Origin of the sequence: Acidovorax sp. Root275 (assembly GCF_001428965.1) — a bacterium.
Taxonomy (GTDB): domain Bacteria; phylum Pseudomonadota; class Gammaproteobacteria; order Burkholderiales; family Burkholderiaceae_C; genus Acidovorax; species Acidovorax radicis.
In genome coordinates this window covers 159,390-215,999 of record NZ_LMJH01000008.1, presented here as the reverse complement: position 1 = coordinate 215,999, position 56,610 = coordinate 159,390, and the positions used below count along the sequence as shown (strand labels likewise).

Annotated in this window: 48 protein-coding genes (1 of these 48 cut by a window edge); 27 read left to right on the top strand and 21 right to left on the bottom strand. The window is 66.0% G+C overall.

The genetic code is table 11. From position 1 onward, the window contains the following. Nucleotides 1-452, bottom strand: the 5' portion of a protein-coding gene (locus ASE52_RS11125; protein WP_010466501.1) for a DUF1854 domain-containing protein. It extends 43 nt beyond the left edge of the window; 452 of the gene's 495 nt are visible here — the first part of the coding sequence; its start codon is at nucleotides 450-452; its stop codon lies off the left edge, out of view. Between the two features lie 23 nt (nucleotides 453-475). Next, a complete protein-coding gene (locus ASE52_RS11120) occupies nucleotides 476-2,782 on the bottom strand; it encodes an ABC transporter ATP-binding protein (protein ID WP_029414344.1) in 2,307 nt (768 codons plus the stop codon). Nucleotides 2,783-3,028: 246 nt separating this feature from the next. Here ASE52_RS11120 and cphA (ASE52_RS11115) point away from each other — a divergent pair, with 246 nt between their 5' ends. The 3 genes from cphA (ASE52_RS11115) to ASE52_RS11105 all read left to right on the top strand — a co-directional run bounded on the left by cphA (ASE52_RS11115) (nucleotide 3,029) and on the right by ASE52_RS11105 (nucleotide 8,408). Next, nucleotides 3,029-5,233 (top strand): cyanophycin synthetase, encoded by a 2,205-nt coding sequence (cphA, locus tag ASE52_RS11115; protein WP_057226149.1) that lies wholly within the window; start codon nucleotides 3,029-3,031, stop codon nucleotides 5,231-5,233. 77 nt (nucleotides 5,234-5,310) lie between these two features. Then, nucleotides 5,311-7,890, top strand: coding sequence for a cyanophycin synthetase (gene cphA, locus ASE52_RS11110; protein WP_057226148.1), 2,580 nt, complete (start codon nucleotides 5,311-5,313; stop codon nucleotides 7,888-7,890). A 68-nt stretch (nucleotides 7,891-7,958) separates the two neighbouring features. Continuing rightward, nucleotides 7,959-8,408, top strand: a complete 450-nt coding sequence (locus ASE52_RS11105) for a CreA family protein (RefSeq protein WP_085940322.1) — start codon at nucleotides 7,959-7,961, stop codon at nucleotides 8,406-8,408. A 40-nt stretch (nucleotides 8,409-8,448) separates the two neighbouring features. On the opposite strand, the gene ASE52_RS11100 is transcribed toward ASE52_RS11105, so the two are convergent. Then, nucleotides 8,449-9,420 (bottom strand): nitronate monooxygenase family protein, encoded by a 972-nt coding sequence (locus ASE52_RS11100; RefSeq protein WP_057226146.1) that lies wholly within the window; start codon nucleotides 9,418-9,420, stop codon nucleotides 8,449-8,451. A 138-nt stretch (nucleotides 9,421-9,558) separates the two neighbouring features. Here ASE52_RS11100 and ASE52_RS11095 point away from each other — a divergent pair, with 138 nt between their 5' ends. Continuing rightward, nucleotides 9,559-10,089, top strand: coding sequence for a PadR family transcriptional regulator (locus tag ASE52_RS11095; protein WP_010466513.1), 531 nt, complete (start codon nucleotides 9,559-9,561; stop codon nucleotides 10,087-10,089). A gap of 209 nt (nucleotides 10,090-10,298) precedes the next feature. Here the strand turns inward: ASE52_RS11095 and ASE52_RS11090 are convergent, their stop codons facing one another. After that, nucleotides 10,299-10,946 (bottom strand): DsbA family oxidoreductase, encoded by a 648-nt coding sequence (locus ASE52_RS11090; RefSeq protein WP_057226144.1) that lies wholly within the window; start codon nucleotides 10,944-10,946, stop codon nucleotides 10,299-10,301. A 240-nt stretch (nucleotides 10,947-11,186) separates the two neighbouring features. On the opposite strand from ASE52_RS11090, the gene ASE52_RS11085 reads away from it, so the two are divergent. Next, nucleotides 11,187-11,495, top strand: a complete 309-nt coding sequence (locus ASE52_RS11085) for an antibiotic biosynthesis monooxygenase (protein ID WP_057226142.1) — start codon at nucleotides 11,187-11,189, stop codon at nucleotides 11,493-11,495. A 155-nt stretch (nucleotides 11,496-11,650) separates the two neighbouring features. Here the strand turns inward: ASE52_RS11085 and ASE52_RS11080 are convergent. Continuing rightward, a partial coding sequence (locus tag ASE52_RS11080) for an AMP-binding protein (RefSeq protein ID WP_241776979.1) occupies nucleotides 11,651-13,036 on the bottom strand: 1,386 nt, incomplete at its 3' end. 286 nt (nucleotides 13,037-13,322) lie between these two features. Here ASE52_RS11080 and ASE52_RS11075 point away from each other — a divergent pair. From ASE52_RS11075 to ASE52_RS11065, 3 genes are all read left to right on the top strand, one after another. Next, the gene (locus tag ASE52_RS11075; protein WP_057226140.1) at nucleotides 13,323-14,354 is read left to right on the top strand and encodes a DUF533 domain-containing protein; all 1,032 of its coding nucleotides are present in this window, start codon (nucleotides 13,323-13,325) and stop codon (nucleotides 14,352-14,354) included. A gap of 223 nt (nucleotides 14,355-14,577) precedes the next feature. Then, entirely contained in the window at nucleotides 14,578-15,921 is a 1,344-nt protein-coding gene (locus ASE52_RS11070) for an SPOR domain-containing protein (RefSeq protein WP_057226138.1), read from the top strand. Nucleotides 15,922-16,053: 132 nt separating this feature from the next. After that, the gene (locus ASE52_RS11065) at nucleotides 16,054-16,806 is read left to right on the top strand and encodes an SGNH/GDSL hydrolase family protein (protein ID WP_057226136.1); all 753 of its coding nucleotides are present in this window, start codon (nucleotides 16,054-16,056) and stop codon (nucleotides 16,804-16,806) included. A 25-nt stretch (nucleotides 16,807-16,831) separates the two neighbouring features. Here the strand turns inward: ASE52_RS11065 and ASE52_RS11060 are convergent, their stop codons facing one another. Next, nucleotides 16,832-17,605: an alpha/beta hydrolase gene (locus tag ASE52_RS11060; RefSeq protein ID WP_057226134.1), complete on the bottom strand. Its 774-nt coding sequence runs from the start codon at nucleotides 17,603-17,605 to the stop codon at nucleotides 16,832-16,834. Nucleotides 17,606-17,620: 15 nt separating this feature from the next. Beyond that, nucleotides 17,621-18,631, bottom strand: a complete 1,011-nt coding sequence (locus ASE52_RS11055) for a M14 family zinc carboxypeptidase (protein WP_057226132.1) — start codon at nucleotides 18,629-18,631, stop codon at nucleotides 17,621-17,623. A 284-nt stretch (nucleotides 18,632-18,915) separates the two neighbouring features. On the opposite strand from ASE52_RS11055, the gene ASE52_RS26025 reads away from it, so the two are divergent. Next, on the top strand, nucleotides 18,916-19,080 hold the full coding sequence (locus ASE52_RS26025) for a hypothetical protein (RefSeq protein WP_198928099.1): 165 nt from the start codon (nucleotides 18,916-18,918) through the stop codon (nucleotides 19,078-19,080). Between the two features lie 253 nt (nucleotides 19,081-19,333). Continuing rightward, nucleotides 19,334-19,807 carry an HU family DNA-binding protein gene (locus tag ASE52_RS11050; protein WP_057226130.1) on the top strand — a complete coding sequence of 158 codons (474 nt, stop codon included), beginning with the start codon at nucleotides 19,334-19,336 and terminating at the stop codon, nucleotides 19,805-19,807. 143 nt (nucleotides 19,808-19,950) lie between these two features. Here ASE52_RS11050 and ASE52_RS11045 read toward each other — a convergent pair whose 3' ends face one another. From ASE52_RS11045 to ASE52_RS11030, 4 genes are all read right to left on the bottom strand, one after another. Next, a complete protein-coding gene (locus ASE52_RS11045; RefSeq protein WP_057226127.1) occupies nucleotides 19,951-21,750 on the bottom strand; it encodes a feruloyl-CoA synthase in 1,800 nt (599 codons plus the stop codon). A gap of 154 nt (nucleotides 21,751-21,904) precedes the next feature. After that, nucleotides 21,905-22,846, bottom strand: a complete 942-nt coding sequence (locus tag ASE52_RS11040; protein ID WP_057226125.1) for a 3-hydroxyacyl-CoA dehydrogenase NAD-binding domain-containing protein — start codon at nucleotides 22,844-22,846, stop codon at nucleotides 21,905-21,907. 11 nt (nucleotides 22,847-22,857) lie between these two features. Then, nucleotides 22,858-23,850, bottom strand: a complete 993-nt coding sequence (locus ASE52_RS11035) for a Bug family tripartite tricarboxylate transporter substrate binding protein (RefSeq protein WP_010466539.1) — start codon at nucleotides 23,848-23,850, stop codon at nucleotides 22,858-22,860. A gap of 40 nt (nucleotides 23,851-23,890) precedes the next feature. Beyond that, nucleotides 23,891-24,811 carry a 3-keto-5-aminohexanoate cleavage protein gene (locus ASE52_RS11030; protein WP_057226123.1) on the bottom strand — a complete coding sequence of 307 codons (921 nt, stop codon included), beginning with the start codon at nucleotides 24,809-24,811 and terminating at the stop codon, nucleotides 23,891-23,893. A 130-nt stretch (nucleotides 24,812-24,941) separates the two neighbouring features. On the opposite strand from ASE52_RS11030, the gene ASE52_RS11025 reads away from it, so the two are divergent. Next, nucleotides 24,942-25,634 (top strand): Crp/Fnr family transcriptional regulator, encoded by a 693-nt coding sequence (locus ASE52_RS11025; protein WP_010466542.1) that lies wholly within the window; start codon nucleotides 24,942-24,944, stop codon nucleotides 25,632-25,634. Between the two features lie 81 nt (nucleotides 25,635-25,715). Here ASE52_RS11025 and ASE52_RS11020 read toward each other — a convergent pair whose 3' ends face one another. The 4 genes from ASE52_RS11020 to ASE52_RS11005 form a co-directional block, all read right to left on the bottom strand. After that, entirely contained in the window at nucleotides 25,716-26,543 is an 828-nt protein-coding gene (locus ASE52_RS11020) for an alpha/beta hydrolase (RefSeq protein WP_057226121.1), read from the bottom strand. Continuing rightward, on the bottom strand, nucleotides 26,540-28,090 hold the full coding sequence (locus tag ASE52_RS11015; RefSeq protein WP_057226119.1) for a benzoate-CoA ligase family protein: 1,551 nt from the start codon (nucleotides 28,088-28,090) through the stop codon (nucleotides 26,540-26,542). The genes ASE52_RS11020 and ASE52_RS11015 overlap by 4 nt, the downstream gene beginning before the upstream one ends. Nucleotides 28,091-28,128: 38 nt before the next feature. Then, a complete protein-coding gene (locus ASE52_RS11010) occupies nucleotides 28,129-29,679 on the bottom strand; it encodes a 3,4-dehydroadipyl-CoA semialdehyde dehydrogenase (RefSeq protein WP_057226117.1) in 1,551 nt (516 codons plus the stop codon). A gap of 62 nt (nucleotides 29,680-29,741) precedes the next feature. After that, nucleotides 29,742-30,209: a DUF4863 family protein gene (locus ASE52_RS11005; RefSeq protein ID WP_057226115.1), complete on the bottom strand. Its 468-nt coding sequence runs from the start codon at nucleotides 30,207-30,209 to the stop codon at nucleotides 29,742-29,744. Between the two features lie 252 nt (nucleotides 30,210-30,461). Between ASE52_RS11005 and ASE52_RS11000 the strand changes: the two genes are divergently transcribed. The 6 genes from ASE52_RS11000 to ASE52_RS10975 all read left to right on the top strand — a co-directional run bounded on the left by ASE52_RS11000 (nucleotide 30,462) and on the right by ASE52_RS10975 (nucleotide 38,060). Continuing rightward, entirely contained in the window at nucleotides 30,462-31,403 is a 942-nt protein-coding gene (locus ASE52_RS11000) for a helix-turn-helix transcriptional regulator (protein WP_057226113.1), read from the top strand. 165 nt (nucleotides 31,404-31,568) lie between these two features. Next, a complete protein-coding gene (gene boxC, locus ASE52_RS10995; RefSeq protein WP_057227170.1) occupies nucleotides 31,569-33,233 on the top strand; it encodes a 2,3-epoxybenzoyl-CoA dihydrolase in 1,665 nt (554 codons plus the stop codon). 31 nt (nucleotides 33,234-33,264) lie between these two features. Continuing rightward, nucleotides 33,265-34,692: a benzoyl-CoA 2,3-epoxidase subunit BoxB gene (gene boxB / locus ASE52_RS10990; protein ID WP_057226111.1), complete on the top strand. Its 1,428-nt coding sequence runs from the start codon at nucleotides 33,265-33,267 to the stop codon at nucleotides 34,690-34,692. A gap of 148 nt (nucleotides 34,693-34,840) precedes the next feature. Continuing rightward, on the top strand, nucleotides 34,841-36,112 hold the full coding sequence (gene boxA, locus ASE52_RS10985) for a benzoyl-CoA 2,3-epoxidase subunit BoxA (RefSeq protein WP_057226109.1): 1,272 nt from the start codon (nucleotides 34,841-34,843) through the stop codon (nucleotides 36,110-36,112). Nucleotides 36,113-36,605: 493 nt separating this feature from the next. Beyond that, nucleotides 36,606-36,818: a hypothetical protein gene (locus ASE52_RS10980; RefSeq protein WP_057226107.1), complete on the top strand. Its 213-nt coding sequence runs from the start codon at nucleotides 36,606-36,608 to the stop codon at nucleotides 36,816-36,818. A 216-nt stretch (nucleotides 36,819-37,034) separates the two neighbouring features. After that, nucleotides 37,035-38,060, top strand: coding sequence for an SDR family oxidoreductase (locus ASE52_RS10975; protein WP_057226105.1), 1,026 nt, complete (start codon nucleotides 37,035-37,037; stop codon nucleotides 38,058-38,060). A gap of 18 nt (nucleotides 38,061-38,078) precedes the next feature. Here the strand turns inward: ASE52_RS10975 and ASE52_RS10970 are convergent, their stop codons facing one another. Next, nucleotides 38,079-38,456, bottom strand: coding sequence for a DUF779 domain-containing protein (locus tag ASE52_RS10970; RefSeq protein ID WP_057226104.1), 378 nt, complete (start codon nucleotides 38,454-38,456; stop codon nucleotides 38,079-38,081). Nucleotides 38,457-38,631: 175 nt separating this feature from the next. Next, entirely contained in the window at nucleotides 38,632-40,155 is a 1,524-nt protein-coding gene (locus ASE52_RS10965; RefSeq protein ID WP_010466565.1) for an aldehyde dehydrogenase family protein, read from the bottom strand. A 310-nt stretch (nucleotides 40,156-40,465) separates the two neighbouring features. Here ASE52_RS10965 and ASE52_RS10960 point away from each other — a divergent pair, with 310 nt between their 5' ends. Continuing rightward, on the top strand, nucleotides 40,466-42,415 hold the full coding sequence (locus tag ASE52_RS10960; RefSeq protein ID WP_057227168.1) for a sigma-54-dependent Fis family transcriptional regulator: 1,950 nt from the start codon (nucleotides 40,466-40,468) through the stop codon (nucleotides 42,413-42,415). A 24-nt stretch (nucleotides 42,416-42,439) separates the two neighbouring features. On the opposite strand, the gene ASE52_RS10955 is transcribed toward ASE52_RS10960, so the two are convergent. Further along, nucleotides 42,440-44,026: a methyl-accepting chemotaxis protein gene (locus tag ASE52_RS10955; protein WP_057226102.1), complete on the bottom strand. Its 1,587-nt coding sequence runs from the start codon at nucleotides 44,024-44,026 to the stop codon at nucleotides 42,440-42,442. Nucleotides 44,027-44,233: 207 nt separating this feature from the next. Here ASE52_RS10955 and ASE52_RS10950 point away from each other — a divergent pair, with 207 nt between their 5' ends. Beyond that, entirely contained in the window at nucleotides 44,234-44,734 is a 501-nt protein-coding gene (locus tag ASE52_RS10950; protein ID WP_057226100.1) for an NAD(P)H-dependent oxidoreductase, read from the top strand. Nucleotides 44,735-45,074: 340 nt separating this feature from the next. On the opposite strand, the gene ASE52_RS10945 is transcribed toward ASE52_RS10950, so the two are convergent. Both ASE52_RS10945 and ASE52_RS10940 read right to left on the bottom strand, forming a co-directional pair. Next, nucleotides 45,075-46,022, bottom strand: coding sequence for a sugar kinase (locus tag ASE52_RS10945; RefSeq protein ID WP_057226098.1), 948 nt, complete (start codon nucleotides 46,020-46,022; stop codon nucleotides 45,075-45,077). A gap of 3 nt (nucleotides 46,023-46,025) precedes the next feature. Next, nucleotides 46,026-46,415 (bottom strand): RidA family protein, encoded by a 390-nt coding sequence (locus ASE52_RS10940; protein WP_010466576.1) that lies wholly within the window; start codon nucleotides 46,413-46,415, stop codon nucleotides 46,026-46,028. Nucleotides 46,416-46,532: 117 nt separating this feature from the next. On the opposite strand from ASE52_RS10940, the gene ASE52_RS10935 reads away from it, so the two are divergent. From ASE52_RS10935 to ASE52_RS10900, 8 genes are read left to right on the top strand one after another with little or no spacing between them, the layout of a single operon-like run. Beyond that, nucleotides 46,533-48,143, top strand: a complete 1,611-nt coding sequence (locus ASE52_RS10935; RefSeq protein ID WP_057226096.1) for an ABC transporter substrate-binding protein — start codon at nucleotides 46,533-46,535, stop codon at nucleotides 48,141-48,143. 18 nt (nucleotides 48,144-48,161) lie between these two features. Further along, on the top strand, nucleotides 48,162-49,112 hold the full coding sequence (locus tag ASE52_RS10930) for an ABC transporter permease (RefSeq protein WP_057226094.1): 951 nt from the start codon (nucleotides 48,162-48,164) through the stop codon (nucleotides 49,110-49,112). Then, nucleotides 49,109-49,972 (top strand): ABC transporter permease, encoded by an 864-nt coding sequence (locus ASE52_RS10925; RefSeq protein ID WP_057226092.1) that lies wholly within the window; start codon nucleotides 49,109-49,111, stop codon nucleotides 49,970-49,972. Before ASE52_RS10930 ends, ASE52_RS10925 begins: the two co-directional genes overlap by 4 nt. Beyond that, the gene (locus ASE52_RS10920; RefSeq protein WP_057226090.1) at nucleotides 49,969-51,045 is read left to right on the top strand and encodes an ABC transporter ATP-binding protein; all 1,077 of its coding nucleotides are present in this window, start codon (nucleotides 49,969-49,971) and stop codon (nucleotides 51,043-51,045) included. Before ASE52_RS10925 ends, ASE52_RS10920 begins: the two co-directional genes overlap by 4 nt. Further along, nucleotides 51,042-52,064, top strand: a complete 1,023-nt coding sequence (locus tag ASE52_RS10915) for an oligopeptide/dipeptide ABC transporter ATP-binding protein (RefSeq protein ID WP_082606837.1) — start codon at nucleotides 51,042-51,044, stop codon at nucleotides 52,062-52,064. The genes ASE52_RS10920 and ASE52_RS10915 overlap by 4 nt, the downstream gene beginning before the upstream one ends. Continuing rightward, complete coding sequence (locus ASE52_RS10910) at nucleotides 52,061-53,347, top strand: amino acid deaminase (RefSeq protein WP_057226086.1); 1,287 nt, start codon at nucleotides 52,061-52,063, stop codon at nucleotides 53,345-53,347. Before ASE52_RS10915 ends, ASE52_RS10910 begins: the two co-directional genes overlap by 4 nt. A gap of 2 nt (nucleotides 53,348-53,349) precedes the next feature. Continuing rightward, nucleotides 53,350-54,312 carry a MurR/RpiR family transcriptional regulator gene (locus ASE52_RS10905; protein WP_057226084.1) on the top strand — a complete coding sequence of 321 codons (963 nt, stop codon included), beginning with the start codon at nucleotides 53,350-53,352 and terminating at the stop codon, nucleotides 54,310-54,312. A gap of 1 nt (nucleotide 54,313) precedes the next feature. Further along, nucleotides 54,314-55,795 carry a D-aminoacylase gene (locus ASE52_RS10900; protein WP_057226081.1) on the top strand — a complete coding sequence of 494 codons (1,482 nt, stop codon included), beginning with the start codon at nucleotides 54,314-54,316 and terminating at the stop codon, nucleotides 55,793-55,795. A gap of 199 nt (nucleotides 55,796-55,994) precedes the next feature. Here ASE52_RS10900 and ASE52_RS10895 read toward each other — a convergent pair whose 3' ends face one another. After that, nucleotides 55,995-56,303, bottom strand: coding sequence for a hypothetical protein (locus ASE52_RS10895; RefSeq protein ID WP_057226079.1), 309 nt, complete (start codon nucleotides 56,301-56,303; stop codon nucleotides 55,995-55,997). Between the last annotated feature and the right edge of the window lie 307 nt (nucleotides 56,304-56,610).

The following is a 56,610-nucleotide window of genomic DNA, read 5'->3' as shown; positions in this document are numbered from 1 at the left end:
GCCGTGGTGTCCTTGACACGGAACTGCACGCCGTCGCCCCCGGCGATCAGCAGCCGGGTGCGCCCGCCCAGGCGGCGGATGTCCTCTTCGGCCTTGAGGACGAGGCTGGCGGGCCCACGGTCAGTCTCCACCTGCCAAGTGCTGGGGGTCGAGAAGCTCGACACTGCAATGATTTTTTCGATAGTGGGCACAAACTCTCGCACTTCCAGCTCTTCCTCGATCAGCTGGCGTGCAGTGGTTTCCAGCTGGTCCAACCGGTCAATCCACAGCAGTTCATGGCCGTCGGAGCCGATCAGCGAGAGCCCATCGGCTGGCGCGGCGATGGGAAAAGCCCGGACGGGCGTGACCCCTTCGTGGGCTGTGCCGTCGAGCGTCAGGACCAGCCGGCCGTGGGGATTGCGCGCCAGCGTGAATGCGGGCAGCGATTGCAAAAGCGAGGAAGTGGAGTTCATGGCAGTTTCCAGCAATGCGGTTGTCACGGATTGCCAGCCGGGTGGGCGGGGTGCAGCAAGCCGCTGTCGATGATGACGCCTGCGGCCTGCGCGTCTTCTTCGGCGCGGCGGGCCTGGGCTTCGTACAGCCGCCAGTAGGCACCCTGCTTTTCCATGAGTTCGTCGTGGGGACCCACTTCCACCACCTCGCCCCGGTCCATCACTACCAACCGGTCGGCCTTGCGCAGGGTGGACAGGCGGTGGGCAATGGCAATGGTGGTGCGACCCTGCACCAGGTTGTCCAGGGCCTTCTGGATTTCCTTTTCCGTCTCGGTGTCCACGGCGGAAGTGGCTTCGTCCAGGATCAGGATGCGCGGGTCGATCAGCAGCGCCCGGGCGATGCTGATGCGCTGGCGTTCGCCGCCCGACAGGCCCTGGCCACGTTCGCCCACCAGCGAGTCGTAGCCGTGTGGCAGGCGCAGGATGAATTCGTGCGCGTGGGCGGCGCGGGCTGCCGCCACGATCTCTTCGCGCGTGGCTTCGGGCTTGCCGTAGGCGATGTTCTCGGCAATGGTGCCGAAGAACAGGAAGGGCTCTTGCAGCACCAGGCCGATGTGGCGGCGGTAGTCGGCCACCGCAAAGCGGCGGATGTCGATGCCATCCACCTGGATCGAGCCATCGCTCACGTCGTAAAAACGGCTGATCAGGTTGACCAGCGTGCTCTTGCCCGAGCCGCTGTGGCCCACCAGGCCAATCATCTCGCCGGGGCGGATATCCAGGTCCAGCCCCTTGATGACCGCACGGCTGCCATAGCGGAAACCCACGCCCTGCATGGTGATCGCGCCCTGCACCTTGTCCACTTTGACCGGCTGGGCCGGATCCGGCACGTTGCTCACGTGGTCCAGGATGTCGAAGATGCGCTTGGCACCTGCGGCCGCCTTCTGCGTGACCGAGACGATGCGGCTCATGGAGTCAAGCCGGCTGTAGAAACGCCCGATGTAGGCGATGAAGGCGGTGAGCACACCCACCGTGATCTGGTTGCGCGACACCAGCCAGATGCCGAAGCCCCAGACCACGAGCAGGCCGATTTCGGTGAGCAGCGACACCGTGGGGGTGAACAGCGACCAGGTCTTGTTGAGCTTGTCGTTCACTTCCAGGTTGTGCTGGTTGGCATCGCGAAAGCGCTGGGCCTCGCGCTTTTCCTGGGCGAAGGCCTTGACCACGCGGATGCCGGGGATGGTGTCGGCCAGCACGTTGGTCACCTCGGACCAGACGCGGTCGATCTTCTCGAAGCCGGTGCGCAGGCGGTCGCGCACGGTGTGGATCATCCAGGCGATGAAGGGCAGCGGCACCAGGGTGACCAGGGCCAGCCAGGGATTGATGGAGAACAGGATGGCCGCCGTCATCATGATCATGAGCACGTCGGTCACGAAGTCCAGGGCATGCAACGAAAGGAAAACGTTGATGCGGTCCGTCTCCGAGCCGATCCGCGCCATCAGGTCGCCGGTGCGCTTGCCGCCGAAGTAGTCGAGCGACAGGCGCAGCAGGTGCTCGTAGGTGGTGGTGCGCAGGTCGGCGCCGATGCGCTCGGACACCAGCGCCAGGATGTAGGTGCGCGCCCAGGAGAGGCCCCAGGCCGCCAAGGCCGACGCCAGCAGGCCACTGAGGTACAGCAGCACCAGGCCAGGCTCGATCTGCTTGCCGTTCTGGAACGGGATCAGGATGTCGTCCATCAGCGGGATGGTGAGGTAGGGTGGCACCAGCGTGGCCGCCGTGGAGGCCAGGGTCAGTGCAAAACCGGCCGCCAGTTGCTTGCGGTAGGGCCGGGCAAAGCGCCACAGGCGCAGCAGCACCCAGGTAGAGGTCTGTGGCGGCTGGGCACGGGCACAGGCCGGGCATTCATCGGTATCAGGCGGCAGGGGGGTATGACAGGTGGGGCAGGCGGGTTCGTCAGCCTCGTCCTCGGCGCCGTTGTCACCCCGGGCGCTTTGCTGCTCGAAGCGCTGCAGCAGGCGCAGTGCCTGTGCATGGTGCGCCAGGGTAAAGCGCCACAGGGCCAACCGGGCCTGCGGGCCGTGCAACTCCAGTGAGCCCACACCGCCATGGTCCTGGAGCTTGAGCGCCAGGCCGTCGCCCAGAGGCCAGCTGTGCCAGACCGTGGTGCCCGGATCGCAGGCCAGCAGGCGCTCAGATGTCACCACCACCCAGCCTGTCGCAAAACGCAGTGCGGTGCTCAGGTCAACCTGAAGCGCTGCCAGTACGTTCTCTTTGGAGGCGAGCATGGCCCGCAAATCGCCCCCCAGAGGGCCAGAAAAGACACCCGAGGCGTCCACAGAATGGTGATGTTGCATTTTTGGTTGGTATTTTCGCCCCCGGCTGCCTGCGGTGACCGATCTCGCGAAAGCGCGAATTCTCCCCGATACTGCATGCCACTGTGCGACGGCATCCTCATTTAACGCCTCTGGCGCTCATTTGGCTGACACTGCGCGCAGCCCCCGGACTGGAGCACAATCCTCGTCCACAAAAGTTTCCTTTCACAGTTTCTTCCTCTCCCGCATAGCCCTTACCCGGCCGGACAACCACACCCGCTGCAATCCATGGCGAAACTCAACGACATCCAACTGCTTCGCATCAACTACCTGCGCGGTCCCAATATCTGGACCTATCGGCCTGTACTGGAAGTCTGGCTGGACCTGGGAGAGCTGGAGGACCACCCCTCCAACACCCTTCCCGGTTTCAACGACCGGCTCACCGCCTGGCTGCCCGCGCTGATCGAACACCACTGCGGCGTGGGCGAGCGCGGCGGTTTCCTGCAGCGGCTGCAGGAAGGCACCTGGTGTGGCCATGTGCTGGAGCACATCGTGATCGAGCTGCTCAACCTGGCGGGCATGCCCACCGGTTTCGGGCAGACGCGCAGCACCAGCCAGCGCGGCGTCTACCGCATGGTGTTCCGTGCCCGCGACGAGAGTGTGGCGCGCGTGGCGCTCGCCCAGGGCCATGCGCTCATCATGGCGGCCATCAACGACGAGCCCTTCGACGTGCAGGCCGCCGTGGCCCGCGTGCGCACCGAGGTGGATGACCAGTACCTTGGCCCCAGCACCGCCTGCATCGTCACCGCCGCCACCGACCGGGGCATCCCCCACATCCGCCTGAATGATGGCAACCTGGTGCAGCTGGGCTACGGCGCCAGCCAGCGCCGCATCTGGACCGCCGAGACCGAATTCACCAGCGCCATCGCCGAAGGCATTGCCAGCGACAAGGACCTGACCAAGGGCCTGCTCAAGTCGTGTGGCGTCCCGATCCCCGAAGGCCAGGTGGTCAACAGCCCCGAGGAAGCCTGGGAGGCCGCACAGGACGTCGGTCTGCCCGTGGTGGTCAAGCCCTCGGACGGCAACCACGGCCGGGGCGTGACCCTGGACCTGCGCAAGAAGGAAGACATCGAAGCCGCCTACCACGTGGCTTACCCCGAGGGCAGCGACGTGATGGTCGAGCGCTTCATCCCCGGCGACGAGCACCGCCTGCTGGTGGTGGGCGGCAAAGTGGTGGCAGCCGCGCGGGGCGAGGTGGTGAGCATCACCGGCAATGGCCGGTCCACCGTCAAGGAACTGATCGACACCCAGCTCAACTCCGACCCGCGCCGCGGCTACGAAGAAGAGTACCCGCTCGAAATCATCGACATCAAGACCAATGTGACCGTGCAGCTGGAACTCAAGCGCCAGGAGCTTGATGCCGATTCCGTGCCAGCAGCGGGCCGGAACATCGTGGTGCAGCGCAACGGCAACGTAGCGGTGGATTGCACGGACGACGTGCACCCCGAGGTCGCCTATATCGCGGCCTTGGCCGCCAAGGTGGTGGGCCTTGATATTGCAGGCATCGACATGGTGGCACTCGATATCTCCAAGCCGCTGCTGGCCCAGGGCGGTGCGATTGTCGAAGTCAATGCAGGCCCAGGCCTGCTGATGCACCTCAAGCCCGCCGTGGGCGCGCCGCGCCCGGTGGGCCAGGCCATTGCAGAACACCTGTTCCCATCGGAGGACGACTCAGGCCAGGCGGGCCGCATCCCCCTGGTGGGCGTGGCCGGCACGCGCGGCTCCTCCACCATCGCCCGCGTAGTGGCCTGGCTGCTGCACCTGAGCGGACACCACACGGGCCTGGCCTGCCGCGAAGGGCTTTTCCTGGACCGCCGCTGCGTCGAATCGACCGATTGCGCCCACTGGGAAGCCGCACACCGCTTGCTCATGAACAAGATGGTGCAGGCCGCCGTGATCGAAAGCAATGCGCGCACCATCCTGCGCGACGGCCTGGCCTACGACCGCTGCCAGGTGGGTGTGGTCACGGACATGGACGGTGTGGAAACGCTGGCCGAGTTCGATGTGCATGAGCAGGACCAGATGACCAAGGTGATGCGCACCCAGGTGGACGTGGTGCTGGCCGAAGGCGCTGCCGTGCTGAATGCCGCAATCCCGCAGGTGGCCGATCTGGCCCCGCTGTCGGATGGCGCCGTCGTGCTGTATGCCCAGGACGCAACCCTGCCTGTGATCATGGAACACCGCGCCAAGGACAACGGCCGCGCCGTGGTCGTCAAGAACGGGCGCGTAGTGCTGGCCACCGGCAGTGCCGAACATGTGCTGGGCTCGCTGGCGGACCTGACCTTTGGCCGCAATGCCGTGGCGCCCGACACCGACGCGCTGCTGGCTGCCATCGGCGCCGCCTGGGCATTGGACATTGCCCCCGACCTCATCGGCGCGGGCATCAAGACCTTCGAACCCGACCTGCCCGCCCCGGCCGGATTGCCCTCCTGATCCATCCCGCCAAGCAACGCAAGACTTCGACTGGAACGCGGCCCGCGAGCCCCGATCGATTACTGAAAGAGACCCCCATGGATGTATCCCGCACCCGGGCCCTGCGTGGCCCCAATCTCTGGAGCCGCCACATGGCCATTGAAGCCGTGGTGGCCTGCTCGGAAGCCGAGCGCGCCGTGGGCCAGATGCCCGGATTCGAAACCCGGCTGCGGGCGCTGTTCCCCGCCATCGGTGCCCTGCACCCTGAAAGCGGCGGCGGCGAAATTTCGCTGGCCCATGTGCTCCAGGCTGCTGCGCTGGCTCTGCAGGCGCAGGCCGGCTGCCCGGTGACCTTTGCGCGCACCACCGCCACCACCGACGCAGGCGTGTACCAGGTGGTCGTCGAATACAGCGAGGAAGCCGTGGGCCGCAAGGCCTTTGAATACGCACAGCAGCTCGTCGAAGCTGCACAGGGCACCGGTACTTTTGACGCCGATGCGGTCATTGCAGAGTTGCGCGAACTCGACGAAGACGAGCGCCTGGGCCCGAGCACTGGCTCCATCGTGGACGCGGCGGTGGCACGCGGCATTCCGTACCGCCGCCTCACGCGCGGCAGCCTGGTGCAGTTCGGTTGGGGCTCCAAGCAGCGCCGCATCCAGGCCGCCGAGGTCGACTCGACCAGCGCCGTGGCCGAATCCATCGGCCAGGACAAGGACCTGACCAAGCGCCTGCTGCACGCTGCCGGCGTGCCGGTGCCACTCGGCAAACCCGTCGAGACCGTGGATGAAGCCTGGGAAGTGGCGCTCAAAGTCGGCTTGCCGGTGGTCGTGAAGCCCCAGGACGGCAACCAGGGCAAGGGCGTGACGGTCAACATCACCGACCGCGCACAGCTGGAAGAAGCCTTCCGCACCGCCGCCGAACACGGCACCGTGATGGTCGAGCGCTTCTTGCCCGGCCATGATTTCCGTCTGCTGGTAGTCGGCGACCAGCTCGTGGCCGCCGCACGCCGCGAACCGCCCCAGGTGCTGGGCGACGGCCAACACACGGTGCGCGAACTCGTGGACCAGGTCAATCTGGACCCACGCCGGGGCGAAGGCCACGCTACATCGCTCACCAAGATCCGCCTCGATGACATCGCTGTGGCCCGTCTTGCCATGCAGGATCTGAAACCCGACTCCGTCCCCGCCAAGGGCCAGCGCGTCATCCTGCGCAACAACGCCAACCTCTCCACCGGCGGCACCGCCACCGACGTGACCGACGACGTGCACCCTGAAGTGGCTGCACGCGCCGTGGCCGCCGCCCAGATGGTGGGCCTGCACATCTGCGGCGTGGACATGGTCGCCGAGACCGTGCTGCGCCCGCTGGAAGAGCAAGGCGGCGGCTTTGTCGAAGTGAACGCCGCCCCCGGCTTGCGCATGCACCTGGCGCCCAGCTACGGCAAGCCCCGCAACGTGGGCCAGGCCATGGTCGACAAGCTGTATGCCCATGGCGACGACGGCCGCATCCCCACCGTGGCCGTCACCGGCACGAACGGCAAAACCACCACGGCCCGCCTCATCGCCCATTTGTTCACCGCCCAGGGCCTGCGCGTGGGCATGACCAACACCGACGGCGTGTACGTGAACGGCCGCCAGATCGACAGCGGCGACTGCAGTGGCCCCAAGAGCGCCCGCAACGTGCTGCTGCACCCCGAGGTGGACGCAGCCGTGTTCGAGACCGCCCGCGGCGGCATCCTGCGCGAAGGCCTGGGTTTTGACCGCTGCCAGGTGGCCGTGGTCACCAACATCGGCGCGGGAGACCACCTGGGCCTGAACTACATCACCACGGTGGAAGACCTGGCCGTCCTGAAACGCGTGATCGTGCAGAACGTGGCCACCACAGGCTACGGCGTGCTCAACGCGGCCGACCCCATCGTCGCCGCGATGGCGCCTGCCTGCCCCGGCAAGATCATCTTCTTTGCCAGCGACCGCCACCACCCCGTGATGGCCACGCACCGCGCACAAGGCCACCGCACCGTGTACGTGGACGGCGACTCCATCGTGGCCTCGGAAGGATCGTGGCGCGAGACCATCCACCTGCGCGACGTGCCCATCACGCGCAACGGCAAGATCGGCTTCCAGGTCGAGAACGTCATGGCCTCCGTGGCCGCCGCCTGGGGCGTGGGCATGCCCTGGCAGACCATCCGCCGCGGCCTGTCGGGCTTCGTGAACGACAGCGACAACGCACCCGGCCGCTTCAACATCATGGACTACCGCGGCGCCACCGTTATCGCCGACTACGGCCACAATCCCGACGCCATGCGCGCGCTGGTCGGCGCTGTCGAAGCGCTGCCAGCCAACCGCCGCAGCGTGGTGATCAGCGGCGCCGGCGACCGGCGCGACGAGGACATCCGCGACCAAACCGTGATCCTGGGTGCCGCGTTCGACGACGTGATCCTGTACCAGGATGCCGCCCAGCGCGGCCGCGCGGATGGTGAAGTGATGGCCCTGCTGCGCGAGGGCCTGGCGGGCGCATCGCGCACCACGCACGTCGAAGAAATCCGGGGCGAGTTCATTGCCATCGATACGGCCCTGGCGCGCCTGCAGCCCGGTGACCTGTGCCTGGTGCTGGTGGACCAGGTGGAAGAAGCGCTGGCCCACCTGGCCCAGCGCTGCAGCGAAGCCGGAGCCGCCGCATGACAAAGCCTGCAGTGCCCGGCAAGGGCGCGCGCTTTGCAACGGCCGTGCTGATCGCCATCGCTGGCGTGATGGGCGGTGCCGGACTGGCCCAGGCGGCATCGGGCGAAAAGGTCGGCACGGTGGACACGGCCTTCCAGTGGCTAGGTCGTGACCACGACATCATCGTGGAGGCCTATGACGACCCGGCGGTGCTGGGCGTGACCTGCTACGTCTCCCGCGCGCGCACCGGCGGCATCAAAGGCACCTTGGGCCTGGCCGAAGACCGCGCTGAAGCCTCCATCGCCTGCCGCCAAGTGGGGCCGATCAGCTTCCCCGAACCGCTCAAAAAGCAGGAAGAAGTGTTCAGCGAGCGCATGTCCATCCTGTTCAAGCGCCTGCGCATCGTGCGCATGGTGGACCCGGCCCGCAACACGCTGGTCTACCTCACCTACTCCGAAAAGCTCATCGACGGATCACCCCAGAACAGTGTGACCGCCGTGCCAGTGGACCGGGCCACAGTGATACCGCTGCGCAAGTAACCGCCGGGGCCGGACCGCCCTGCACTGTGTACTGGCCGGTTCAGGCCACCTCGAGCAGCGACCTGCGGGCTTGGTTGTATTCCCGCTTCAATTGGTCAACATAGTCACTGGTGGACCGAATGGCGTTGATGGCGCCGATGCCCTGGCCGCAGCCCCAGATGTCCTTCCAGGCCTTGGCGGCGCCCCCGCCAAAGTTCATCTTGCTGGGGTCGCTGGTGGGCAGGTTTTCAGGATCCAGCCCCGCGGCCACGATGGACGGCCGCAGGTAGTTGCCGTGCACCCCCGTGAACAGGTTGCTGTAGACGATATCGTCTGAGCTGGAGTTCACGATGGCCTGCTTGTAGCCCTCCACGGCGCGAGCCTCTTCGGTGGCGATGAAAGCCGAGCCGATGTAGGCAAAGTCTGCCCCCATGGACTGGGCAGCCAGGATGCCGCCACCGGTTGCAATCGCACCCGAAAGCGCGAGAGAGCCGTCAAACCACTGGCGGATTTCTTGGATGAGCGCAAACGGGCTCTTGACCCCCGCATGCCCACCTGCGCCAGTCGCCACGGCAATCAGCCCGTCGGCCCCCTTGTCCACCGCCTTGCGCGCAAAACTGTTGTTGATCACATCGTGCAGCACCACGCCACCATAGCTGTGCGCGGCGGCATTGATGTCCTCGCGGGCCCCGAGCGACGTGATGATGATGGGCACCTTGTACTTCACGCACAGTGCCATGTCGTGCTCCAGCCGCTCATTGCTTTTGTGCACGATCTGGTTGATGGCAAAAGGCGCGGCGGGCTTGTCGGGGTGCGCCCGATTGTGGGCCTCCAGCGCTTCGGTGATTTCGGCCAGCCACTCATCGAGCAGCGAGGCAGGCCGGGCATTGAGCCCTGGCATGGAGCCCACAACACCCGCCTTGCACTGGGCGATCACCAGCTGGGGCGTGCTGATGATGAACAGCGGCGAGGCGATCACCGGGAACGGCAGGCGGTTGAGCGGGGCTGGCAGGCGCGAGGCGGGCAATGACATGGTGGCTCCAGTGGGGGGATGGCAGGACAACGGCGACAGATGGCTGCCCAAACACTGCAACCAGTTGCATAAATATATGCCACCCAACCCGTCAATGCAACTGGTTGCATCGATTTTTCACAAGCTAGACTGCCGGCCATGTCGATGAGCCACGCCCTGTTGATTTCCTTGCTGGAAAAACCCTCCTCCGGGTTCGAGCTGGCACGGCGCTTTGAGCGCTCCATCGGTTACTTCTGGCACGCCACCCACCAGCAGATCTACCGCGAACTGGGCAGGATGGAAGCCGCAGGCTGGATCGAAGGCCAGGCAGCGGACGACGCAGGCCGCACGCGCAAACGGGTTTACCAGGTCTTGCCCGCGGGTCGGGGCGAACTCGCCCGCTGGACGGCCGAGCCCGCTGAACACCTGTTGCCACGCGATGCCTTCACGCTCAAGGTCCGCGCAGCCGCCGTGATGGAAGAGCTGGACCTGCGGCCCGAGGCCCAGGCCTATATGGCGCTGCACCAGGCCCGCCTGGCCGAATACCAGGCCATTGAACAGCGTGACTTCCCCGAGCTGGAGGGCCTGAGCCGCCGGGACCGCATCCAGCGAGCCATCCTTCAACGCGGCATCCGCTTTGAAGTTTGCGAGATCGAGTGGGCGCAGACGCTGCTGCAGGCGCTGGAATGAGGCCCTCAGCTTCATGGCCCACAGAGTCAGCCAGGGCCATTGCGCCGCGAAGCTGAGGGAAGCGGCTGGCATTCCGCCACGCAGCACCCGCAAGACCTGTAGAAAACTAGCGCCTCAGCTGCAATTTCCTAGTCAAATCGGCCATTAGCGCTTTTATGCAGAGCGTTTACAGCTATCCAATTAATAGCAAACTCCATCCCCAAGGCGGGTCAGCCCTGCGCTGCAATCTGCCGCAGGGCCTGCTCGAACACCTCCACCGGCTGGCCGCCCTGGATCAGGTGGCGCTCGTTGATGATGATGGCGGGCACCGAGTGAATACCGTTTTGCAGATACAACTGCTCGCGTTCACGCACCTCGTCGGCAAAGCGGTCTGACGCCAGCAGCACACGCGCCTCACCAGCGTCAAGCCCCACCTCCTCGGCCACACGCACCAGCACCTCGTGGTCACTGGGGTTCTGGCCGTCGGTGAAATAGGCCTTGAACAGCGCCTTCTTCAGCGCGGGCTGCACGCCCTTTTCTTCAGCCCAGTGCAGCAGCCGGTGCGCATCAAAGGTGTTGTAGATGCGGCTGCGCTTGTCCATGCTGAAGGTAAAGCCCAGTTCCGCGCCGCGTGCAGCGATGGCCTCGCGGTTCTTCTGGCTCTGCTCGGGCGTCGCGCCGTATTTTTCATGCAGATGCTCACCAATGTCCTGGCCTTCTGGCGCCATCTGCGGGTTCAGCTCGAAGGGCTGAAAGTGCAGATCCAGTGCAACCTCGCCCTTCAGCCGGTCGGCCGCCTGCTCCAGCGCCTTGAGGCCGATGATGCACCAGGGGCAGGAGACATCGGAGACGAAATCGATCTTGAGGGTCGTGGTCATGCGGGTTCCAGTGAGGAAAGATGCGGCATCGTAGGCGTGGAGCCATACCCGTGCAGTCGCCGGGTTTACTAGGGTGCCACAGAGTGGTTGCCAGCCCGACGCGACGGTCCACCCCATGCCCAAATCGGCGGGCCGTACGTCGATCTTCCTCCCTGTGCTCCGTGTACTGGTGGGGGATATAGTGCATGGCGGTATGCACTGAGCCAGGCCCTTTGATTCACCATCGCCAAAAGGATCGCAATGACCGCATTTGCACTCATCATCAAGCACAAGACGCTGCCTGGAAAACGCGAGGAGGTCCGAAAAATCTGGGAAAAGCACATGGCACCGGCCATTGCGTCCAACCCAGGCCATACGGCCTACTTCTACTGCTTTGACAATGCCGACCCGGATTCCATCTGCGCATTCCAGCAGTATTCAAGCGTTGAAGCCTCCCAGGACTTTCTGAAAACGAGCATCTACGCCGCGTACCAGAAAGACGTTGAGCCGTTGCTGGCAGGTCCTCCTCAGGTCACGGCACTGACGCCCATCTGGTCCAAAGCGGCCTGACAACTTCGAGCGGGGCGTCCACCCGCCACGCGGGCGGGCACCTGTTGACGCTGACGCTCCTTAGCGCAACCACTCCCGCAGCTCTGTCTTCAACACCTTCCCATAACTGTTCTTTGGCAGCGCCTCCACCCACCGGTACACCTTGGGCCGCTTNNCGTATCCGCGATAGGCGGGCCCCCGCCAGCGACGAGGAAGGCAATCACCACCTCGCCCCATTCCGCATCGCGCAGCCCCACCACGGCGACCTCGTGTACCTGGGGGTGAAGCAGCAGCACCTCTTCGACCTCGCGCGGGTAGATGTTGGAGCCGCCCGAGATGATCACGTCCTTGGATCGGTCCTTGAGCGTGAGGAAGCCGTCGGTATCCAGGCTGCCCGTGTCACCCGTGTACAGCCAGCCGTTACGCAGCGTCTGCGCCGTGGCGGCGGGGTTGTTCCAGTAGCCGGGCATGACGGTATCGCCGCGCACCAGCACCTCGCCGGTCTCGCCGGTGGGTACGCTCTGGCCTTGGGCGTCGACCACGCGCACCTCCACCAGCGACTGCGCCACGCCGACCGAGGCCATGCGGTCGGCCCAGCGGGGATGGGCGGTGTCGGCCAGATTCGCGCGTGACAGCGCGGTGATCGTCATGGGGCTTTCGCCCTGGCCGTAAATCTGCACGAAGCGATCGTTGCCCATCACGGCCATGGCGTTGCGCAGGTCGTCGGCATACATGGGGCCGCCGCCGTAGACGATGGTTTTGAAGCCGGTCACATCTGCGCTGGTGGCCTGCACGTGCTCCACCAGCCGGTGCACCATGGTGGGCGCAGCAAACAGTGTGAGCTGGCCCACCGATGCCGCAAGCTGCACCAGCTCCGCAGGCTCGAAGCCGCCCGACACCGGCACCACGTGCCGCCCGCCGCGCAGCACCTGTGCGTAGTTATAAAGGCCCGCGCCGTGCGACATAGGCGCGGCGTAGACCATGGCGTCGCCGGGCAGCACGTCGTCCACGTCGGTGAAGTAGCAGGCCGTCATGGCCAGCAGGTTGCGGTGGGTCTGCATCACGCCTTTGGGGCGGCCCGTGGTGCCCGATGTGTAGAACAGCGAGGCGACATCCTCGGGTGCGCGGTCACAGACTTCCATGGGTGCGTGTACCACTGCGGCGCGGTATGCGTCGGAGCCGAAGACCAGCAAACCGGCGTCCATCGCCCCCGCCTCCTGCGCGGCAGATGCCAGGGCCTGTGATGCCAACACCACGCGCGCGCCAGAGTCCGCCAGCACGTAGGCCAGCTCCTTGGCATGCAGCTTGTAATTGACGGGCACCGACACCGCCCCGGCCCACACAATGGCGTGCAGCGCCTCCAGATACTCGGGCGCATTGGCGGCATAGATGGCCACACGGTCGCCGGAGGCCACGCCACATTGCACGCGCAGATAGCCCGCCAGGGCGGCGGCGCGAGCGCCCAGGTCGCGGTAGGACCACAGCACCTCGCCCCCCTGCAGCACAGCGGGCTGGCGGGCATGCAGCAAAGCGCTGCGGCGCAGCAGGTGGGCGATGTTCATCGAGTGCACTCCACAACAGAAGTTTTCAGGGTCACCAATCTCCACGGCCGGGGAGACATGCAGGCACTGTAGGCACACGGGGCGCTTGCGCACAGTCGCCCAAATACCCAAGGGAAAACCCCGCCCCGGCCAAGAAGCACCTGGTTACCACGCGCGGCCAATTCCCCACAAGCTGTGGCGTTGAAACGCGGTTGCCTAGACTGCATCTGATCCGCATACGCCGCGACTGGCCCACCCAGGCGAGCGCCCCACCGTTTTCACCCAACGCCTTCGCAGGCAACACCCCATGAACCTGGACCAGCAAAAATCCATCCTCACCATCGCCCTCCTGGCCGCATTTGCAGACGGCAACAAGGACGACGCCGAGCGCGAAGAGATCCGCCGCATTGCCCAGTCGCTCGCGGGCGATGCAGGCATGGCAGACCTCCCGCGCATTTACCAGGACGTGCTGCTCCAGCGCACCAGCGTGCAGGCGGCCGCGCAGGCCTTGAACGAGCCCATGCACCGCCAGCTGGCCTACGAGATGGCCGTGTGCGTGTGTGACGTGGATGGCCGGCAGACGCCTGCGGAGGCGCAGTTCCTGGCCACGCTCAAGACCGCACTGCAGCTGGGTGCACAACAGACCGCAGCCTTTGACCAGGAGGCTGACGCGTTGGTAGACGTGGCCGAGACGGCATCACCCTCTGCCGTGCCTTGGGGCGTGGCAGGCGCGGCCACAAGCGCTGCGGCCTATGCCGCTGCATCGGCGCCGTCGCCCGCATCCGTCCCCGTGCCGGCTGCCGGGCCCGCACCCACCGGCCCCGGCGACGCCGAGCTCGACAAGTCCATCCTGAACTACGCGCTGCTCAACGGTGCACTGGAGCTGCTGCCGCAGTCCTGGGCATCGATGGCCATCATCCCGATGCAGGTGAAGATGGTCTACGGCATCGGCAAGGCGCACGGCGTGGAGCTGGACCAGGGCCACATCAAGGAGTTCATCGCCGCTGCGGGCGTGGGCATGACGTCGCAGTACCTGGAGCAGTTTGGCCGCAAGCTGCTGGGCGGCCTGCTGGGCAAGGTGGCGGGCCGGACCCTCGGTGGACTGGGCGGCGCGGCCACGGGCATGGCGTTTTCATTTGCCACCACCTATGCGCTGGGCCAGGTGGCCAAGCGCTACTACGCTGGCGGCCGGGTGATGAGCACGGCCATGCTGCGCGATACCTTCCAAAGCCTGCTCGGCCCCGCCAAGCAGATGCAGTCGCAGTACCTGCCGCAGATCCAGCAGAAGGCCGCCACGCTGGACGCCGGCAAGATCATGGCCATGGTGCGCGGGACCTGACGTACCACCGCATCTTCAGCAAACGCTATATTTTTAATAGCATTTAGCGCTTTCCAGGTAAGCGCCAGAGGCCATTTTCATCAATATTCGACGGTCTACATCGTGTTGATGGGGTGTGGGCTGGCTCCGGCGGTGCACCCACGGGGTGTGGAGGCGTTGCGCCCGCGCTGTACCCGTGCGCAAACCAGGTGGCGCAAACATCGGCCCATGACAGAATCGGCCCATGCTCGACCACACGGATCCTGTCGCCTCCATCATCCCGGCCATGTCGCTCGACTCACCGTCTGACAACGCCATGACGGCGCTGTCCCGGCTGGCACTGGGGCCCGTGAACACGGCCTACTACATGGCCGTCTTCGAACGCTTTGACAACACGGGCCGCACGACCACCACCTGGAACTGGGCAGCCTGCCTGGCCACCCTCAACTGGATGCTGTTCCGGCAGCTGTGGACTCCCGCGCTGGTCTACCTGGCGGCCGCCGAGGGGCTCGCGCTGATCGTGTACGGCATTGGGCGGACGTTCCTGCAATGGCCGCCGGGCGTGGAACTGGGCGTGCTGGGCGCCTTTGCAATGCTGGCCTTTGCGGTGCCGGGCCTGTATGGCAACGCCATCCTGTATGCCGACATCCGCAAGCGTGTGGCCCGCGCGCTGGCCGCCTCCCGCACGTTGCCCGAGGCCTGTGTGCTGCTGGAGAAGCAGGCCAGCTCACGCAAGCGGCTGCAGGGGCTGGTGCTGGCCAATCTGGTGTTGGTAGCCGCAGCCGCACTGGCGTACCTGGTCTGGGCCCCTTCAGGCACCCAGCCTCTGGCCCTGGAACCCGCCGTGACCGTGGCCCAAGCCACAGCGACGGCCGCATCCCGGCCCAGCCCGGCGGCATCTGCGCCAACGCCAACGCCCGCCGCCACGCCTGCACCCGTACCGGTATCTGCGGAAGCGACCCCGACCCCAGCCGCTCCCTCCACCGCGGCCTCGGCCCCTGCCGCCGCTGCCGCAGTGGCGCCGCCCGCGCTGGCCGCGTCTGCGCCGGTGACCCCCTCCACCACCCAGCCTGCGGCCCCGGTCACCAAAGCACCAAAAGCCCCCGCGCAAGCCAGCACACAGGCGTTGCCCTCCGAGCCCAACGCTCCCGCACAGCCTGCCGCTTCCGCAGCCCCCTCGGTTTCCAAAACACCGACCTCAGCGCCAGCCGCAGCGACACCCAAGCCCGCAGCAAAGGCAACGCCCCCCGCCGAGCCCGCCAGCCGCGCGGCCTCCACACCCAAGGCCAAAACGGCCAAAGCCCCCGCATCGGCCGCTGCGCCAGCCGCCTCCGCCGCCCTGCCCACCGTGGGCACGGCAGCGGGCTACTACATCAACGTGGGGCTCTTTGCCGACGAGGCCAACGCCCGCAAGGCCCAGGCACGGCTGCTCAACGAAGGGCTGCCCGCCTTCCGCCAGGAGCTGAACAACACCAAGGGCCGGCGCATCCGCGTGCGCGTGGGGCCTTACGACAGCCGGGCCCAGGCCGATGCAGCGGCCGAGTCGATCCGTGCGATGGCACTCGAAGCGGTCGTCTTCAAGCAATAGCAGTCCAGGCCACCGAGTCGCCGGCAACGTCGCGCCTGTCCTACGCGTCCCACGGCCTGCCACCGACGCACACAGTCCGTGCCTGCCGGTAGGCTGCAGCAAGGTCCTACTACCCTTGCCGCAGCCCGCCCCATGAAACACCCCTTCCCCGCTTGCGCCGCCCCGTCCCACCGCATGGCGACCGTGGTGGCGATTGCCACAGGCGCACTGATGCTCACGGCATGCGCGCCCTGGCGCATGTGGACTGCCGCTGACTTGGCTCGCGACGCCCAGCCGTACACGGCGCAGCCAGTCGAGCCCGTGCGGCGGGTTCTGGTGGTGGGCGACAGCACGGCAGTGGGCACGGGAGCCAGCATCCCGCTCGAGAGCCTGCCCGGGCGCATCGGCCAGGACCACCCGCAGTGGCGCATCGACAACCTGGCCGCCAACGGAGCACGCTACGCCGACGTGGCAGCCCAGCTGGAGCGGGCGTCTACCGGCTACGACCTGGTGCTGGTGCTCGCCGGTGGCAACGACGTGATCCGATTGACCGCACTGGACACCCTGCGCCCACAGATCGAACAGGTGGTGACCCTGGCCCGACAAAAAGGCCAGCATGTGGTGCTGATGCCCTGTGGCAACGTGGGGCACGCGCCGTTTTTTATTCCCCCGGTTTCTTGGGCCATGTCACGCCGGTCCGAGAGCCTGCACACCATGGTCAAAGGCATCGCGGCCACGCGCCAGGTGCGTTATGTGCGCCTGCTCAAGCCGCGCAACGAAGATCCGTTCGTGGCGCGCAGCAAGACACTGAATGCCGCCGACGGGCTGCACCCCAGCAGCGCCGGCTACCAGGAGTGGTACCGCGAACTGGTGGCACAGGGCGGGCTTGCGGGTCTGGGTGAATGAGCACCTGTGCGGCATCTGCGCCAGCTCACACGGAACCCTCCATCCATGCCCGTACCTGCCCAATGACCCATTGCGCATCATCCAGTGGAAGGTCATGTCCGGCATAGGGGTGCATCCGCAGCGGCACCCCCCAGGCCCCTGCGATGGCCTGCGAGCATTGGCTGGACACCAGCCTGTCGTGCTGGCTGGCCAAGAGCAATATGCGCGGGATTTCCGACACCGGCGCCAGGGGCAGCGCAGCAGGAGCGGTGTAGCGCGCTGCAGCCAGCAACTGGCGCAGGGCGTTGGCAGTCGAAACCGGCCGCTGTCTGCGCAGGGCCACCCAGTCCTCCACCACGGCCCCCTGGACGGAGGCGAGATTGCTGGTCATCCGCAGCACGGCCTGTTCAATGGTTTGCGGGCTGCTCCATGGCAAGGCGCAGCGCAGCACCTGCAGATAGTTGACTGGCCGCAGCCGGTGGTAGAAGGGGCTGAAGGGCCGCAAGCTGGTGTTGATCAACACACACCCCGCCAGCTCTTCAGGCGCCACCCGTGCCCACTCGGTCGCCACCATGGCACCCAGCGACATGGCCAGCACCCTAAACGGTGGCCGCAAGCCCCGCTCGGCCAGCTCGGCGCGGCAGCGCTCCACCATGCCCCGCACGGTAACGGGCGACACCGCCCGGTGCAGCAGGCCATTGCCTGGCAGGTCCTGCGCCACGACGCGGGCACCCGGCAGAGCGCGCTCGAACGCTTCGGCAAACGCCCCCCAGTGCGCTGCCTCGCGCGTGAGGCCCCTGAGCAGAATCCATGGGTGCATGGTGCTCGGCCTCCATCAGTACCAGGCGGCCAACGCCTGCGCCCGGTGGTAGGCGCGCGTTTCCGGAAGCGGCACCCAGCGCTCGTGGCTGCAGGCCGCGCGGGCCAGAAAATCGAGCAGCGACAGATGGCGCCGCAGCACCCGCTGCTGCCGGTGGTTGATGAGCGGGTTGAAGATGCCGTTGCGCGAAAACAGCTGGCGCGGGTTTTTCTTGATCCACAGCCAGGACCCCATCTCCAGCGTGAGCGGCAGGAAGGTGTGCGCGGGCGCCTCGCGGCAGGCCTGCAGGTACAGGTAGTCCCACAGGTCGCCGTGCGCCAGGTACTGGGCGCTTTGCGGCTCGATGATGTACTGGTGGTGGCTGTGGGCCTGCAGAAAGATCTCCTGCAGTGCATGCAGTTCGGCCAGGTGCGCGATGGGCTTGCGCGTGTGGGCAAACGGAAACCACAGGCGGTCCCGGGCGCCAAACCCTGAATGGCAGTCGATGGCGATGCTGAACGGCCGCGCCAGCAGCTCCTGCGCCACCACCTCGCACAGCGCCTGGCTTTCCGCCTCCATGGCATCGCCAGCGCGCCCCCGGTACCAAGGCAGCCCGGCGCTCACCCGCTGCCCACCGATCCAAGGCGGTACCCGGTCGGTGGCATCGACCGGCGCATTGCGCATGAGGTCCACCCCACGCGGATTGGCACGTGTGGCGGCCCACATGCCACCCGGATTGACCACCGGCATGAAGACCAGGCGCATCTGCTCCAGCTGGCGGTGCAGCGTGGTATCCCACTGCAGCCGCATGACCACGTTCTGCAAGTAAGCGATGACCACCTCGGCGCCGATGCGCTCCAGCCCGTGCACGCCCCCGAAGAAACCGATTGCGGGCACGTCCAGCGACGGGTTGCCCAAGCCAATGGCATGGATCGGAAAGCAGTGGCCCGACGCCAGCGGCACCTGCCGAACCACTTGCACCTGCAGATGGGGCGCCCCCAGCTCGATGATTTTTTCGAGCGCCAGCAGCTCGGGCAGGGTGTTCATGGTGGATGGCGATGGCGGCACGGGGCCGCGCAGCAAGGCGATGGACAACGAGCATATCCCCGGCACGCACGCACCAACAGCGCCATCACGCCTCTGTGTGAATTCGGCGAAACGACTCGAAACTGTCACATGACCACGTTACCTTGGCCGCAGACACAACCCTTCGAAGAGGCGCACGATCATGCTCTGGAGATTGCTCGGACTGCAGCGGCTGCTGGATGAACTCTTCGATGCTCCGGGCTGGCCCAGCTTCGATTTACCCAGCACCGACGGATGGGCCCAGTATGAAGACGCAACAACTGCAGCGCAGGACTGAGGTGCACCGTATCGCCCTGCTGTGCGGCACCCTCGGTTGTGCACTGGCCTGGGGTCTGGTGGAGTTGCTGGCGTTGCAGCGCCTGCGCTACCAGCAGTGGCGCCAACGCCACCAGACCCCTGCACACCGCTGATGCAGCAGCAACACGGACGCATGCGTGCATGCGCGCATGCGAGCGCGTGATCGCACGCAGCACACGGCCTTCAGCAGACACCGGCTGCGCGCGGCCCCTCATTGGCGGCGTCTTTCTACAGCCCCATCAGAAGCCTCTGACGCTGGCGGGTCTTCGTTTTTGCACGGTATGCCGCAGACGCACCTAAAATTGCGCACCTTCCCTTCATTGGGGGGAGGCATATTGCAACTCTGAATAAAGAAGAACCACCATCATGGCAACTGCAAAGAAGACTCCAGCGCCCGCAAAGAAGGCCGTCAAGGCGGCAGCACCTGCTGTCGCAAAGAAGGCGGCACCTGCCGCCAAGAAGGTAGCCGCCCCCGCAGCGAAGAAGGCTACCGCACCAGCGGCCAAGCCCGTCGCCGTGGGCGTCAAGCCGATCAAGACCGCGTTCAACAAGACCACGCTGATCGCCCACCTGGCCGAGCAGGCGGGTGTGGAACCCAAGGCCACCAAGGCCGTGCTGGCCGCACTGGAAGCCACCATCCTGGGTTCGGTGCACAAGAAGGGCTCTGGCGAGTTCACCCTGCCCGGCCTCATGAAAATCGGCCTGCAGCAAATCCCCGCCAAGAAGAAGCGCTTCGGCAAAGACCCCTTCACCGGTGAAGAGCGCTGGTTCCCTGCCAAGCCTGCAGCTGTCAAGATCAAGACCCGCGCGCTGAAGAAGCTCAAGGACGCCACGGTCTGATTGCAGCCGTTGCGACGGACGTGACAAGGTGATGCTCCATCACCTTTCCCCCGCAAAGAGGACCCGTTGCCCAAGGCAGTGGGTCCCTTTTTTTTGGAGGGGTGGATAGGTCAAGCCGCAGAAGGCGCCGCCACCGCACCCCATCAGACGGTGATCACGTTGGGGGCAGCAGGGCCGGCATGCAGCAGTTCCACCTCTGCAGCCCGGCGCGAAAGCACCGCCCCCTGGTTGATATAGCCCTTGTCGGTGATTTCCCCAGCCTCTGGGTCGGGCGGCGCCGCCATCACCAGCGCACGCGTGGGGCACTGCGATGAACCTGCGCCGGCACTGCGGCGAACCTGGATCACAGCGCGCAGGGCTTGTTCCAGCCTCGCGCGGTCCGCTGCGCCTGTGGCTGAAGGAAACACCAGCATGCCCACTTCGTCCCGGTTGTGGCCCGTGAGCACGATGTCCTGCACCAGCGGCGCCAGCTCGGACACGAGCTCCACCCGCAGGGTACCTACCGACACCCAGCTCCCGCTGGAAAGCTTGAAGTCCTCGGCCACCCTGCCGTTGAAGACCACGCCACGCTCCGGCCGCGCGGGGTCCACCAGATAGCCCGCATCGCCGATGCGGTAGAAGCCCTGGCTGTCGAACGCTGCCGCAGTCTCGGCGGGCGCGTTGCGATAGCCCGGAAATACCGACACGCCTTTCACCCGCATTTCGAGCTTGCTGCCATTGGGCACCAGCTTGAGCTCCAGCCCAGGCAAAGGTGCGCCAATACAGCCCGCGCCCTCCATGCGCCAGTGCGCGCTGGTCACTGCGGGTGACGTCTCCGTGGAACCCCAGGACGTGGTCAGCCACAGCGGCAGCGCGGGTCGCACACGTGCTGCCACGGCTTCAAGCCGCTGCCAGGTGGAAGGGGCCAGCGCAGCCGCCGCGTAAAACGCCAGGCGCATGCGTGAAAGGACCTCGGTAGCCAACGCTGCATCCGCTTCCAGAAACGGCAGCAGCATGTCAAAACCACGCGGCACGTTGAAAAGCATCGTCGGCTTCACATCGCGCAGATTGCGCACCGTCTTCTCGATGAGCCCAGGCACCGGCCGTCCCTCATCGATGTAGAGCGTGCCCCCATGGCACAGCACCATGTTGAGGTTGTGGTTGCCACCAAAGGTGTGGCTCCAGGGCAGCCAGTCCACCAACACGGGCTTTTCGTGGGCCAGAAACCGCCAAGCCTGGGCAATCATCTGCTGGTTGGCGCACAGCATGCGGTGGGTATTGATGACCACCTTGGGACGGCCTGTCGAGCCCGAAGTCAGCAGGTACTTGGCATGGCCATCCGCATCGATGGCCTGGAACGCCTGCAACACGGCCGGGCTTTCCACGCCCGTCCGCAGGTGCGCAAAAGACAAGGCACCAGGCACCATCTCGGCATGGCGGCTGAAGACCTTCAAGGCATCGGATACGTAGCCCGCCAGGGCGGGCGCGTAGACCGAGGCGTCCGACGCGTAGATCAACGAAGGCTCCAGCACCGCGAGCATGCTGTGCAGGCGGCCCGGGTCCCGGGAGCGTGAATAGGCACTCGACAGCGAACAGGGCGTGATGCCGACATGCATTGCCGCCAGCATGAGCACCGCGTGGTCCACCGCATTGTCGGAAAGGATGGCGATGGGGCGGCCCACAGGCAGTTTCAGGTCCAGCAGCGACTGCGCGACGGCGCCCATGGCCTGGCGCAACTCACCATAGGTCAGAGTGCGCCAGTGCTCGGCATTCTCAGCACGCTCCGCCAGCGCCAGCGCATCGGGTGTCTCTCGCGCCCAACGCTCCACCCACTCGCCGATGCAGCGCGCATAGGCGCCCAGCGCCACGGGAGAACGCAGTGTGAACGAGCCATCGTCCTCGTGGACCAGCATCGTGGCGGACGGTGCTATTTGGCTTTCATCGCCAAGAAATTCGGGGTGCATGGTGTGGGTGGTCTCTCGTGTTCTTGGGGCAACAACAAAAATGGACGACACGGCGCTGGCGAGTGGCGTGGCTGTGCGCAGCAACACTGCCGAAAACGCTGGGTGCACCACGTCGAAAACCCATGCGGCGGGACCGCACGGTGGCATCGCGGATTCAGTCCAGGACGCGGGCGTCCTGCTTGGCACGCAGAAGGTTCACCAGCAAGGTATCGCGTGCAGCCGCCAGCTCCGCGCTGGTTCTCTCACCGATTTCCTGGGCTACGCCATCCGCCACAAGGCGCTGGAGCGCCGGCGTCATCTGCGGAGCACCCAGGTCCTGCCACCAGTCTTCGATGGGGCCGCCGAGGTGTGCCAGCAAATGGGCGATGCCGCCTTCGCCGCCCGACAGGTGCAGGTTCATGAACGGCCCCATCAATGCCCACCGCAGGCCCGGGCCGTGTGCAATGGCGGTATCGATGTCGGTGACACTGGCAACCCCTTCGTTGACCAGATGAAACGCCTCCCGCCACAGCGCAGCCTGCAGGCGGTTGGCAATGTGCCCTTTGATTTCGCGCCGGACATGGATGGGGCGCTTGCCAATGGCTGTGTAGAAATCCATTGCGGTGGCTATCGCCTGGGCCGATGTCATTTCGCCCCCGCCCACCTCCACCAGCGGAATCATGTGCGGGGGGTTGAACGGATGGCCCAGCACCACGCGCTCGGGGTGTTGGCATTGGGCTTGTATGGCCGTAATGGACAGGCCCGAAGAACTGGAAGCCAGGATGGCCTGCGGCGGGGCGGCATCGTCCATCCTTCGCAGCAGATCCGCCTTGAAGTCCAGCCGCTCGGGCCCGTTTTCCTGCACAAAATCAGCTTGCCCCAGGGCGTCCTCCAGCCGGGGGTGAAACTGCAGCCTCGCCATGCTCGCACCCGGCGCAAGTCCCTGCCGTTCCAGCGCCGGCCAGTGCTGGGCCACGGCATCGCGCAGGCGTTTCTCGGCCCCTGGTGCGGGATCGGTGGCATCCACGTCCAGCCCCCGGGCAAGGAAGCAGGCGGCCCAGCTCGCGCCAATGACGCCGGTGGCGACCACCGCCACGCGCTTCACGGAAGAAACCATGTCGGTGCCCTTCAGGACTCTGCCGTGAAGCCGATCTTCTTGACCAGCGGACCCCAGCGGTCGAATTCTGCTTGCTGCGATGCCGCCATTTCAGCCGATGTGGAGCCCCGGGCGATGAGGCCCACCACGGCCAGGCTGTCGATCACGGATTTCTCCTTGATCGCGGCATTGATGGCCGTGTTGGCAGCGGCAACCACGCTGGCAGGTGTCTTGGCGGGTGCATAGAAGCCAAACCATTCCTCGGTGGTGAGCTCGGGGAAGCCTTGTTCCGCAAACGTGGGCACCTCGGGCGAGAACGGTGAGCGAGCCTGCCCGGAGGTCGCGATCAGCCGCAGCTTGCCAGCCTTATGGTTGGGAATGAAGTCGCCGCTCGGGGTCACCATCGAGGCAATCTGCCCGCCGACCACGTCCGTGACACCGGGGATGGACCCTCGGTAGGGCACGTGCTTCAAGTCCACGCCGTTGTTCAGGCCCAGCAGCGCGCCGATGAAATGGGGGGTAGAGCCTGCGGCGGGTGAGCCGTAGTTGGCCTGCCCCGGGTTCGCCTTGGCCCAGGCCAGGAAGTCCTTGACTGTTTTGACCGAGGCCGGGACCAGCGGCCCCACGGCCAGCCCATGGTGCATCACAGCGGCGATGGACACCGGCACGAAGTCCTTCGTCGGGTCGTAGCTGAGTTTGCTGTAGATGTGCGGATAGATGGAGGTGCACGAAAAAGGAGACAGCGTGAGCACGCTGCCATCGGCGGGAGCCCCCTTGAGCGACTCCAGCGCAATGCGGCCGCCTGCACCGGGCTTGTTTTCCACAACGGCTGCATTGCGCGTGTAGGACGAACCGGCAAGCTTCTCGCCCACCCGGCGCGCCACGCTGTCGCCCGCGCTGCCCGCCGGGAAGCCGTAGAAAAATTTGACCTGCTCCAGCGTCTGGGCCATGGCGCTCCAGGGAGCCAGTGCCCCCAGCGCGGTCGCATAACCCAGGTGGTTCATGAATTGGCGGCGTGTCTGCATCATCTGTCTCCTCTTTCTTGGTGGGTGAAATCGCAACAACTCAATCTACGGCAAATGCGGGCCGAACGCTACCGGCACGGGGCAGTCCCATCAGTGCACGGGCTTCTGCAGGGGAGGCGGGCTCCATGTCCAGTTCGCGAATGACGCGCACGATGCGCTCCGTCAACTGCACATTGGTGGCCAGCTCTCCGTGGCGGAAATACAGGTTGTCTTCCAGCCCCACGCGGGCATGCCCGCCCAATAGCAGCGCCGCCACGTTGGCTTCAAGCTGCGAGGGCCCGATGCCACTCACGCAAAAGATGCTGTTGCGCGGCAAGGTGTCCACCATCATCTGCAGGTAGCGCGGCGAGTACGGCATGGCGTTCTGGAAGGCGCGGTGCACGTTCATCACGAGGTTGATGAAATGCGGCCCGTCGTCGTGCCCTTCTTCGATCAGTGTCGTGGTGTCCTGCAGGATGTGCGTGGGGCTGAACACCTCCCACTCGGGCTTGATGCCGCGCGCCTTCATGCCCATTGCCAGCTCGCGCCCTTTGCTGAGCGGGGTGTCCATGAGGATCTCACGGCCGTCAAAGCTCAGGTTCAGGGTGGTGGCATCCAGGGTGCACATTTCGGCCCCCGCATCCATGCCCTTGATGCGCTCTTCCCAGGCGATCTCCCAGCGGTCACCGGACAAGGGCCGCACCATGTCGCCATGCACACCACCGCCGGTGGAATTGTTGATGACGATGTCGCAGCCTTTGGCCCGGATGCGGGTGTTGATGTCACGGTAGATGTCTGCGTTGCAGGTGGCGCCGCCGTCGGGGCGCCGGGCATGGATGGCCACCACGCTGGCCCCTGCGTTCCAGCACCGCTCCACGTCATCGGCAATTTCGCCGGGCTGGGTGGGCAGATGCGGGTTCTGCGACTTGTGGGCCATGCCACCGGTGGGGGCTACGGTGACGATGACTTTGCGCTTGGTCATGGCGTGGACTGGTGGAAAATGGTAAGGCACCCATTATTTTTTTTGGCGCCTGCATACTCAGTCATCGCGATGACATTTGGACTCAGGGTATACGAGGACGCCTTTCTCCTTCACTCCGGAGCCCCACCCCATGCTGGTCAAACTGGCGCCGCCCACGGTTGCCAATCTCCTGAAAACCTCGGCCTGGTTTCCCTTGCTGGACGACAGCGCGCAGCAACGCGTCATGGACGACCTGCGCGAAGTCGAGGTCGCCCAGGGAAGTGCCCTGTGCCGGCGCGGCGATATGCCCATGCACTGGTATGGCGCCATCGAGGGCCTGCTCAAGTGGACGGTGACCTCGGACAACGGGCGCTCGGTCACACTGGGCGGCCTTTCTGCAGGCAGCTGGTTTGGCGAAGGTACCCTGCTGCGCGGCGTGCCGCGCACGGCGGACATCATTGCGCTGCGCCCGAGCCGGGTCGCACTCTTGCCGATGGAGACCTTTCAATGGCTGCACGCCACCCAGCGCAGTTTCGACCACTTCCTGCTGCGCCAGATCAATGAGCGCATGCACTGGTTCCTGGGCAATTTCACGGCCCACCATCTGCTGGACACCGACAGCCAGGTGGCACGGGCGCTGGCGGGCCTTTTCCACCCCTGGCTGCACCCTGGCAGTGACCCCCACCTGCAGGTATCGCAGGAGGAAATCGCCAACCTGTCCGGTGTCTCGCGCCAGCGCTGCAACGCCGCACTGAAGCGCCTGGAGGCTGCGGGCGTACTGCAGATCGAATACGGTGGCATCACCGTGGTGAACTTGGAAGAACTGCGCCGCAGGGTCGATTGAGGCGACGTTCGCGGGGCACGGCATGGAAACCTCAGCCCCCAGGCGAACCGGTGGATCTCAACCGGCAGACCTATCGGAGCTTCATGGCGTTCCGCCCGCAGCCGCCACGAACGCAATCGTCGCTGCGATCACGTCTTCAGGACGATCGCGGTGGGGTGAGTGCGCGCAATCGGGCAGTTCCAGCAACTGCGTTCCAGGCACGCGGGCGGCAATGCCGTGGATCTGGGCCAGCGTGCCGTACTCGTCGTCCAGCCCCTGCACGGCCAGGACGGGCGCGCGCACTGTCGCGAGCTCTGTTTCGATGTTCCACGCGCGGAATGCCGGGTCGAGCCAGATGCGGTTCCAGCCCCAGAAGGCGGAGTCCGGGTCCCCGTGGTAGCGGCCCAGCCTGCCGGGCAGGTCGGTGGTCTGGTAGGCGTCCCGCGCCTGCTCGATGTTCTGGATGGTCACGTCCTCCACAAAGATGTGGGGGGCCAGCACCACCAGGCCGCTGACGCTCTGCGGGAACATCGACGCATACAGCAAGGCAATGGATGCGCCGTCGCTGTGGCCAAAAAGCCAGAGCGGCTCGTCAATGCCCAAAGCCCCAAAGAATGCAGGCAGCACCTCCTGCGCCTGCCGGTGCATGAAGTCCACGCCCCAGGCGTCTTCGGGCGCCCTTGGGGTGGAACGCCCATAGCCAGGCCTTGAGAACACCAGCCCCCGAAAGCCCCCCGCCTCGCACAGCTGGTACGGGAAATCCTTCCACATCGCCACCGATCCCAGCCCTTCGTGCAGGAACACCATCAAGGGCGATGCACGGCGTTCTGGCGCGATCCACTGGTATTCCACCTGTAGCGGCCGGCCTCGCCAATCGATGGCGGCAAATTCGCTGCCCCCGCGTGTACTCCCGCTGACAACGCCGTTCACGCCCGGGCCTCCAGCTCACGCAGCCTGAAACGCTGGATCTTGCCCGTGGCGGTCTTGGGCAGCTCCGGCACAAACTCGATGAAACGCGGGTACTTGTAGGGCGCGAGTTTTTCCTTCACAAAGGCCTTGAGCTCGTCCTGCGTCGCGGCCTTGCCGTCCTTGAGCACCACGAATGCCTTGGTCTTGGTGAGGCCGTCCGCGTCCTGCTTGCCGATCACAGCCGCCTCCAGCACGGCAGTGTGCTGCATCAGCGTGGCCTCGACCTCGAACGGAGAGACATAGATGCCGCTGACCTTGAGCATGTCGTCGCTGCGGCCCGCGTAGGTGTAGTAACCCTCCGCGTCGCGCACGTACTTGTCGCCGCTTTTGGTCCACCCGCCCTGGAAGGTGTCGCGCGTCTTCTCGCGGTTGTTCCAGTACATCAAAGCCGCGCTGGGGCCCCGGATGTAAAGGTCGCCCACCTCGCCATCGGGCACGCTCTGGCCGTCTTCGCCACGCAACTCGACCTCGTAGCCCGGTACGGGCTTGCCGGTGGTGCCATAGCGGATGTCGCCGGGGCGGTTGGACAGGAAGATGTGCAGCATCTCGGTGGAGCCAATGCCATCGATGATGTCGCAGCCAAAGTGCGCCTTGAAGCGCTGCGCAATCTCTGCGGGCAGCGCCTCGCCCGCCGACGAACACATGCGCAGCGCCACCGACGCACGCGCCGGCAGCCGGGGCGATGCGAGCATGCCCGCGAAGCCTGTGGGGGCGCCAAAGAACACCGTAGGCTGGTGGTCCACCCAGCGCTTGAAGGTGGCGTCGGGCGTGGGGCGTTCGGCCATCAGCACCACAGTGGCCCCCACGGACAGAGGGAAGGTGAGCGCATTGCCCAGGCCATAGGCAAAGTACAGCTTGGCCGCTGAGAAACAGATGTCCTGGGGGGTGAGGCCCAGCACGGGCTTGCCATACAGCTCGGCCGTCCACCACAGGTTGCCGTGGGTGTGCACCGTACCCTTGGGCTTGCCTGTGGAGCCCGACGAGTAAAGCCAGAAGCCTGGGTCGTCCGGCCCGGTGAGCGCGGGCACTGCCAACGGCGATGCACTGTTCAGGGCAGCCTCCATATCTCGGGCGCCCGCGTGCAGCTTGCCCACCGGCAGCGATACCAGCAGCGTGCCCACTTCGTGGGGGCCGCGCGCCATGGCCCCGGACAGAATGGGCAACAAGGCCCCCGACACCAGCGCCGCCTGCGCCCGGCTGTGCGCGAGCATGTACGCATAGTCATCCGCCGTCAGCAAGGTATTGACGGCCACCGGCACAGCCCCTGCGTACAGGCAGCCCAGAAAGCAAACCGGCCAGTCGCTGGTGTCGTGCATCAGCAGCAGCACACGCTCTTCGCGCCGCACCCCTGCCTCCACCAACACGCTCGCAAGCCGCCGGGCACGGTCTTCGAGATCGCCATAGCTCAGGCGGCCCCGGTCGTCGATGTAGGCCGTGCGCTCAGCGTGCGCCCGGTTCATGTGGAACAGATGCTCCGCGAAATTGAACCGCTCTGGCAGGCTAGTCATGGGGATATCTCCGTGTTGTTCTGGGGGATTCGCAGGCATCAAAGACCGAGCAATGCCAGCACACCCGGGCTGGCCTGCACGGCACTGCGCTGGTGGTAAAAGTCGAGCGCACGCAGGCCACCCAGCTCTGCACCGCCGCCGGCACGCCCTGGACCACCATGCTGCGACATGGGCATCACATTGCCGTGCCCTGTGTGGGCCTGTGCCACATCGGGTGTGACCACATGCACGCGCCCGTGGCTGGCAGCCAGCTGAACGGCCGCATCCGCCAGGGCTGCCTCGTCAGCGCCAAAAAGCGAGGTCACCAGCGAACCCTGGCCCCGGTGCGCCAAGGCCAGGCCATGGTCCATATCGCGATAGGGCAGCAGCGTGGCGACGGGGCCGAATACTTCCATGTCATGCACAGCAGATGCCGCGTCGGCATCGCGCGCGCCCAGCAGCACCGGACCCATGCAGGCCGCCACGGCAGGGTCTGCATCCACCAGCGGCCGGGCACGGCCGTCGTGCAGCATGTCGGTGTGGGCGCCCAATGTGGCCAGGCCTTCGCGCACCGCGCGCAGCTGCGCAGCGCTGACCAAGGAGCCCATGCGCACGCTCTCGTTGCGCGGGTTGCCCACGCTGATACCTGCGAGCTTGGCACCGATGGCTTCGGCCGCAGCGTCATACACCGCAGCGGGCACCAGGATACGGCGGATCGCCGTGCATTTCTGCCCGGACTTGACCGTCATCTCGCGCACCACCTCGCGCACCAGCAGGTTGAAGGCATCACTGCCCACGGTGGCGTCGGGCAGCAAGAGGGCCGAGTTGAGGCTGTCGGCCTCGATGTTGGCCCGCACCGAGCGGTGCGCCACGGCCGGGTGCGACCGGATGACGCCCGCAGTTTCCGCAGAGCCCGTGAAAGAGACCATGTCGAAAGGCTGCAGCTGGTCCATCAAACCCGCCGAGCTGCCTGCGATGACCGACAGCGCCCCCACAGGCAACACCCCCGCGTCGATCACATCCTTCACCATGCGCTGCGTGAGCCAGGCCGTGGCGGTGGCGGGCTTCACGATCACCGGGACACCAGACAGCAGTGCGGGCGCCGCCTTTTCCCACAGCCCCCAGGCCGGAAAGTTGAAGGCATTGATGAACAGCGCCACGCCGCGCGCCGGCACCTGCAGGTGCTGCGACAAAAAGGCCGGCTCCTTGCCCAGCTTGACCGCGTCGCCATCGCGCAGCGCCCGCACGTCGCCCAGCGCATCGCCCCACCGGGCGTACTGGCCCAGGGTAAAGATGCCACCGTCAATGTCCACCGCCGAATCGTTCTTCACCGTGCCAGCGTTGGCGGTTGCAATGTCGTAGTAGCTGTCACGGTGTGCCTGCAACACCTTCACCACGGCGGCCAACAGGGCAGCGCGCTCGCGGTAGGTCATGGCCCGCAAGGCGGCACCGCCCCGGTCCCGGGCAAAGGCGAAGGCTTCCCGCAGATCCAGCCCGGTGCAATCGACGCGCACCAGCGCATCGCCCAACACCGGGTCGCAGAGCACCGTGCCCGGGCCGTTTCCGGTTTGCCAACGGCCAGCGGCAAAGTTGGCCAGGAGTTCAGTCATGCAGGTCTTTCTAAAAATAGGGGATAGGCAAAACGGGTCGGCGCCGGAATGGAGGGTCCGCTTCAGCGCGTGAACTGGATCTGCCCTTCCGGCAGCAGATAGAGCACCAATGCACGCCCTTGGGCCACCGTGGGGCGGTGGGCGCTGCCCGGTGGATAGACGCACCACCCAGCAGGATGCCCGTCAAAGGTGGCTCCGCCCGTGAGTGGCATGATCAAATCGATTTCCCCCAGGGGATGGCTATGGTGGGGGCCCGCAATGTCCTGCATATCCACCACATCCACGGAAAAGCGGTGCAGCGCATCGTCGGCCTTGAAGACGCGGCCGTAACGGATGCCACCGCCCTCCCGGTCGCACAGCCAACCCTCTTCCACGCCCACCACACAGGCCGCCTTGAGCCTTGCGTAGGCCGTGCTGGCAGGTCCGTGGGTCTGGTTGAGCCAGTCCTGCAGTTCTGAATCCAGGGGCCGCCCGGCGATCTGCGCGGTCAGATCCACCAGGGCTTGATGAAATGCGGCTTTGTGGGGCATGGCTTCTCGTGGGGCTAGGAAAATGGGGGCCTGCGCACCTTTTTGATCTGTATCCTTGTGGATTTTGCAGATGTGCAGTATTTTGCTTGCACATGAACAATAGGTAATGATTGAATGAATGTCAAGCACTATAGTGCATGAATTTTATTTGACCCAAGTGGTGCAGAAGCGCCTTGGTGAGGAGCCCCCGAACGTGCCCCACCCGCCGATACCCGCCAATGGGCTGTAAGAACCTGTTCCAAGAAAGATGGCATGAACGAACAAGAAGACGCAGAAACCGCGCTCTCCACGCCTGCCGAGAACATGCTGGGTGCTACGGAAGAAGCCAAGAACCCTCTGCTCGTCGCCCTGGGCGAGCGCGTGCGCAACCTGCGCGCGCAGCGCGGCCTCACGCGCAAGGCCGTCGCGGTGGCGGCCGACGTGTCCGAGCGGCACCTGGCCAACCTCGAATACGGCACCGGCAACGCGTCCATCCTGGTGCTTCAGCAAGTGGCTGGCGCCCTGCACTGCCCGCTGGCTGAGCTGGTGGGCGACTTCACCACACGCTCGCCCGAATGGCTACTGATCCGCGAGCTGCTGGAGCACCGCAGCGAACCCGACCTGCGCCGCGCGCGGCTGGCGCTGCACGAACTGCTGAGTGGCGGCGGCAGCGACACGGCACGCCACCGGCGCATCGCACTCGTCGGATTGCGGGGTGCGGGCAAGTCCACACTGGGGCCCTTGCTGGCGCGCGACCTGGACGTGCCCTTTATTGAGCTGAGCCGCGAGATCGAAACCCTGGCGGGCTGCAGCGTGCGGGAAATCCACGACCTGTACGGCACCACGGCCTACCGCCGCTACGAACGCCGCGCACTGGAAGAAACCGTGCAGATCCACAGCGAAGTGGTGATCGCCACACCCGGCGGCATCGTCTCGGACCCCGCCACCTTCAACGAACTGCTGGCGCACTGCACCACCGTGTGGCTGCGCGCCGCGCCCGAGGAACACATGGGGCGCGTGCTGGCCCAGGGCGACATGCGCCCCATGGCCGCCAGCAAGGAGGCCATGGACGACCTGCGCCGCATCCTGGAAGGCCGCGCGGCCTTCTATTCCAAAGCCGACCTCACCATCGACACCTCCGGAAGCAGCCTGGAAGACAGCCTGCAGCAACTGCGCACCGGGGTGCGCAAACTGATGACCACCCGACCAGGCTGACGCCCTTCTACAGGGCCCCGGGCTTGGAGCCCCAACAGGGGGCACCCAAAAAAATCTGCAAAAAACAGCCACATGCATTGACACGCCCAACAACATGCATGATGATGCACATCAATCAATCGATTTATGCATTATTATTCCTGTTAGCAGATGGATGGAGACCCCATGACCACACCAGCCCCCACCCGCGTGGACTACCGCACCGACCCCACCCAATACCGCCACTGGACACTGGCGGTGGAGGGCTCTGTGGCGCGCCTTTCGCTCGACATTGCCGAAGACGGCGGCATCCGCCCCGGCTACAAGCTCAAGCTCAACAGCTACGACCTGGGCGTGGACATCGAGCTGCACGACGCGCTCAACCGCGTGCGCTTCGAGCACCCGGGCGTGCGCACCGTCATCGTCACCAGCGCCAAGGACCGCATCTTCTGCTCGGGCGCCAACATCTTCATGCTGGGTGTCTCCAGCCACGCCTGGAAGGTGAACTTCTGCAAGTTCACCAACGAGACCCGCAACGGCATCGAGGACTCGTCCAAGCACTCGGGCCTGAAATTTGTCGCCGCCGTGAACGGCGCCTGCGCGGGCGGCGGCTACGAGCTGGCCCTGGCCTGCGACGAGATCGTGCTGGTGGACGACCGCTCGTCGGCCGTGTCGCTGCCTGAAGTGCCGCTCCTGGGCGTGCTGCCCGGCACCGGCGGCCTGACCCGCGTGACCGACAAGCGCCATGTGCGCCACGACCTGGCCGACATCTTCTGCACCAGCGTGGAAGGCGTGCGCGGCCAGCGCGCGGTGGACTGGCGCCTGGTGGACCGCATCGCCAAGCCCGCACAGTTCGCGGCCACCGTGAATGAAACCGCTGCACGGCTGGCCGAAGGCAGTCCCCGACCCACCAGCGCACAGGGCGTGGCCCTGACCCGCGTGGAGCGCGAAGAAAGCGCCGACAGCCTGCGCTACGCCCATGTCAGCGTCGACATCGACCGCACCCGCCGCACAGCCACGCTCACGCTGAAGGCGCCCACCGGCGCGCAACCCACGGACATCGCCGGCATCGAGTCTGCGGGCGCCGCCTGGTGGCCGCTGGCCTTGGCACGCCAACTGGACGACGCCATCCTGAACCTGCGCACCAACGAACTCGACATCGGCACCTGGCTGCTCAAGACCGAGGGCGACGCCCAGGCCGTGCTGGCCAGCGACGCCACGCTGATCGCCCACCAGGACCACTGGCTGGTGCGCGAGACCATCGGCGCACTGCGCCGCACGTTCGCGCGGCTGGATGTGTCCTCGCGCAGCCTGTTCGCGCTGGTGGAGTCGGGCTCGGCCTTCGCGGGATCGCTGGCCGAACTGGCATTGGCCGCCGACCGCACCTACATGCTGGCCCTGCCCGACGACGCCGAGCGTGCACCCAAGCTCACGCTCAACGAGTTCAACTTCGGGCTGCTGCCGATGGTGAACGACCAAAGCCGCCTGCAGCGCCGCTTCTACGAAGAAGCCGCCCCGCTGGAAGCCGCGCGCGCTGCGGCCGGCACGCCACTGGATGCGGACGCCGCGCTGGCCCTGGGCCTGGTGACCGCCTCCCCGGACGACATCGACTGGGACGACGAGATCCGCATCGCCATCGAGGAGCGCGCCGCGATGTCGCCCGACTCGCTCACCGGGCTGGAGGCCAACCTGCGCTTTGCCAGCAAGGAGAACATGAACACCCGCATCTTCGGCCGCCTGACTGCCTGGCAGAACTGGATCTTCAACCGCCCGAACGCCGTGGGCGACAAGGGTGCGCTCAAGGTCTACGGCACCGGCGAGAAGGCCGGCTTCGATTTGAACCGCGTCTGACCCCGCCGCCCCAACCATCCAAGGAGCAACGATGAGCACGATCAACTACAGCGAGAAGATCCCCAACAACGTCAACCTCGGCGAAGACCGCACGCTGCAGCGCGCGCTCGAAGGCTGGCAGCCCAACTTCATCAACTGGTGGGACGACGTGGGCCCCGAGGGCTCGACCGACCACGAGGTCTACCTGCGCACCGCCGTGAGCGTGGACCCGCAGGGCTGGGCACAGTTCGGCCACGTGAAGATGCGCGACTACCGCTGGGGCATCTTCCTGAACCCGGGTGACGCCAACCGCGAGATCCATTTTGGCGACCACAAGGGCGAGAAGGCCTGGCAGGACGTGCCCGGCGAGCACCGCGCCAACCTGCGCCGCATCATCGTGACGCAGGGCGACACCGAGCCCGCGTCGGTGGAGCAGCAGCGCCACCTGGGCCTCACCGCGCCCAGCATGTACGACCTGCGCAACCTGTTCCAGATCAATGTGGAAGAAGGCCGCCACCTGTGGGCCATGGTGTATTTGCTGCACAAGCACTTCGGCCGCGACGGACGCGAGGAGGCCGAGGCGCTGCTGCAGCGCACCTCGGGCGACGTGGACAACCCGCGCATCCTGGGCGCCTTCAATGAAAAAACGCCCGACTGGCTGGCGTTCTTCATGTTCACCTACTTCACCGACCGCGACGGCAAGTTCCAGCTCTCGGCCCTGGCCGAAAGCGCGTTCGACCCGCTGGCCCGCACCACCAAGTTCATGCTGACCGAGGAAGCCCACCACATGTTCGTGGGCGAGTCCGGCGTCTCGCGCGTGCTGGCGCGCACCGCGCAGGTGATGAACGAGCTGAAAACCGACGACCCCGCCAAGGTGCGCGCCGCCGGTGCCATCGACCTGGGCACGGTGCAGCGCTACCTGAACTTCCACTACAGCGTCACCATCGACCTGTTCGGCGCCGACCAGTCGAGCAACGCGGCCATCTTCTACAGCTCGGGCCTCAAGGGCCGCTACGAAGAAGGCAAGCGCACCGACGACCACATCCTCAAAGGGCAGACCTACAAGGTGCTGGAGGTCAAGGACGGCCAGCTGCTGGAAAAGGACGTGCCCATGCTCAACGCCCTGAACGAAGTGCTGCGCGACGACTTCATCAAGGACTCGATGGCCGGCGTGGGCCGCTGGAACAAGGTGCTGGAAAAAGCCGGCATCCCCACGCGCCTGTCGGTGCCGCACAAGGCCTTCAACCGCCAGATCGGTGCGCTGGCCGGCATCAAGATGTCGCCCGACGGCCGCGTGGTGAGCGACGTGGAATGGGCAGCCCGCAAGGCCGAGTGGCTGCCCACCCCGGAGGACTTTGCCTTTGTCGCGTCGCTGATGGGCCGTGTGGTGGAGCCCGGCAAGTTTGCGGGCTGGATCGCGCCGCCGGTCATGGGCATCAACCGCCAGCCGGTCGACTTCGAATACGTCCGCTTCGGCTGATCCGCCCACCCCCCAACACGCCACCGAAACCCCGCTGCCCCACGGCGGGGCCCCATGGGCCGGGGACCCCACGTATTTGCCGATAGCGCACCCCGCCCGCCTCCCGGTACAAACCACGTCACTACCGCGAGGCCTTCAGGAGAACACCATGGACATGGCCGTCGACGCCGCCGTCATCAAGCAGCACCTGATCGACCCCGAGATCTGCATCCGCTGCAACACCTGCGAGGCGACCTGCCCGGTGGGCGCCATCACGCACGACGACAACAACTACGTCGTGCGGGCGGATGTGTGCAACGGCTGCATGGCCTGCATCTCGCCCTGCCCCACGGGCTCCATCGACAACTGGCGCACCATGCCGCTGGCACGTGCCTACAGCATCGAAGAACAGCTCACCTGGGAAGAGCTGCCGCCCGAACTCACGCCCGATGAACTGGCCGCCGAGGGCGTAGCGCCCTCCACCGGGGATGCAGCGCAACCGTCCGCACCTGCGGCGGCCGTGGAGCCTGGCACGCAGGTGTTTCGTTCTGCCCAGTACGGCGCCACGGTACCGCCCTGGTCAGCCGCACACCCCTACACCAACCTGTTCCCCCCCAGGAGCCCCACCACCGCCACCGTGGTGGGCAACTTCAACTGCACCGAGGCGGGCTTTGAGAGCGAGACCCACCACGTGGTGCTCGACTTCGGAAGCATGCCGTTCCCGGTGCTGGAGGGGCAGTCTATCGGCATCATCCCGCCCGGCACCGACGCGCTCGGCAAGGCGCACCACGCGCGCCAGTACTCCATTGCCAGCCCGCGCAACGGGGAGCGGCCCGGCTACAACAACCTGGCGCTGACCGTGAAGCGCGTAACCACCGACCACGACGGCAACCCCGTGCGCGGCATCGCGTCCAACTACATCTGCGACCTGAGGGTGGGCGACCAGGTGCAGGTGGTGGGGCCGTTCGGCAGCTCGTTCCTCATGCCCAACCACCCGCGCTCGCACATCGTGATGATCTGCACCGGTACCGGCAGCGCGCCCATGCGCGCGATGACCGAGTGGCGCCGGCGCCTGCGCAACAGCGGCAAGTTCGAGGGCGGCAAGCTGATGCTGTTCTTCGGCGCGCGCACCCAGCAGGAGCTGCCATACTTTGGCCCGCTGCAAAACCTGCCCAAGGATTTCATCGACATCAATCTGGCGTTCTCGCGCACGGCCGGGAAACCCAAACGTTATGTGCAGGACCTGATGCGCGAACGCGCTGCCGACCTGGCCGCGCTGCTGCGCGACGACAGCAGCCACTTCTATGTGTGTGGCCTCAAGAGCATGGAAGAAGGCGTGGTGATCGCCCTGCGCGACATCGCCAGCGAAGCAGGCCTGGATTGGGACGCAGTGGGCGCGGCCCTCCAGCGCGAAGGACGGTTGCACCTGGAGACCTACTGACCCGCAACGCTGCCGGCCCGTGGGCTGACGGCAATGGAAGCAGGCTTGGCGTGGTGTGCCTCCAGCTTGGTGGGATTGCGCACAAAATTTTTAGGGGAATGAGGCCCTAGCGCTTGATGGATAAGCGCAATAAGCTATTATTTTTATAGCATACAAGTTTGCACCGCGCCCGCTGCGGTTGGGAAAAGTCGGGGGAAGAATGCCTCTTCCCCATCCCCAAAACGACGCACTTTCCTCCACGCACCACGCCCTCCCTGCCAAGACAGGGCACTGCACTGCGCCGGCGGCGTCCAGAAAGATCTCACGCTCCGCACACTTTTGCGCGCCTTGCAAGATGCTGAAACATGGCGTGCGTCTGCTTACGGCAGGTGGAAATAAGCCGACCCCCCTATAGGACAGGGACTACAGAAATTGTGCTGGTGCATTTTGAGAATGAATTCACACACGGCCCCCGTGTGCATATTTTTCCTCTTTCTTTCACCAGGAGATATCCATGTCCAGCAACAACCCCCAAGGCCAGAACCAGCACACTGACAACAGCGACTCCCAGCGCAAGAACCAGGGCAGCCGCCAGGCCGAGCAGAGCACCGACCCATCCAGCAACCGCCAGCAGGGGCAGACCGACCGTTCGGGTTCCAGCGGCAACCAGGGAAACCGTGAGCAGCACGAAGATTCTTCCCGCCGTACTCCCCAGAACCAGCGCTGATCCGCTGGCCGGTGCCATGCCGCGAGACTGACACAGGCTACAGGAGGAGCGCACGCCGAACTGCAAGCCGGTGATTTCACATCCTCCTTGTGACCTCGGGCCGCCCTGCCTCCAACCCGAGAGCAGCGCGGCCTCTTTTTTTGACCTCCAGCTGCCGGCATTCAGTGCACCGCACCACCGCTTGTCTTTTCTTGCATTCAGCCAGCACCCTCTGTCATGAAAACATCCAAGACGCCCTCCACCGACACGGCGGCCCGTGCAACGGTCCAGAAACAGAGGCGAATCCAGGCCGAGCAGGACCGCCACGACGCAGGCAAGCCGCCAAAGAGCAAGCCACAACCCGCGAAAGGCAAAGGCAGTCCACGGGCACCGGGGCCAGGTCACGCGGAACCGGCACCTCCGCTGCCCAACCAGCACCTCACCAAACCAGGCCTTGAGGCCGACATGGAACTCCAGCCCAAGTTCGAGGCAGTCCACTACCGGGGCAGCGAAAAACTCAAAGGGTTCTCTACCCTGATCACCGGCGGCGACTCAGGCATTGGCCGCGCGGTTGCCGTACTTTTTGCCCGCGAGGGCGCGGACGTTGCCATTGCGTACCTGGCGGAACACGAAGACGCCGAGCAGACACGCCAGCTGGTTGAGGCCGAAGGTGGTCGGTGCATTCTGATCCCCGGCGACGTCAAAAACGCCGCGTACTGCGCCGATGCCGTGCGGCAGGTGGTCAAAGCGTTTGGCAAACTCAATGTGCTGGTCAACAACGCGGCGTTCCAGGAGCATGCGGCATCCCTTGAAGAACTGACGGCAGAGCGTTTCGACGAAACGTTCCAGACCAATATCTACGGTTACTTCCACATGGCCAAGGCAGCCCTGCCACACCTGCACCGGGGTGACTCGATCATCAACACCGGATCCGTCACCGGGTTGCGCGGCAGCAAGGAACTGATCGACTACTCGGCCACCAAAGGGGCCATCCATGCGTTCACCAAGGCCCTGGCCCACAACCTGGCCGACCAGGGCATCCGAGTGAACGCCGTCGCGCCCGGGCCGGTGTGGACACCCCTCAACCCGGCAGACAAGGCCCCAGAGGACATCGCGAAATTTGGCGCAAAGACCCACCTGGGACGCCCGGCCCAGCCTGAGGAGATTTCACCCGCCTACGTGTTCCTTGCGGCACCATGCTGCTCCAGCTACATCACCGGCACCGTGCTGCCGATCACGGGCAATGCCGGAGACGGCGCGTGAAGAGAGCACAGCCGCGCATCACGCCAGATCCCGGGTAGCCAGCGGTTCAATCCCGGCCCATTCCTCATCCGTGAACAGGCGCGAGCGGGTATGGAAAGCCTTGCCGGTGCTGCCTTCCAGCGAAAACGTGCCGCCGTGCCCGTCGATCACATCCAGGATGAGCTGCGTGTGCTTCCAGTATTCGTACTGCGATTTACCGATGTAAAACGGCGCGCCGCCCACATACCCAAGCAAGACATCCCCCGCCCCAATGGTCAGATCGGTGGGCAGATAGCAATTGGCCGCACTGTTGTCGCAGCAGCCGCCCGACTGGTGGAACATCACGCTGCCATGCTGCGCCTGCAGCTGCGCAATCAGCGCAAGCGCCGCGTCGGTGGCAATGACTCTTTCGACCATGGTGCTCTCCTGATGTGCCGACAAAAAACGCTGCTGTGCCGAAAGTAATTTCGCAGTAGCGTCACGGTGGTTCACAGAGCGTCGATGGCTAGGCGCGTCGTCGCAGACAGTGGCAGCGCCACGGCAAGACGGCGCAACGATGCCAGCGGCGTTCTGTGGGCCACAACCCGCCAAATCAGAAGAAGCCGAGTTTGTTTTCCGAGTAGCTCACCAGCAGGTTCTTGGTCTGCTGGTAGTGGTCCAGCATCATCTTGTGCGTCTCGCGCCCGATGCCCGATTCCTTGTACCCACCAAACGCTGCGTGCGCCGGGTAGGCGTGGTAGCAGTTGGTCCACACCCGCCCGGCCTTGATGGCGCGGCCCATGCGGTAGGCCACGTTGCCGTTGCGGCTCCACACCCCGGCGCCCAGGCCGTACAGCGTGTCGTTGGCGATCGCCAGGGCCTCGGCCTCGTCCTTGAACGTGGTCACGGCCAGCACGGGGCCGAAGATTTCCTCCTGGAAGATGCGCATCTTGTTGTGGCCCTTGAACAGCGTGGGCTGCACGTAGTAGCCGCCTTCCAGGTCGCCGCCCAGGTGGGCCTGGCCGCCACCGGCCAGCACTTCGGCGCCTTCCTGCTTGCCCAGGTCGAGGTACGACAGGATCTTGGTGAGCTGCTCCTTGCTGGCCTGCGCGCCCATCATGCTGTCGGTGTCGAGCGGGTTCTGGTGCTTGATGGCGGCTACGCGCTTCAAGACACGTTCCATGAACTTGTCGTAGATGGATTCCTGGATCAGCGCACGCGACGGGCAGGTGCAGACCTCGCCCTGGTTGAACGCGAACAGCACCAGGCCTTCGACGGCCTTGTCCAGGAAGGCGTCGTCCTTGTCCATGATGTCGGCGAAGAACACATTGGGGCTCTTTCCACCCAGCTCCAGCGTGGCGGGGATGAGGTTGTTGGCGGCGGCCTGCGCGATCACGCGGCCGGTGCTGGTGGAGCCGGTGAAGGCGATCTTGGCAATGCGCTTGCTGGTGGCCAGCGGCATACCCGCCTCGCGGCCGAAGCCGTTGACGATGTTGAGCACGCCGGGCGGCAGCAGGTCAGCGATCAACTCGGCCAGGATCAGGATGGAGATGGGCGTGGACTCTGCAGGCTTGAGCACCACGCAGTTGCCCGCGCCAATCGCAGGGGCCAGCTTCCAGGCCGCCATCAGGATGGGGAAGTTCCACGGAATGATCTGGCCCACCACGCCCAGCGGCTCCTGGATGTGGTAGGCCACGGTGTTCTCGTCGATGTTGGAGAGGGCGCCTTCCTGCGCGCGCACGCAGCCTGCAAAGTAGCGGAAGTGGTCCACGGTGAGCGGGATGTCGGCGTTCAGCGTCTCGCGGATCGCCTTGCCGTTGTCCACGGTTTCGGCATAGGCCAGCAGCTCCAGGTTCTGCTCAATGCGGTCGGCAATTTTCAGCAGGATGTTGCCGCGCGTGGCGGCGTCGGTCTTGCCCCAGGCATCGGCAGCGGCATGCGCGGCGTCCAGCGCCAGCTCGATGTCTTCGGCAGTGGAGCGGGCGGCCTGGGTGTAGACCTTGCCGTTCACGGGCGAGATGACATCGAAATACTGGCCCTTGACCGGGGCCACAAATTTGCCGCCGATGAAGTTGTTGTACTGGGCTTGGTAGGCGATCTTGGCGCCAGCGGCGCCGGGGGCTGCGTAAACGGTCATGTTGTCTGTCTCCGGTGGATTTGTGGACATCTGCTCGGCACACCGCGCCGCCAGATAGAGGACATGACTCAAAACCCGTGCCAACCCAGCCAATCTTCCAAGTGGTTGATTTTTATGGCTTTGTTTGCGTGTTCGCAAGAAAGCACAACCCATCGGCCGTTAAGGTGTCCGCTCCAGAACGCGACACCTGTCACGAAATGGAACAGTTGAAGCAGCCCCGCGGCCATCGCTATTGCCCTGGCCTCTGGCCACCGCCATACTGGCTTTCAAACAGGGCGCGTTCATGACGCCCGGGCAGGAGACAAACACCATGCGATCCACTTCCACATCTGTGGCACTGCGGCAAGCCCGCCAGCACCTGCTGGAATCGGGCCAATGCCCCAGTGGCCTCGTGGACGAGCGCCTGGCGCGGTCGTGGCAGCGCAGCCTGGACAGCGGCCTGCTACCCACCGGGCGGCTGGGCAACCCCGACAACCTGGAACACCAGGCCTTGCGGCAGTTGCGCGGCCACCACCAGGAGTTGCTGGCGCATTCGCGCCCCGTGATGGAGTACCTGTTTGAGCAGGTGCGCGACAGCCAAAGCGTGGTGGTGCTGGCGAGCCCCTGCGGAACGCTGGTGGACACCTGTGGCGACGCCTACTTTCTCGGCAAGGCCGAACGGGTGGCCCTGACCAGTGGCGCTTCTTGGCACGAAAAGCAGCGCGGCACCAACGCCATCGGCACGGCGCTGGCCGAAATGGCGCCCGTGGAAGTGCATGGCGCGGAGCATTTTCTGGAGCGCAACGGATTCCTGACCTGCGCCGCCGCACCCATCCTGTCTGCCACGGGGCAGATACTGGGCATTCTGGACATCTCCAGCGAACACAGCCGGGGCAACCCGCACACGCTGGGGCTGGTCAGCACCGCTGCGCACATGATCGAAAACCGGCTGCTGGTGTCGGGCAGCCAACGCCATGTCCGCCTGCACCTGCACACCCACCCCGAGGGCATTGGTACCGTGGCCGAAGGCATCGCGCTGGTCTCGGAAGACGGCTGGGTGGTGGGCGGCAACCGCAGTGCGCTGGCGCTGCTGCGCCTTTCGGTGGCGCAACTGGGCAGCATCTCGTTGGACCAAATCCTGAATGTGGGCCTTGAAGAGCTTCTGGCGCGCCACCACCGCCGCCCCGACGCCCCCCTTTCATTGCGAAGGCACGATGGCGCCTCGCTTTTTGGGCAGCTTGTGCCTGACAAGCGCACGGTGCGGACCCTGGCCCCGTCCATGCCCACCCGCCCCCCCGAGGATGCACTGGCCCAGCTGGACACCGGTGATGCCCGCTGGCGCGCAGCGGCCGCCAAAACACGGCGCATTCTTGGCAAGCCCATCGCACTGCTCATTCAGGGCGAATCGGGCGTGGGCAAGGAATGGTTTGCGCGCAGCGCACACCAAAGTGGCCCGCGCCGTGACGGCCCCTTCATCGCCATCAACTGCGCGGCAATGCCCGAGTCGCTGATCGAGTCCGAGCTGTTTGGCTACAGCCCCGGGGCGTTCACGGGTGGCCGGCGGGAGGGGCGTTTGGGCCTGCTGCGGGAAGCCCATGGCGGCACACTGTTTCTGGATGAGATTGGCGACATGCCACTGGCCCTCCAGACGCGGCTGCTGCGCGTGCTGCAGGAGCGGCAGGTGGTTCCATTGGGCAGCGGGCAGCCGGTTGCCGTGGATTTCGCCCTCATCTGCGCCTCCAACCGCAAGCTGCGCGAAGAGGCGGAACAGGGGCGGTTTCGCACCGACCTCTATTACCGGATCAACGGGCTGGCGGTCGAACTGCCCCCCTTGCGCGAGCGCACCGACTTTGAAGCGCTGAGCCTGCGCATGCTCCAGGACATTGAACCCGCCCGCCACCTTCGCCTGGCCTCTTCGTTGATGGCCGCGTTGGAAAAACACCGTTGGCCGGGCAATCTGCGGCAGTGCACCAGCGTACTGCGCACAGCCTGCGCCATGCTGGACGCGCACGAGGAGGTGGTGGAATGGCACCACTTGCCGGATGACTTTCTGGAAGAGCTGCAGAAGGCTGACCGTTTCGCCACCCCGGCAGCCATGGCGCGTCCGCCGCAAAACCTGGATGAACTGTCCCAATCGGCCATCCAGCAGGCGCTGGAGAGCTGCCGGGGCAATGTGAGCCATGCCGCACGCACCCTGGGCATCAGCCGCCAGACGCTGTACCGCAAGCTGGCCCTGCGCAAGGATCGCCTTGCCCACCCTGATTCGCGGCACCCCCACTAGGGCCGGCCGCCGGGGCGCTGACTTTCAGGCCAGCATCAACCGCTGACCGGCATGCTGACCAGACTCCAGCTGCGGAGCGGAACTGGAGAGCTTGAACGTAGCGACGGTGTCCACCAGCCTCTTGGACTGGATGCTCAAACTGGAGGCCGCTGCGGCCATCTCCTCCACCAGCGCTGCGTTTTGCTGGGTGGCCTGGTCCATCTGGTTCACCGCCACATTGACCTGGTTCACCCCTTCGCTTTGCTCGGTTCCGGCAGCACTGATTTGCGCCACCGTCTCCGTCACCCGCTCAATGGACGAAACCACCTCCTTCATGGTCTGGCCGGCGGTGCCGACCAGCATGGTGCCAGCCTCGACGCGCTCGACACTCGTGGCAATGAGCGTTTTGATCTCCTTGGCCGCTGCCGCAGAGCGTGCTGCCAGGCTGCGAACTTCCGAGGCCACCACGGCAAAACCCCGCCCCTGCTCACCCGCTCTGGCGGCCTCCACGGCCGCATTCAGCGCCAGGATATTGGTCTGGAAAGCAATGCCGTCAATGACACCGATGATTTCGGAGATCTTCTTGGAGCTCTCGTTGATGCCACTCATGGTGTCCACCACTTTCGACACCACGTCGCCCCCCTGCTTGGCGACCGTGGAAGCGTTTTGCGCCAGCACATTGGCTTGACGGGCATTCTGCGCATTGGTTTGCACCGTGGAGTTGAGCTCCTCCATGGCGGCAGCCGTCTCCTCCAGCGCACTGGCCTGGTTCTCCGTCCGGGTGGACAGGTCGCTGTTGCCGATGGATATCTGTGCGCTGGCCGCCGCCACCGTTTCAGACCCATTGCGCACCTGGCTGACGATCCGGGTCAACGAGTCCTGCATCACGGCCAATGCGGCCAGAAGCGGACTGAATTCGTCCCTGGATGCATCCACCACCGGCGTGGTCAGGTCGCCATCCCTGACACGGTCGGCCACGGCCTGCGACGCGGCCACCCGGCGCTGAAGGGTGGCACCGATGTGCCACGAAAACAGCAGCAGCCCAATCCCCACCGCCACGACGGCACTGACCAGCGCACGCAAGGTCAGCCTGACGTCCCGCTCAATCTCGGCAAGGCTGGCCCCGAGCAGCTTGGACTGGTGCTCTTTTTCCTTGGAAAGAACCGCCAGGACGGCATTGCGGGTGGGTATCGTGGACGCAACGAGAAAGTCAAATGCGGGCTCCTTCTTTCCTTCCTTGATCAATTGCAGGTTCTGTTCTGCAACCCGCCAGAAGGCGTCCAGCCCTTTGGACAATTCTGCGCTCAGGGCCTTTTCCGCAGCGGTGTCCGATGTCTGAAGGAAGCCCGCAAGGTCTTTGTCAATCAGGCGCTTTTTTTCGCCGATATCCGCCAGCGTGGCGGTCAGGTCTTCGGGTGTGCGCACCAGCATCGCATGGCGCACCTGCAAGGAAGCCCGCGTGACGTTCAGCTCCATGGCGCTTGCCTGAAGCTGGCGCGGCACCTCTTCCCGGGCCACCAGTTCGGTCTGGTGATTAACCTCACCCAGATAGACCCAGGCCAGCATGGCGATCCCGGCAAGCCCTGCAATCAGCAGGAAGGAAATGGCATGAAGACGTCTGGCAATGCTCATGGTGTCACCTCAGAAAGGATGGAATCTGCGTTCCGGGCGGCTCGGTACCGTGCTCACTGGCCTGCGTACCGATTGCGACAATTTGCAACCAACCGGGGCATCTTGGCGGATTGAACGCGCTTCTCGAATGCAGGTCAATGGGGGCGCCCCTGCATGGCTGGACACACATTTTCTGGCGCCGCAGAGCCACGGGGCTATGCTTTACCCATGAGCCGCCGCAAGACCTTGTTGATCGTCTACCACTCGATGACCGATGGCACGCGCCAGATGGCGGAGGCCGCGCGTGCCGGTGCGTCTGCGGATACCGGTGTGGAGGTGCGGTTGCTGCATGCCGCGCAAGCAGGCGCCACAGATGTGCTGGCTGCGGAGGGGTTCATTTTTGCCACGCCAGAGAACCTCGCGGCCATCAGCGGGCAGCTCAAGGATTTTTTTGACCGCAGCTACTATGCGGTGCTCGACCACGTCAATGGCCGCCCTTATGCATGCCTGATCTGCGCCGGCAGCGACGGGCACAACGCGGCCAGGCAGATTGAACGCATTGCCACCGGCTGGCGCCTGCGGCCCGTCGCAGAGCCCCTCATTGTCTGTACCCATGCCCAGACGCCAGAAGCCATCCTGGCCACCAAAAGTATCCGCAGCGAAGAGCTGCAACGCTGCCGGTCCCTGGGCGAAGCGATGGCACAGGGAATGGAGCTGGGGGTTTTCTAGCCGGGTTGCCGCACCTGGCTACTGGCCGCGTGGGTTTTAAAACACTCCGCACACCATCTGAGACACGGTGCCGACCCCAGGGTAGCGCAGCAGCTGGCGCGCGATATTGCCGCAGACCAGATCACACAAGGCATCGACTGACTCATCCGTCAGCTCGCCGCGCATGGCTACCAAGTCCGGCTTCTTCGCTGCACATGCCTTCGGAAGCATCGCATTGCGCGCTTACCTCACGTGATGATCGATGCCCCCAAAGCACACCTCCGCCGGTGCATCAAAACTCTCGGAGGCAATCGCCGCAGCCCATGGCAATCCACTGCCACGGGCTGGGCTCATGGCATGGCTAAAGCAACGCCCCCACTTGCTGCGCCGTGGGCAACGGTGCCACCGCGCCAAAGCCCTGCACGGCCAGCGACGCCGCCGTGTTGGCATAGCGCACGGCAGCGGCCAAGTCGTCGCCCAGCGCCAGGCGCGCGAGCAGGTTGCCGTCAAAGCAGTCGCCCGCGCCGGTGGCATCCACCAGCGCCACGCTGCGGCCCGGCACACGCTGGCGCGGCACGGCAGGGTCGGCGCTGCTCAGCAGCACCCCTTCGGCCCCCAGCTTGACGACCACCGTGGCCGCGCCCTGCGCGTGGCCCCAATCGGCAATCGCATCGGCATCGTGCAGGCCCAGCAGCGCGGCCATGTCATCGAGCCCCGGCAGGAAGATGTCGCACAGCGACACCGCATGCGCAATGCAGGCCCGCGCCCGCGCCAGAGGCCAGAGCTTGAGGCGCAGGTTGGGGTCGAACGCCACGCGCGCACCGGCCGCACGGGCCACACGCATGGCCTCGTAAGCCGTGTCGCAGGCCGAGGCCGACACCGCCAGCGAGATGCCCGACACATGCAGGATGCGGCACTGCTGCAGCACGGAGACAGGCGCGCCCAGCAGCCACGCGGGTGCCATGCGGCTGGCGGCCGAGCCAGCGCGCAGGTAGCTGAACTCGTGCCCCGCCGCGCCGTGCGTCACAAAGTAGATGCCCGTGGGGTGCTGTGCATCGCGCTCCACCGCCGAGGTGCCCACACCCTCACGCGCCCACAGGTCCAGCAGCGCCTGGCCAAAGGCATCGCTGCCCAGGCGTGTCAGGTAAGCGGTGCGTGCGCCCGCGCGGGCGGCGGCAATCACCGCGTTGCTGGTGTCGCCCCCAAAGCCCTGCAGGTACTGCGGCTCGCCAGGGCGGGTCTGGTTGAACTCCACCAGCGCCTCGCCCAGCGCCACCACGTCCCACACGGGTTGCTTGGCTGCGGTCATGGCTCAGCCGCGCGGCTTGTAGGCCGTCACGTCGATCTCGACCTTGGCGTCGATCATCAGGCGCGATTCGACCGTGGAGCGTGCGGGGCGGTGGTCGCCAAAACACTCCATGTACACGCGGTTGAAGCTGCCGAAGTCCCGCGCATCGGCCAGCCAGACGCTGACCTTGGCCACATCGGCCAGCGTGCAGTCGGCCAGGGCCAGGGCGTCCTTGACGCGCTGGAACACCTGGCGCGTCTGCGCCTCGATACCGCCGACAACGACCTGGCCCTGGTCGTCGGTGGGCACCTGGCCCGAGACAAAAACGAAGTCGCCTGCGCGGGTGGCGGGCGAGAGGGGGCGTGCGAGGCGATCGGACGCGAGCGGCGCTTGGCCGAGGGTTTCTACTGGCATGGAAAACGCTCCTTTGAGTAAAGATATTACACACTTCCTTCCAGAAATGCCCATCTCGTTCGCAATTCTGGCATCGAATGTGCTTATTCGTGTAATCCTATTACTTCGAGGTGTGCAATGCAAACGTCTGGAACCAACCTGGTGCAGCATCCGCTGCCAACGCTTGAACTGCGGGGCCGCCGCAATCTGCTGGGTGCAGCGGCGCTGACCGCCGCCCTCACCCTGGCCTGCAGCGCCAGCTGGGCCCAAACGGTCACTGCCACCCCGTCCAAGGGCGGCGCCGCCAACCTCGCCATGGTGGGCGAGCCCCAGGGCCTGGACCCCATGGTGAGCACCGCCGACCTGGTGGGCACCATCATGCAGCACGTGTACGAGCCGCTGTACACCTTCGATGCCAACTGGGCCATCGCCCCCATGCTGGCCGACGGCCTGCCCACCGTCTCCAAAGACGGGCTGACCTACACCATCCCCCTGCGCAAGGGCGTGAAGTTCCACAACGGGCGCGAGATGACGGCCGATGATGTGGTGGCCTCGCTGCAGCGTTGGATGGAGCTCAACCCCCGCGGCAAGGCCGTGGGCAAGGAAGTGGCCTCGCTCACCGCCAAAGGCCCCCTGGCGGTGGAACTGAAGCTGAAAAATCCTTACGCACCGCTGCTGGCCCAGCTGGCCCTGCCCAGCGGCATGGCCGCCATCATGGCCAAGGAAAGCATTGCGCCCCAGCTCAAGGACTTCGTCGGCACCGGCCCCTACCAGTTCAAGGAACGCCGCCCCGACCAGTTCACCGTGCTGGTGCGTTTTGACGGCTACGCCAGCCGCAAGGAAGCCGCCAGCGGCTACGCCGGCAAGCGCGAGGCACTGCTTGATGAGCTGCGCTTTGTGCCCGTGCCCAGCGCCAACACACGCGTCGAAGGCGCGCTCTCGGGCCAGTTCCAGTACGCCGACCTGCTGCCCGTGGAGGCCATTGGCCGCATCGAAAAAGGTGCCCCGGCCGTGGTGCCCATCGTGACCAAGAACTTTGGCTTTCCGTACATCGTGTTCAACACCAAGGAAGGCGTGCTGGCCTCGCAGCCGCTGCGCCGCGCGGTGCAAACCGCCGTGGGCACAGGCGAGCTGCTGGTCGCAGGCTTTGGCGACAACCGCTTCTTTGTGGTGGAACCCAACTTCTTCCCCAAGGGCACGCCCTACTACTCGGACGCGGGCAGCAAGCTCTACAACGAGCGCAACCCGCAAGCCGCCAAAGAGCAGGCGGCCAAGGCCAGCTACGGCGGCCAGCCCGTGCGCATCATGGCCAGCCGCCAGTACGAGTTCCACTACAACATGGCGCTGGTGATGTCCGAGCAGCTCAAGAAGGCGGGCTTCAAGACCGAGCTGCAGGTGGTGGACTGGGCCACACTGGTGCAGCGCCGCAACGACCCCAAGCTGTGGGACGTGTACTTCACGCACTCGGGCCTGTTCCCCGAGCCCATGCTCTCGCCCCCGCAGCTGGGTGACGGTGCGCCCGGCTGGTGGGAGTCTGACGCCAAGAAATCCAGTCTGGCCGCCTTCAACCAGGAGACCGACCCGGCCAAGCGCGGCCCGCTGTGGGGCAAGGTGCAGCAGGTGGTGTACGACGAAGTGCCGTTCATCGAAGTGGGCAAGTTCAACGGCTTGTCGGCCCGCTCGGCCAAGCTGCAAGGCTACACACCGGCCATCTGGCCATTCTTCTGGAACACCGGGTTGGCCAAGTAAGCAGGGGCAGACAGCACCATGATGCGATTTCTGTTGAAGCGCCTGGGCGGCGCCGTGGTGGTGCTGGCCCTGGTGGCAGTGCTGGTGTTCTGCCTCACGCGGCTGGCCTCGGGCGACCCGGTGGCGCTGCTGCTGGGCGACCAGGCCACCGCCGCCGACATTGCCCAGGCCCGCGCGCAGTACGGGCTGGACAAACCCCTGCCCGTGCAGTTTGGGCTGTGGGTGGGCGAGCTGCTGCAGGGCAACCTGGGGCAGTCACTGTTCCTGCAGCGCCCCGTGGCCCAGGCCCTGCTGGAGCGGGCGGAGCCCACGCTGTTCCTCGCGCTGTTTGCCGTGGGCATTGCGGCGCTGGTGGCCGTGCCCTGCGGCATGGCCGCCGCTGTCTGGCGCGGCAGCGCCACCGACCAGGCCGTGAGCGGCGTGGCCATGCTGGGCGCCAGCGTGCCCAGCTTCTGGCTGGGCCTCATCCTCATCCAGCTGTTTGCGGTCAAGCTGGGGTGGTTTCCGGCCTCGGGCTATGGCGACCCCACGGCCACGCTGGGCGAGCGGCTGTCACACCTGATGCTGCCCGCGCTGGTGCTGGGGCTGCTCAATTCGGCGCTCATCATCCGCTTCACACGCGCCTCCATGCTCGACATCCTGGGCGAGGACTACGTGCGCACCGCCCGCGCCAAGGGCCTGCCCGAGGGCACCATCATGGTCAAGCATGTGCTGCGCAATGCGCTGGTGCCCATCGTCACTGTGCTGGGGCTGACCATGGCGCTGATGATTGGCGGCACCGTGGTGACCGAGACCGTCTTCAACCTGCCCGGCGTGGGCAACCTGGTGGTGCGGGCCGTGCTGCGGCGCGACTACCCCGTGATCCAGGGCACGCTGCTGGTGATTGCTGCCATCTACGTCTTCATCAACCTGGCCATCGACTTTCTGTACACGCTGGTGGACCCCCGTATCCGCCTGGAAGCACCATGAACCCGAGCCCTTCCTTCCGGCACCGCCTGCGGGCCGTGCTGCGCCGCCTGTTCGCCCGCAAGGTGGTGCTGGCCGCCGCCATCGTGATAACACTGGTGGCGAGCATTGCGGTCGTCTTCCCCTGGGTGTCCGATGCGGACCCCAACGCCCTGTCGATCAGCGAGCGCCTGCGCGCCCCCTCGGGCACGCACTGGGCGGGCACCGACGAGCTGGGCCGCGACGTGCTGCTGCGCATCGTGCACGGCGCGCGCTATTCACTGCTGATCGGGCTGGTCACCGCTGCGGGCGCCGTGCTGCTGGGCACGTTGCTGGGCATGTTTGCGGGGTTCTTTCGCAAGCTGGATGCACCGCTGATGCGCGTGGTGGACGCGATGATGTCCTTCCCCGACATCCTGCTGGGCATTGCGCTGGTGTCCATCCTGGGCGTGTCGCTGTGGAACGTGATGCTGGCGCTGGTCATCGTCTACACCCCGCGCGTGGCCCGGGTGGTGCGCGCCACCACGCTGGTGCTGCGCGAGCTGCTGTTTGTGGACGCGGCCCGCGCCCTGGGCGTGCGCACGCACCTCATCCTGTGGCGCCATATCCTGCCCAACCTGATGTCGCCCATCCTGGTGCAGGTGACCTTCATCTTTGCCTACGCCATCCTGGCCGAGGCGGGCCTGTCCTTCCTGGGCGTGGGCGTGCCGCCCGACATCCCCACCTGGGGCACCATGATCGCGGGCAGCCTGGACTATGCCGACAAGGCCTTCTGGACCATTTTTGCCCCCGGCGTGGCCATCGTGCTCACGGCCCTGTCGCTGCAGATGCTGGGCGACGGCGTGCGCGACCTGCTCGACCCCAAACTGAAGAAGACCGTATGACCTCCCCCACGATGAGCGCCGCGCCCCGGCTCGAAGTCAGCGGCCTGTCCACCTCTTTTGCCACCGATGCGGGCCGTATCCAGAGCGTGGCCGATGTGTCCTTTGCCATCCACCCCGGCGAGACGCTGGCGCTGGTGGGTGAATCAGGCTCAGGCAAATCCGTCACCAGCCTCACCCTCATGGGCCTGCACGCCCGCACCTCGCAGGCGCAGGTCACAGGCCAGGCCTGGTTTGTGCAGCGCGACGGCCACAAGGTCGATTTGCTGGCGATGCCCGAGGCCGAGAAGCGCACGCTGCGCGGCAACGAACTGGCGATGATCTTCCAGGAGCCCATGACCAGCCTGAACCCGGTGCTGACAGTGGGCGAGCAGATTGCCGAGTCGGCCCGCCTGCACCTGAAGATGGACCGCAGCACCGCACTGGCGCACGCCCGCCGCATGCTGGAGCTGGTGGAGATCCCCGCCGCAGCGCAGCGCGTGCACGAGTACCCGCACCAGCTCTCGGGCGGCATGCGCCAGCGCGTGATGATTGCGCTGGCCATGGCCTGCAACCCCACACTGCTGATTGCCGACGAGCCCACCACGGCGCTGGACGTGACCATCCAGGCGCAGATATTGGCGCTGATGGGACGGCTGCAGAAAGAGACCGGCATGAGCATGCTGTTCGTCACGCACAACCTGGGCGTGGTGGCGCAATACGCCGACGCCGTGGCCGTGATGTACGCCGGGCGCATTGTCGAATCGGCCCGCGTGCACGACCTGTTTGCACGGCCCGAGCACCCTTACACGCGCGGCCTGCTGGCCTGCCTGCCCGGTGTGGCGCGGCGGCAAGCGCAGGCAGCGCAGGCAACGGGCCCTGCCGTGGCCGCCGGGCGGCGCAAGCTGGTGGCCATTCCGGGCCAGGTATCGAGCCCCCTCGCGCCCCCACCCGGCTGTGCCTTTGCGCCGCGCTGCACACGCCAGCAGGCCGACTGCACCCACGCCATGCCCGCGCTGGAAACCACCGGCCCACGCCGCATGGTGCGCTGCCTGCACCGCGAGGTGCACACCGAACCCGCCGAGGTGAGCGCATGAACGCCGTCCTGAACACCCCACAGCCCATGGCACCGACCGACACCACCGCACCGCTGCTGGAGATTGCCCACCTGCGCAAACACTTCGGCAGCGGCCCGCACCCCGTGCGCGCGGTGGACGATGTGAGCTTCACCATCCGCCGGGGCGAGACCCTGGGCCTGGTGGGCGAATCGGGCTCGGGCAAGAGCACCATTGGCCGCCTGCTCACGCGCCTGGTGGACCCGACCAGCGGGCAGATGCGCTACCACGGCGGCGCGGCGCCGCAAGACCTGGCCCAGCTCTCGCAGTCGCAATACAGGCCGCTGCGCTCGCAGATCCAGATCATTTTTCAGGACCCCTACGCCAGCCTGAACCCGCGCATGCGCATCCGCGACGTGCTGGCCGAGGCGCTGGATACGCACGGCCTGGCCAAGGGCGCCGCGCGCCTGCCGCGCATCCACCAGCTGCTGGAGCAGGTGGGCCTCAGGCCCGAGCATGCCGAGCGTTTTCCGCACGAGTTTTCGGGCGGGCAGCGCCAGCGCATTGGTATTGCCCGCGCGCTGGCGGTGGAGCCCCAGTTCATCGTGGCCGACGAGCCGCTGTCGGCGCTGGATGTGTCCATCCAGGCACAGGTGGTGAACCTGCTCGGTGAGCTGAAGGAGCAGCTGGGCCTCACGCTGCTGTTCATCTCGCACGACCTGGATGTGGTGGAGTACCTGTGCGACCGGGTGGTGGTGCTGTACCTGGGCAGGGTGATGGAGATCGCCCCCACCGAGGCGCTGTACGCCCAGCCCCAGCACCCCTACACCCAGGCCCTGCTGGCCGCAGCGCCCATCCCCGACCCCGCCCAGCGCCGCAGCATTGCGCTGCTGCAGGGCGACCTGCCCAGCCCGGCCAATCCGCCCTCGGGCTGCGTGTTCCGCCCCCGATGCCCCCAGGCCGAGGCGCGCTGCGCCAGCGCCGACATGCAGCTGCGCGAGGTGGCCCCCGGCCACCTGCACGCCTGCTGGAAAACCGCACCGACACACCCCGCACCATGACCGAAGAATTCCTGCTTGACCAGCGCTGCAAGGGCTACCCGCTGCACGCCGCGCCCAGCCGCCCCGCCGACCTGGGCCAGCGCGGCTGGAATGTGCTGGCGGGCGATCTGCCCTTGCCCATCGCCGTCATCCGCGAAAGCGCCCTGGCCCACAACCTGGCCTGGATGCAGGCCTACACCGAGCGCAAGGGCGTGGCCCTGGCCCCGCACGGCAAGACCACGCTGTCGCCCGAGCTGTTTGCGCAGCAGTTGCAGGCGGGAGCCTGGGGGCTGACCTTTGCCACCGTGTACCAGCTCAGCGTGGGGGTGGAAGCCGGTGCGCGCTGCGCCATCATTGCCAACCAGGTGTTGTGCGACGCCGACCTGGACGGGCTGCACGCCCTGCTGCAGCGCCACGCCGATCTGCGCGTGTGGTTCCTCATCGACAGCCTGGCGCAGCTGCGCTGCATTGAAGACTGGGCCGAGCGGCGCGGCCACACCGCGCGCGGTGAAAGGCGCCTGGATACCCTGCTGGAGATGGGCGTGCCCGGCCAGCGCACCGGCTGCCGCACGCTCGAAGAAGCCCTGGCGCTCGCCCAGGCCATGGCCCAATCGCCCGCCGTGCAGCTGGGCGGCGTCGAATGCTACGAAGGCGGCGTGGCCCGCTGCGACAGCGAGCACGACGCACGCGAGGTCACCGCCCTGGTGCGCCGTGTGACCGAGGTGGCCCGCGCCTGCGATGCACAGGGCCTGTTTTCCGACCCAGAGATTTTGCTGACGGCGGGCGGCTCGGCGGTGTTCGACCTGGTCATCCCGCTGCTGCGCACCCAAGGGCTGTCCAAGCCCGTGCTGGGCGTGCTGCGCTCGGGCTGCTACATCACGCACGACCATGGCAACTACCAGCGCTTTCTGAAGCATGTGGAGCAGCGCGAGGGGCTGGACGCCTCGCTGCGCCCTGCGCTCGAAGTGTGGACCATGGTGCAATCGGTGCCCGAGCCTGGGCTGGCCCTGCTAACCGGCGGGCGGCGCGATGTCTCGTACGATCTGGAGATGCCCGTGCCCGTGCGCTGGGCGCCGCGCCACGAGCGCCGCGCTGCCAGCACCCCCACCGAGTGGACGGTGAGCGCGCTCAACGACCACCACGCCTACCTGCGCTACGACCCCGCGGCAGGCCCCGCCCCCGCCGTGGGCGACCGGGTGGCCCTGGGCATCTCGCACCCCTGCACCACTTTTGACAAATGGCGCTGGCTGCCGCTCGTGGACGACGAAGGCACCATCACCCGCGCCATCAGCACCCGTTTTTGACCATGTCCAAACCCACCCCTACCAGCCTGCTGCAGCAACTGCGTGAGCGCCAGCCCGACCTGCCCGAGGCGCAGCGCAGCGTGGTGCGCGTGGTGCTGGACGACCCGCGTGCCGCCGTGGTTGCCACCGTGGAACAACTGGCCCAGCAGGCGGGCGTGTCCATGCCCACCATCGTGCGCACCTGCCGCAGCTTTGGCCACGACTCGGTGCGCGAATTCATGGTCGCCCTGGCGCAGGATTTGGCTGTGTCGGGCTCGCACCTGCACCGCAGCGTGCTGGCCGATGACAGCGCGCAGGACGTGGCCAGCAAGATCGTGCACGCTGCCGTGTCGTCGCTGACCGAGCTGGGCCGCAACCTCGACGCCGAAGTGCTCGACCGCGTGGCCGAGCGGCTGGCGCAGGCGCGGCGCATCGACTGCTACTCGGTGGGTGCCGCCTCCACCTTCATGGCCAGCGAGCTGCAAAGCCGCCTGTTCCGCCTGGGCTGCACGGCCAACGCGATTTTTGATGCGCACCAGCAGCTCGTGTCGGCCAGCACCCTGGGGCCCGATGGCGTGGCCTTTGTCATCTCGCACGTGGGCCGCATGCCCTATGCGCTGGAGGCGGCGCGGTTTGCAAGATCCCAAGGCGCCACCGTGGTGGCGCTGACCCAGCCCGGCACGCCGCTGGCGGAGGTGGCCGACCTGGTGCTGGCCGTGTCGGTGCCACAGGACGCGGTGATGCGCGTGGGCACCGAGGCCTATCTGGCCCACCTGGTGGTGATTGAGATCCTGACCGTGCGCCTGGCGCAAAAGCTGGGCCCCGTGGCCACCCGCGGGCTGCAGCAGTTCAAGCAGCTGCTGCACAAACACGGTTTTGACAGCGCCGAATACGTTGGCGCGTTTGACAGCCACGCGGGCCAGAGCCACTCCAGCGCCGCCAGCCAAGCCCCTGACCCATCGCGCGGCCTGGCCGCAGAGGAATGACATGGCGCACGCAACGCTGCTGAGCAATGGCCGCATCGTGGATGGCACCACCCTCCCCGGCTGGGTGGGCGACCTGCTGATCGAAGGCGACCGCATCACCGCCCTAGCCGAGCCGGGCCAGATCGACCCCGCCGCCCTGGCCCGTGCCCGGGCCTGCGAACACTTCACCGAAGTGGACTGCACCGGCCGCGTGATTGCCCCCGGCTTCATCGACGTGCACACGCACGACGACGCTGCTGTGCTGGACGCGCCCACCATGCTGCCCAAGCTCTCGCAGGGCATCACCACTGTCATCGTGGGCAACTGCGGCATTTCGCTGGCTCCGGTGGTGACCGACAACCCGCTCGCCCCGCTCTCGCTGCTGGGGCGCCTGCAGTTTCGCCATGCCAGCATGGCCGACTACGCCCGCGCCGTGGACGCCGCCCAGCCCGCCGTGAACGTGGCCGCACTGATGGGCCACACGGCCCTGCGCATGCGCCACCTGGCCGACCTGCGCCAGACGGCCACCGCTGACGAGCGCGCCGCCATGGCCGCCGACATGGAAGAAGCCATGGCCGCCGGGGCGCTGGGCCTGTCGTCGGGCATCTTCTACAGCGAGGCCTATGCGGCTGATGTGGAGGAACTGGTGGCCGTGGCCTCGGTGGCCGCGCGCCACGGCGGCGTGTATGCCACGCACATCCGCGACGAGCTGGCGGGCATTCTGCCTGCGCTGCAAGAGGCCGCACTCACCGCGCGGCAGTCAGGCCTGCCGCTGGTCATCTCGCACCACAAATGCGCCGGGCCTGCCAACTGGGGCCGCACGCGCGAGACGCTGCTACTGATCGACCAGTTGGCACAGGGTCAGGAGATTGCGATGGACGTGTACCCCTACACCGCAGGCTCCACCGTGCTGCGCGAGGATCTGGTGGACGGCATCATCGACATCCTCATCACCGGCAGCCAGCCCCACCCCGAGATGGCCGGGCGCTACCTGGCGGACATTGCGCGCGAGTGGGGTGTGCCCCAGCAAGAGGCCGCCGTGCGCCTCAAGCCCGGCGGAGCCTGTTACTTCCAGATGCGCGAGGACGATGTGGAGCGCGTGATTGCCCACCCGCTGTCCATGATCGGATCGGACGGGCTGCCACACGACGAACGGCCACACCCCCGGTTGTGGGGCGCGTTTCCGCGCGTGCTGGCCTGCTACTGGCGCGACAAGGGCCTGCTGCGGCTCGAAGAAGCCGTGCACAAGATGACAGGCTTGTCGGCCCAGCGCTTTCGCCTCGGCGGGCGCGGCCTGCTGCAGGCAGGGCACATGGCCGATGTGGTGGTGTTGGACCCCGAGCGGGTGCGCGACCTGGCCACGTTCGAGCAGCCCCAGCAGTTCAGCGAAGGCATTGAACAGGTGTGGGTGAACGGTACCTTGAGCTACACCCATACGGAGCGGGCCACTGGTGCACGGGCGGGCCGCTTTGTAACACGCAATACCAAGCCCTCAGCGGGCTGATCACAGTGCGCAGCGCTTTGGGCGCCTACGCGGTGGTGAGTGTGTTGCAACGGCCGGTTGAATCCTCTGCCGCGCGAACCCGCCACCGCTGTGGCATGTAGAGATTGCCTGCGCATGGATTCTTTAGATGCCACATGTCGGTTGTTGAACCACCTGCCCTTCGGCGACTTCACACGCCAGCGGTAGGTGGTCTCAACCCTCATACCAGCCGCACTTCAAAGTACGCGCCATCCCCGTCCCCCAGATCCCGGAACCCCGCCTGCTTGGCGGCAACACTGGCCTTGCCCCAGGCCTTGAGCAAAGTGAGATCTCCTGGGGACACCACCTCCGGCGGGGACTCCTCCAGGCTTTGCATGGTGTCCAGGGCCGCAGCGACCTGCTCGGGGCCGCCCAGCTGCTTCTCCAGAGCCTTGGCGTACCGTGTTTCCGCTGCCATGTGCTCCTTGGCCGGGAGCTCCTCGGGATAGTCGCGCAGGGTGACAACGTAGGTGGATTCGATGACTTGCATGGCTGTGCTTCTCCTGTGTCTATAAAGCTGTATAAATATACAGCTTTCTTTAAGAAAGCGCATGCAGGATGAACCCAAGGAGGCCCCCACGGAGCACCCAGCCACTTCCCGCGCTTGCCCATTTGTAGACTGCCCCGGGGACCGCCCCTTTGTCCCAGGGTTAAGTACACACCCTGGTCCGACAAGGCGCTGCTACGCAGCGGCAAGCTGCCACCCGGTGAACACAAAGACACCTCGCCAATGCCAAAGAGTTCTGGAGGGCTCTGAACGATTGTTCTCGATACTGGAACAGTTAGTTTGCGACTGA

Excerpts from the sequence above, each read along its gene's own strand:
- ASE52_RS11095 (WP_010466513.1), top strand. The coding sequence starts at position 9,559 with ATGTCGATGAGCCACGCCCTGTTGATTTCCTTGCTGGAAAAACCCTCC.
- ASE52_RS11065 (WP_057226136.1), top strand. The coding sequence starts at position 16,054 with ATGAAACACCCCTTCCCCGCTTGCGCCGCCCCGTCCCACCGCATGGCG.
- ASE52_RS10965 (WP_010466565.1), bottom strand. The coding sequence starts at position 40,155 with ATGACCGTTTACGCAGCCCCCGGCGCCGCTGGCGCCAAGATCGCCTAC.
- ASE52_RS11055 (WP_057226132.1), bottom strand. The coding sequence starts at position 18,631 with ATGAACACCCTGCCCGAGCTGCTGGCGCTCGAAAAAATCATCGAGCTG.
- ASE52_RS11060 (WP_057226134.1), bottom strand. The coding sequence starts at position 17,605 with ATGCACCCATGGATTCTGCTCAGGGGCCTCACGCGCGAGGCAGCGCAC.
- ASE52_RS11090 (WP_057226144.1), bottom strand. The coding sequence starts at position 10,946 with ATGACCACGACCCTCAAGATCGATTTCGTCTCCGATGTCTCCTGCCCC.
- ASE52_RS11100 (WP_057226146.1), bottom strand. The coding sequence starts at position 9,420 with ATGTCATTGCCCGCCTCGCGCCTGCCAGCCCCGCTCAACCGCCTGCCG.
- ASE52_RS11015 (WP_057226119.1), bottom strand. The coding sequence starts at position 28,090 with ATGACTAGCCTGCCAGAGCGGTTCAATTTCGCGGAGCATCTGTTCCAC.
- ASE52_RS10930 (WP_057226094.1), top strand. The coding sequence starts at position 48,162 with ATGATGCGATTTCTGTTGAAGCGCCTGGGCGGCGCCGTGGTGGTGCTG.
- ASE52_RS11075 (WP_057226140.1), top strand. The coding sequence starts at position 13,323 with ATGAACCTGGACCAGCAAAAATCCATCCTCACCATCGCCCTCCTGGCC.
- ASE52_RS10970 (WP_057226104.1), bottom strand. The coding sequence starts at position 38,456 with ATGGTCGAAAGAGTCATTGCCACCGACGCGGCGCTTGCGCTGATTGCG.
- ASE52_RS11010 (WP_057226117.1), bottom strand. The coding sequence starts at position 29,679 with ATGACTGAACTCCTGGCCAACTTTGCCGCTGGCCGTTGGCAAACCGGA.
- ASE52_RS10920 (WP_057226090.1), top strand. The coding sequence starts at position 49,969 with ATGACCTCCCCCACGATGAGCGCCGCGCCCCGGCTCGAAGTCAGCGGC.
- ASE52_RS10975 (WP_057226105.1), top strand. The coding sequence starts at position 37,035 with ATGAAAACATCCAAGACGCCCTCCACCGACACGGCGGCCCGTGCAACG.
- ASE52_RS10900 (WP_057226081.1), top strand. The coding sequence starts at position 54,314 with ATGGCGCACGCAACGCTGCTGAGCAATGGCCGCATCGTGGATGGCACC.
- cphA (WP_057226149.1), top strand. The coding sequence starts at position 3,029 with ATGGCGAAACTCAACGACATCCAACTGCTTCGCATCAACTACCTGCGC.
- ASE52_RS11025 (WP_010466542.1), top strand. The coding sequence starts at position 24,942 with ATGCTGGTCAAACTGGCGCCGCCCACGGTTGCCAATCTCCTGAAAACC.
- ASE52_RS26025 (WP_198928099.1), top strand. The coding sequence starts at position 18,916 with ATGAAGACGCAACAACTGCAGCGCAGGACTGAGGTGCACCGTATCGCC.
- ASE52_RS11000 (WP_057226113.1), top strand. The coding sequence starts at position 30,462 with ATGAACGAACAAGAAGACGCAGAAACCGCGCTCTCCACGCCTGCCGAG.
- ASE52_RS10935 (WP_057226096.1), top strand. The coding sequence starts at position 46,533 with ATGCAAACGTCTGGAACCAACCTGGTGCAGCATCCGCTGCCAACGCTT.
- boxC (WP_057227170.1), top strand. The coding sequence starts at position 31,569 with ATGACCACACCAGCCCCCACCCGCGTGGACTACCGCACCGACCCCACC.
- boxA (WP_057226109.1), top strand. The coding sequence starts at position 34,841 with ATGGACATGGCCGTCGACGCCGCCGTCATCAAGCAGCACCTGATCGAC.
- ASE52_RS10950 (WP_057226100.1), top strand. The coding sequence starts at position 44,234 with ATGAGCCGCCGCAAGACCTTGTTGATCGTCTACCACTCGATGACCGAT.
- ASE52_RS11030 (WP_057226123.1), bottom strand. The coding sequence starts at position 24,811 with ATGACCAAGCGCAAAGTCATCGTCACCGTAGCCCCCACCGGTGGCATG.
- ASE52_RS10940 (WP_010466576.1), bottom strand. The coding sequence starts at position 46,415 with ATGCCAGTAGAAACCCTCGGCCAAGCGCCGCTCGCGTCCGATCGCCTC.
- ASE52_RS11050 (WP_057226130.1), top strand. The coding sequence starts at position 19,334 with ATGGCAACTGCAAAGAAGACTCCAGCGCCCGCAAAGAAGGCCGTCAAG.
- ASE52_RS11045 (WP_057226127.1), bottom strand. The coding sequence starts at position 21,750 with ATGCACCCCGAATTTCTTGGCGATGAAAGCCAAATAGCACCGTCCGCC.
- ASE52_RS11105 (WP_085940322.1), top strand. The coding sequence starts at position 7,959 with ATGGGCGGTGCCGGACTGGCCCAGGCGGCATCGGGCGAAAAGGTCGGC.
- ASE52_RS10905 (WP_057226084.1), top strand. The coding sequence starts at position 53,350 with ATGTCCAAACCCACCCCTACCAGCCTGCTGCAGCAACTGCGTGAGCGC.
- ASE52_RS11120 (WP_029414344.1), bottom strand. The coding sequence starts at position 2,782 with ATGCAACATCACCATTCTGTGGACGCCTCGGGTGTCTTTTCTGGCCCT.
- ASE52_RS11035 (WP_010466539.1), bottom strand. The coding sequence starts at position 23,850 with ATGCAGACACGCCGCCAATTCATGAACCACCTGGGTTATGCGACCGCG.
- ASE52_RS10895 (WP_057226079.1), bottom strand. The coding sequence starts at position 56,303 with ATGCAAGTCATCGAATCCACCTACGTTGTCACCCTGCGCGACTATCCC.
- ASE52_RS10960 (WP_057227168.1), top strand. The coding sequence starts at position 40,466 with ATGCGATCCACTTCCACATCTGTGGCACTGCGGCAAGCCCGCCAGCAC.
- ASE52_RS10945 (WP_057226098.1), bottom strand. The coding sequence starts at position 46,022 with ATGACCGCAGCCAAGCAACCCGTGTGGGACGTGGTGGCGCTGGGCGAG.
- ASE52_RS10980 (WP_057226107.1), top strand. The coding sequence starts at position 36,606 with ATGTCCAGCAACAACCCCCAAGGCCAGAACCAGCACACTGACAACAGC.
- ASE52_RS10910 (WP_057226086.1), top strand. The coding sequence starts at position 52,061 with ATGACCGAAGAATTCCTGCTTGACCAGCGCTGCAAGGGCTACCCGCTG.
- ASE52_RS11085 (WP_057226142.1), top strand. The coding sequence starts at position 11,187 with ATGACCGCATTTGCACTCATCATCAAGCACAAGACGCTGCCTGGAAAA.
- boxB (WP_057226111.1), top strand. The coding sequence starts at position 33,265 with ATGAGCACGATCAACTACAGCGAGAAGATCCCCAACAACGTCAACCTC.
- ASE52_RS10925 (WP_057226092.1), top strand. The coding sequence starts at position 49,109 with ATGAACCCGAGCCCTTCCTTCCGGCACCGCCTGCGGGCCGTGCTGCGC.
- ASE52_RS11070 (WP_057226138.1), top strand. The coding sequence starts at position 14,578 with ATGCTCGACCACACGGATCCTGTCGCCTCCATCATCCCGGCCATGTCG.
- ASE52_RS10915 (WP_082606837.1), top strand. The coding sequence starts at position 51,042 with ATGAACGCCGTCCTGAACACCCCACAGCCCATGGCACCGACCGACACC.
- cphA (WP_057226148.1), top strand. The coding sequence starts at position 5,311 with ATGGATGTATCCCGCACCCGGGCCCTGCGTGGCCCCAATCTCTGGAGC.
- ASE52_RS11005 (WP_057226115.1), bottom strand. The coding sequence starts at position 30,209 with ATGCCCCACAAAGCCGCATTTCATCAAGCCCTGGTGGATCTGACCGCG.
- ASE52_RS10955 (WP_057226102.1), bottom strand. The coding sequence starts at position 44,026 with ATGAGCATTGCCAGACGTCTTCATGCCATTTCCTTCCTGCTGATTGCA.
- ASE52_RS11040 (WP_057226125.1), bottom strand. The coding sequence starts at position 22,846 with ATGGTTTCTTCCGTGAAGCGCGTGGCGGTGGTCGCCACCGGCGTCATT.